Annotated in this window: 36 protein-coding genes and 3 pseudogenes; 13 read left to right on the top strand and 26 right to left on the bottom strand. The window is 48.1% G+C overall.

Annotation, left to right across the window (positions count from 1 at the left end):
* Positions 1 to 65: 65 nt before the first annotated feature.
* Together COW15_RS08730 and COW15_RS08725 are read right to left on the bottom strand one after the other, a co-directional pair.
* Positions 66 to 224: pseudogene (locus COW15_RS08730) on the bottom strand (two-component system response regulator); the annotation flags it as partial.
* Positions 221 to 2,374: a CHASE domain-containing protein gene (locus COW15_RS08725; RefSeq protein WP_293631808.1), complete on the bottom strand. Its 2,154-nt coding sequence runs from the start codon at positions 2,372 to 2,374 to the stop codon at positions 221 to 223. The gene COW15_RS08725 and the pseudogene COW15_RS08730, both read right to left, overlap by 4 nt.
* A gap of 313 nt (positions 2,375 to 2,687) precedes the next feature.
* Here COW15_RS08725 and COW15_RS08720 point away from each other — a divergent pair, with 313 nt between their 5' ends.
* Entirely contained in the window at positions 2,688 to 2,864 is a 177-nt protein-coding gene (locus tag COW15_RS08720) for a PA3496 family putative envelope integrity protein (protein ID WP_006079984.1), read from the top strand.
* A gap of 186 nt (positions 2,865 to 3,050) precedes the next feature.
* Here COW15_RS08720 and COW15_RS08715 read toward each other — a convergent pair whose 3' ends face one another.
* On the bottom strand, positions 3,051 to 4,013 hold the full coding sequence (locus tag COW15_RS08715; RefSeq protein ID WP_293631798.1) for a PDC sensor domain-containing protein: 963 nt from the start codon (positions 4,011 to 4,013) through the stop codon (positions 3,051 to 3,053).
* Positions 4,014 to 4,289: 276 nt separating this feature from the next.
* On the opposite strand from COW15_RS08715, the gene COW15_RS08710 reads away from it, so the two are divergent.
* Complete coding sequence (locus COW15_RS08710) at positions 4,290 to 5,645, top strand: flavohemoglobin expression-modulating QEGLA motif protein (protein WP_293631796.1); 1,356 nt, start codon at positions 4,290 to 4,292, stop codon at positions 5,643 to 5,645.
* 173 nt (positions 5,646 to 5,818) lie between these two features.
* On the opposite strand, the gene COW15_RS08705 is transcribed toward COW15_RS08710, so the two are convergent.
* From COW15_RS08705 to COW15_RS08675, 7 genes are all read right to left on the bottom strand, one after another.
* Positions 5,819 to 7,261 (bottom strand): MBL fold metallo-hydrolase, encoded by a 1,443-nt coding sequence (locus tag COW15_RS08705; RefSeq protein ID WP_293631794.1) that lies wholly within the window; start codon positions 7,259 to 7,261, stop codon positions 5,819 to 5,821.
* Positions 7,262 to 7,373: 112 nt separating this feature from the next.
* Entirely contained in the window at positions 7,374 to 8,147 is a 774-nt protein-coding gene (locus COW15_RS08700; RefSeq protein ID WP_293631793.1) for a DUF2927 domain-containing protein, read from the bottom strand.
* 219 nt (positions 8,148 to 8,366) lie between these two features.
* On the bottom strand, positions 8,367 to 8,603 hold the full coding sequence (locus COW15_RS08695; protein WP_293631792.1) for a thioredoxin family protein: 237 nt from the start codon (positions 8,601 to 8,603) through the stop codon (positions 8,367 to 8,369).
* 246 nt (positions 8,604 to 8,849) lie between these two features.
* Positions 8,850 to 9,176, bottom strand: coding sequence for a putative quinol monooxygenase (locus COW15_RS08690; RefSeq protein ID WP_293631791.1), 327 nt, complete (start codon positions 9,174 to 9,176; stop codon positions 8,850 to 8,852).
* A 32-nt stretch (positions 9,177 to 9,208) separates the two neighbouring features.
* Positions 9,209 to 9,676 carry a GNAT family N-acetyltransferase gene (locus COW15_RS08685; protein WP_293631812.1) on the bottom strand — a complete coding sequence of 156 codons (468 nt, stop codon included), beginning with the start codon at positions 9,674 to 9,676 and terminating at the stop codon, positions 9,209 to 9,211.
* Between the two features lie 164 nt (positions 9,677 to 9,840).
* Positions 9,841 to 11,469: a DHA2 family efflux MFS transporter permease subunit gene (locus COW15_RS08680; RefSeq protein ID WP_293631790.1), complete on the bottom strand. Its 1,629-nt coding sequence runs from the start codon at positions 11,467 to 11,469 to the stop codon at positions 9,841 to 9,843.
* A gap of 1 nt (position 11,470) precedes the next feature.
* Positions 11,471 to 12,529, bottom strand: coding sequence for an HlyD family secretion protein (locus tag COW15_RS08675; RefSeq protein WP_293631789.1), 1,059 nt, complete (start codon positions 12,527 to 12,529; stop codon positions 11,471 to 11,473).
* 97 nt (positions 12,530 to 12,626) lie between these two features.
* Between COW15_RS08675 and COW15_RS08670 the strand changes: the two genes are divergently transcribed.
* Together COW15_RS08670 and mscL are read left to right on the top strand one after the other, a co-directional pair.
* Entirely contained in the window at positions 12,627 to 13,574 is a 948-nt protein-coding gene (locus COW15_RS08670) for a LysR family transcriptional regulator (RefSeq protein WP_293631787.1), read from the top strand.
* Positions 13,575 to 13,762: 188 nt separating this feature from the next.
* On the top strand, positions 13,763 to 14,173 hold the full coding sequence (gene mscL / locus COW15_RS08665) for a large-conductance mechanosensitive channel protein MscL (RefSeq protein WP_293631786.1): 411 nt from the start codon (positions 13,763 to 13,765) through the stop codon (positions 14,171 to 14,173).
* A gap of 85 nt (positions 14,174 to 14,258) precedes the next feature.
* On the opposite strand, the gene COW15_RS08660 is transcribed toward mscL, so the two are convergent.
* The 8 genes and pseudogenes from COW15_RS08660 to COW15_RS08630 form a co-directional block, all read right to left on the bottom strand.
* Positions 14,259 to 14,507, bottom strand: a complete 249-nt coding sequence (locus tag COW15_RS08660) for an antibiotic biosynthesis monooxygenase (protein WP_293631785.1) — start codon at positions 14,505 to 14,507, stop codon at positions 14,259 to 14,261.
* A 253-nt stretch (positions 14,508 to 14,760) separates the two neighbouring features.
* A pseudogene (locus COW15_RS20750) lies at positions 14,761 to 14,844 on the bottom strand (antibiotic biosynthesis monooxygenase); the annotation flags it as partial.
* 120 nt (positions 14,845 to 14,964) lie between these two features.
* Positions 14,965 to 18,177, bottom strand: coding sequence for a CusA/CzcA family heavy metal efflux RND transporter (locus COW15_RS08655; RefSeq protein ID WP_293631784.1), 3,213 nt, complete (start codon positions 18,175 to 18,177; stop codon positions 14,965 to 14,967).
* Positions 18,178 to 18,204: 27 nt separating this feature from the next.
* A complete protein-coding gene (locus COW15_RS08650) occupies positions 18,205 to 19,482 on the bottom strand; it encodes an efflux RND transporter periplasmic adaptor subunit (RefSeq protein ID WP_293631783.1) in 1,278 nt (425 codons plus the stop codon).
* 10 nt (positions 19,483 to 19,492) lie between these two features.
* Positions 19,493 to 20,914 carry a TolC family protein gene (locus tag COW15_RS08645; RefSeq protein WP_293631782.1) on the bottom strand — a complete coding sequence of 474 codons (1,422 nt, stop codon included), beginning with the start codon at positions 20,912 to 20,914 and terminating at the stop codon, positions 19,493 to 19,495.
* Positions 20,915 to 21,155: 241 nt separating this feature from the next.
* Positions 21,156 to 21,629 (bottom strand): hypothetical protein, encoded by a 474-nt coding sequence (locus tag COW15_RS08640; RefSeq protein WP_293631811.1) that lies wholly within the window; start codon positions 21,627 to 21,629, stop codon positions 21,156 to 21,158.
* A 192-nt stretch (positions 21,630 to 21,821) separates the two neighbouring features.
* Entirely contained in the window at positions 21,822 to 22,028 is a 207-nt protein-coding gene (locus COW15_RS08635) for a DUF3012 domain-containing protein (protein ID WP_293631781.1), read from the bottom strand.
* A 38-nt stretch (positions 22,029 to 22,066) separates the two neighbouring features.
* Positions 22,067 to 22,432 carry an STAS/SEC14 domain-containing protein gene (locus COW15_RS08630; RefSeq protein WP_293631780.1) on the bottom strand — a complete coding sequence of 122 codons (366 nt, stop codon included), beginning with the start codon at positions 22,430 to 22,432 and terminating at the stop codon, positions 22,067 to 22,069.
* 136 nt (positions 22,433 to 22,568) lie between these two features.
* Here COW15_RS08630 and arfB point away from each other — a divergent pair, with 136 nt between their 5' ends.
* The 4 genes from arfB to COW15_RS08610 all read left to right on the top strand — a co-directional run bounded on the left by arfB (position 22,569) and on the right by COW15_RS08610 (position 24,799).
* Positions 22,569 to 23,006, top strand: a complete 438-nt coding sequence (gene arfB, locus COW15_RS08625; RefSeq protein ID WP_293631779.1) for an alternative ribosome rescue aminoacyl-tRNA hydrolase ArfB — start codon at positions 22,569 to 22,571, stop codon at positions 23,004 to 23,006.
* Between the two features lie 108 nt (positions 23,007 to 23,114).
* Complete coding sequence (gene aroQ / locus COW15_RS08620) at positions 23,115 to 23,555, top strand: type II 3-dehydroquinate dehydratase (RefSeq protein WP_293631778.1); 441 nt, start codon at positions 23,115 to 23,117, stop codon at positions 23,553 to 23,555.
* 39 nt (positions 23,556 to 23,594) lie between these two features.
* Entirely contained in the window at positions 23,595 to 24,044 is a 450-nt protein-coding gene (gene accB, locus COW15_RS08615; RefSeq protein ID WP_293631777.1) for an acetyl-CoA carboxylase biotin carboxyl carrier protein, read from the top strand.
* 77 nt (positions 24,045 to 24,121) lie between these two features.
* Entirely contained in the window at positions 24,122 to 24,799 is a 678-nt protein-coding gene (locus tag COW15_RS08610) for an SDR family NAD(P)-dependent oxidoreductase (protein ID WP_293631776.1), read from the top strand.
* Between the two features lie 49 nt (positions 24,800 to 24,848).
* Here the strand turns inward: COW15_RS08610 and COW15_RS08605 are convergent, their stop codons facing one another.
* Positions 24,849 to 25,484 carry a hypothetical protein gene (locus COW15_RS08605; protein WP_293631775.1) on the bottom strand — a complete coding sequence of 212 codons (636 nt, stop codon included), beginning with the start codon at positions 25,482 to 25,484 and terminating at the stop codon, positions 24,849 to 24,851.
* A gap of 159 nt (positions 25,485 to 25,643) precedes the next feature.
* On the opposite strand from COW15_RS08605, the gene ubiD reads away from it, so the two are divergent.
* Entirely contained in the window at positions 25,644 to 27,125 is a 1,482-nt protein-coding gene (gene ubiD, locus COW15_RS08600) for a 4-hydroxy-3-polyprenylbenzoate decarboxylase (protein ID WP_293631810.1), read from the top strand.
* Positions 27,126 to 27,239: 114 nt separating this feature from the next.
* The gene (fre, locus tag COW15_RS08595) at positions 27,240 to 27,938 is read left to right on the top strand and encodes an NAD(P)H-flavin reductase (RefSeq protein ID WP_293631774.1); all 699 of its coding nucleotides are present in this window, start codon (positions 27,240 to 27,242) and stop codon (positions 27,936 to 27,938) included.
* A gap of 474 nt (positions 27,939 to 28,412) precedes the next feature.
* Here the strand turns inward: fre and COW15_RS08590 are convergent, their stop codons facing one another.
* From COW15_RS08590 to COW15_RS08560, 7 genes and pseudogenes are all read right to left on the bottom strand, one after another.
* Complete coding sequence (locus COW15_RS08590; RefSeq protein WP_293631773.1) at positions 28,413 to 29,567, bottom strand: beta family protein; 1,155 nt, start codon at positions 29,565 to 29,567, stop codon at positions 28,413 to 28,415.
* A gap of 12 nt (positions 29,568 to 29,579) precedes the next feature.
* Positions 29,580 to 30,809 (bottom strand): ImmA/IrrE family metallo-endopeptidase, encoded by a 1,230-nt coding sequence (locus COW15_RS08585; RefSeq protein WP_115406427.1) that lies wholly within the window; start codon positions 30,807 to 30,809, stop codon positions 29,580 to 29,582.
* Positions 30,806 to 31,069, bottom strand: a complete 264-nt coding sequence (locus COW15_RS08580) for a hypothetical protein (RefSeq protein ID WP_293631772.1) — start codon at positions 31,067 to 31,069, stop codon at positions 30,806 to 30,808. The genes COW15_RS08585 and COW15_RS08580 overlap by 4 nt, the downstream gene beginning before the upstream one ends.
* 760 nt (positions 31,070 to 31,829) lie before the next feature.
* Positions 31,830 to 31,901, bottom strand: a pseudogene (locus COW15_RS08575) (flavin reductase family protein); the annotation flags it as partial.
* 221 nt (positions 31,902 to 32,122) lie between these two features.
* Entirely contained in the window at positions 32,123 to 34,108 is a 1,986-nt protein-coding gene (locus COW15_RS08570; protein ID WP_293631771.1) for a hypothetical protein, read from the bottom strand.
* 337 nt (positions 34,109 to 34,445) lie between these two features.
* A complete protein-coding gene (gene ssb, locus COW15_RS08565; RefSeq protein ID WP_293631770.1) occupies positions 34,446 to 35,156 on the bottom strand; it encodes a single-stranded DNA-binding protein in 711 nt (236 codons plus the stop codon).
* A 109-nt stretch (positions 35,157 to 35,265) separates the two neighbouring features.
* The gene (locus tag COW15_RS08560) at positions 35,266 to 36,633 is read right to left on the bottom strand and encodes an MFS transporter (protein WP_293631769.1); all 1,368 of its coding nucleotides are present in this window, start codon (positions 36,631 to 36,633) and stop codon (positions 35,266 to 35,268) included.
* Positions 36,634 to 37,047: 414 nt separating this feature from the next.
* Here COW15_RS08560 and uvrA point away from each other — a divergent pair, with 414 nt between their 5' ends.
* From uvrA to COW15_RS08545, 3 genes are all read left to right on the top strand, one after another.
* Positions 37,048 to 39,918 (top strand): excinuclease ABC subunit UvrA, encoded by a 2,871-nt coding sequence (uvrA, locus tag COW15_RS08555; protein ID WP_293631768.1) that lies wholly within the window; start codon positions 37,048 to 37,050, stop codon positions 39,916 to 39,918.
* A 297-nt stretch (positions 39,919 to 40,215) separates the two neighbouring features.
* Positions 40,216 to 41,274 (top strand): M28 family peptidase, encoded by a 1,059-nt coding sequence (locus COW15_RS08550; RefSeq protein WP_293631767.1) that lies wholly within the window; start codon positions 40,216 to 40,218, stop codon positions 41,272 to 41,274.
* Positions 41,275 to 41,465: 191 nt separating this feature from the next.
* Entirely contained in the window at positions 41,466 to 43,364 is a 1,899-nt protein-coding gene (locus COW15_RS08545) for a DEAD/DEAH box helicase (protein WP_293631766.1), read from the top strand.
* The last annotated feature ends 98 nt before the right edge of the window (positions 43,365 to 43,462 follow it).

Genomic DNA, 43,462 nt, shown 5'->3' with positions numbered 1-43,462 from the left:
GACGCTTAGAAAACCATATCGATCTGTGAAATTAACCTGACACAGAATTATGAACAGCCTCCTGGATTCGTGAGAATGCTCAACGCCTCCAACCCATCTCGAGCCCGTATCAGGGGGTTCAATAGGCGCAGTTGCCTCATCGCCCTTTGCACCGCCATATAATCCACATCATCATCATCGACGAGTAAAATCATCACTTGGTTGTAACTATCGCTGCTGCTCATAACACCTCCTTGTCGACAATTCGCATAGGCCAACTAAACTGGAAGCAGCAACCCCGCCCATCAGACTTTAGTTGGACCTTACCACCGAGACTCTCTACGGTTTTTTTCACTAGAGATAGGCCTAAACCGCTGCCTTCGACTTCATCTCTAGGCCTAAGTGTTTGAAACATTTCAAACACTTTCCCATGATAAGCGTTAGAAATACCAGGGCCATCGTCAATCACGCTAAACCAATACTGCTCATCCCTCTGCTCGCATTGCACTCTTATGACACCCTGCTCCTTATCGTGGTGTTTAATGGCATTGCTCATCAGATTCCTTACGACTAATTCCAATAAAGTTTTGACCGTTTTAAATTGAGGAAAGCCACCTTCGAGAACTAATTCAAATCCCTGTGGCGGTGCAACTAACGCAAACATATCTTCCATCAGTTGCTTAGTATTCACCTCAACAATTTCAGTATCTACCCGACCAATACGGGAAAACATTAACAAGCCATCGAGCAATAACACCATTCGATGAATGCGGCTCTGGATCAAACCTAAATACTTTTGAACATTTTCGTTAGTATTATCAGCAAGATCTTCCGATAACCAACTCGTCAGTTGTTCTATTCCCCTCAGGGGTGATTTCAAATCGTGGGACGCAATGTAAGCGAAACGATCTAACTCTTGATTGATACGTTCAAGCTCCTTTGTATGCTCAGCACGCTGAATTTCAATACGTTTACGCTCGGACACATTATTAATCGTTGCCAGAATAGAAACACCATTGCTGAAATGGATGGGGGTTAGCCCCACTTCGATGGCTAAACGAGTACCATCTTTACAGCAACCAAACAGGTCGTCCCGCATCGACATATTTTTGGCAATAGGTTGCACTAGGTAATTACTCATATGCTGCTGATGGGCGCCCCGTAAAGCTTCAGGCAATAGCATATTGATAGATCGCCCAAGCAATTCGTCCCTCGCATAACCAAAGAGGCGCTCGGCATGGGTGTTGACTAAGGTAATAACACCAGACTTATCCACCATAAACAGTGCGCTGGGTGAGGCTTCAATCACCAGACGGAAGCGCTTTTCGTTTGCAATCAACTCCGTAGTTAACATCGATTCTTGATAGCGATTACGCGCCATCACAACGACCGAATAAAACAAGGCCAGCACAAAACCGCAGCCAATCACCTGCAACCAAATACTTTGAACCTGTTCTGAACTCGAAATAAAACGTGACTGGGAAGAAATATCCAAACGCCAAGCTTGCCCTTCTATCATCTCCGTTTGCGATTTATAAAAAATGTCTTGGGTCGATGGCAGCTTTTTGCTGCTGGAGAACATCAAATTGGCGTTACTGGGATTGCCACCATCATAAATGGCGAGTTTCAAGCCTGAAAAACGATTGCCCATGATCCCTTGCATTAGGTCATTCATTCGAAATGCCGCATAAACTAGGCCAGTGGCTTGCTGTTTTCGCTCCGCCTCTGTCGTGGCTAAACTTCGATATAGCGGTAAATACATTAAGAAGCCCGACTGAGTATCATCGGCGGTTTCCTGCACTAAGGTGACTTTTCCCGAAATCGTTGGCATACCCGAAGCTATCGCACTCAAGATCGCGGCGCGGCGAATGGGTTCGGAGCACATATCGTAACCAAAGGCCCGTTGATTACGCCAATCGAAAGGCTCTAAATAGTTGATCGCACAGTAAAGTTCCCGCTCTCCTTCTGGGTAAATCTTATATTCATTAAACCCTTCTGCTTGAATTTGCTTAACATGCTCCTCTACATTCGCTGGCGTTAAAATTTCTGCATATCCAATCCCTTGAATACCGGGATAATACTCACCTAAGCGAGCGTTAATAATATAGGTTTGCCATTCTTGGCGTGTGACGCCGTTTGAGGAAAGAAAAAGCCCAATACCTCCCCGTAGCACTTGTTCATAGGCAACCATCCTGTGGTTTACGGCTTCGGTCAGCTCTTGCACACTGTTGTTGAAACGCTCTTCACCACGGTCCCTAAAATATTCCTCGAGGGCATACCAGGAAATTCCAATGAAAAACAACATGGCAAGCACCATCAGCCAGCTTGAACTGAGTACACTAAAATAGTAGTTCTTAGGGGAATCGAAAGATTCAGGAAAATCATCCTTGTACATATACGCCCATTCCCTAGCTAAAGTGAATAATAATTACTTATTCAAGTGTTGTTCGAACCCTTGCTAAATTCAAGTTGTCCTACTATTTAAGTAGGAATTAATACAGGAACAAAATGACAGAGTTATGCGCTTAATCACAAAATAAGCATAAACTAAATTAAGTGTAAATCATCCATCATTGCTCCTACCACTATCCTGGCCCACAGGCCTTCACAACGGGAAGAAAATTTTACTCTGATTCACAAAATTTTTTGCTTTTCTAGCACATTCTTTTTAGATAGAAAGTCGGTAGGAACAACAAGAGGAATTCGTTATGGCTCATATTACTGAAGTCGTGCCCAACGATACTGAACTTGAGGCAATGACCACACCGAGAAACAGCAAAGCCGCAGAGGCAATGCAACATAGACGTGAAGTCAAAAAACGTTTAGAAGACTACCTCGAACGGGCGGAGTTAAAACGTGCATTAGGAGATGACGATTTTTTCTAGCCTATTTGATCTCAGTATCTAGTGGGCAAAATTATAGTGATACTGCGTTAAATTGCGGATGATTCACTTGGAACTCGCAAAGTTTCGTGTCCACTCTCAGGCCTAATATCTCACCCAGCCCTCAGTGCTGGGTGTGACTTTGTTTTAATCCTCTTATTCACCACCTTTAACGCTACCGCCTCACGGTCACTTTTTACCGCTTTTATAGGCTTGCGTTTTAATCAGTAACCATTCGGCCTTAGCGCCTAAGTAAACGTAAGCACCTAATCCTACGAGTAAACCGACTACGGCTAACATCATCCAGATCGCGGGTTCAATATATTGTTTCTCACCGAGTGACGCCTTGAACATAGTCAATAGCGCCTCAATGGAAATGGCAATGAGGATAGTAGAAACAAACCGCGTAATGGTTCGCCGTGTTGAGCTGTGGCGAAAGATATCTTTATGCATTAGGACTTCTTCTTCGAGAATCGTTTTCCCAAGATCAAAAATCGCTAAAGCCAGCGTCATAAAAATAATGATCCCAAAGGGTTGCAGTGGATCTTGGCCAATCCGCTCGACCGTAAAGAGTCCGTAAATATCCCGCAATGCGGTCCAGAGTAATACAGTGACTAGCACAAACAACCCGGCCACTATTACGCCATAAACCGCTTTAAATGCCGGCGTCACTCGCCGCCGTGCACTGTCGCCCATCATAAATTCAATCAAACGGGTCAAGTCCACATCCACCACTAAGTAGCCCAGCTTTTGCCCCTGTTGATAAATCGCTAAAGAGGCGGAAAGGCATAAATTACCACTGGCATTGGATAAATAGGGACGTGTAATGTTCACGCCATCGGACTCATCACGATTAATGAAATAGGGTCGTTGACTGCGATCACGATTGCCACCTAACGGAATTAACTCAATTTGGTGGTCTACCACGGCGATGTTTTGGCTTATCTGCAATCCTTGGCTATCGAGTAAATACATCAGCTCGACAAAGGGATAGCTCTTCGCGATTCCTTTCATCGCTTTGACATCGACCTTAGGTTGTTTAAATAACTCGGCATCGGCAATCCCAGTAAGAATCGATTCCATGAGTTCATGCACTGTGGCTTCGTATTCGTGATACCGCTCGATCACACTCAAATAACTCATCGCTGCCATGTTTAACTCCAATCAATCGATTCCTAAGTCCAGAACAAAGCAGCTTTAATGCCATATCAATAAAATAATATTAAACAAATAGTTACTAATTTATATCCAATGCGCGCAGCGCTAAAATAGTCACAAGTGCACCAAAATGATTCACAAAACCGATAACAGTTAATTTATGTAATCGGTATATTTTCTCAGCTAGCCCGCGAATCAATATGAATAAATAAGGTTTAAGGCTATGATTAGCCACATCTCTCGCTGAAATTACCTGCAGGATATACGGGAATGTCTGAGTCGTTAGCCCAATATCAACAAGATCTACGCCGTTTTTCCGATGAATTAATTCGCATCCAAACACCAATAAAAATCTTAGATGCCATCAAATGGCCAAGGGAGATGGAAGAACGTTTTCTGTCGGGTAAAGGCACGGCTCTGCCAGCCATTAAGCAAGATTTCTATCAAAACATTGCCTTGCCTTTCGATCCCATTAAAACTCAAGCAGAACTCACCTCCCTCAAACAGGATATCCATAGACGTTTAGGTAAACGGGATAAACTCGGCAAGATATTAGTCGCTAACGTCGATCAATATCGCCTGGTTGTGGATATGTTGGGCCATAGAGGAACCCCGACTTTTGGCAAGTTCAGCCAAGAATTATACGGCAGTGCTAACCACAAATTGCATGGCGATCGCCATACCCTGCGCCAATTGGGCGATAAACTCAGCTATATTTTTTCTCTGCCCGCGGCGCGGCATATGAATAAACACCATCCCAAAATTATTACTGCTCCAGAAGCCGTGCATGTGCTTAGCCAACGATTAGAGAAATACTTCCATAGCGATGATATGCGGGTGCGCCTCAGTGACGGTATTGTCTCGGATGCCGCTGTGGGGGGAGATACGGTAAAACTCAATAGTAAAGCCATGTTTAGCGAGTCGGATCTCAACGTGTACGAAGTTCACGAAGGTTGGGTGCATGTCGGCACAACCCTCAATGGCCGAGCACAACCCCATGCCACTTGGCTCAGTGTCGGCTCACCCCGTGTTGCTGCGACCCAGGAAGGCCTAGCCGTATTACTCGAAATGCTCACCCTAAGTTCGAATCCTGGCCGTGCCCGCCGTATTAGTGACCGTGTTGCCGCCGTGGATATGGCTGAAAATGGGGCGGATTTTATCGACGTTTTTAACTATTTCAGAGGGTTAAATTTAAGTGCAAAGGATAGCTATCGTGTGACCCAAAGGGTCTTCCGAGGTGGCATGGTTGAAGGAGGCAGTTTTTTTACCAAAGACATCTCCTACGTGCGTGGCTATGTCGAAAACATTAACTTCATTCGTAGTGCGATCACATCTGGTCTGCCTGAGCTTATCCCTATGTTGTTCTTAGGAAAATTAGCAATCGAAGACATTCCTGTGCTGTATCAAGCCTGCCAAGAGGAGATTATTACCCCACCGAAATATTTACCGCCCATGTTCGATAACTTTAGCGGTCTCTATGCTTGGTTTGGCTTCGCTTCTGGCTTAGCGGGAATAGACTTAAAAGGGGTGCAACGTCACTTTACCCGCTTATTTAAAGACGTACCCAATGTCGCCCCCGTCTTCGAATTACTCGATGATACTGAGTTTGATAATAACTCGGACTAATATTCTACCCTTAATAGATAGCGTAAATAAGATAAGCCTCGACTTAAAATACAAGAAAAACCCAACAAGTTAAACACTGGCTGAGTTTATCTGATAGAAATAACTAGAGCGTTGATTTTACTTTAAAAGTAACATGCTCTACACCCTAAGTGTGGAGCATGTTACGGCTAGACTTAAGCGGTTTTCCACACTAATTTGGGTAACGCATTTAAATCCAGTCGATCACCATAGGTGGCGATGGCTATCGCCTTGGGTTTGGTGTTAGGATCTTGGTTGAGCACTTCTACTAAGCCATGCTGCGCCTCGGGTTCACCGTGGACCAAGATCAGCGGTGGTTGGTTTTCAAAGTGTCGGTACCAATTCAATAACTCGGCCTGATCCGCATGGGCAGAAAGCCCCCCAACAGTGTGCAACTTAGCGGCGGCTTTTATGCTGTTACCATGGATAGTCAGCTCTGCGGCCCCATCGACTAAGGCACGCCCAGGGGTACCAAGGGCTTGATAACCACAGATAATCACATCACATTCCGGACGCCATAGGTTATGTTCAAAGTGACTGCGAATACGCCCACCGTTACACATGCCGCTTCCTGCAATAATAATCAAACCCTTATGAACGTCATTTAGCGCGATAGATTCTTCCGTCGTTTGAATAAACTCAACATTTGATAGTAGTGGATGTTGTCCCGGATGCTGGCGGGTGAAACGCTTAAAATCCTCATCCATCAAGGGATAATTATTAACGTAAACCCGGGTCGCCTCAATGGCCATAGGGCTGTCTAAGCAGATCCTCCAGCGGGAAAGCTCCCACTCTTTGGCATATAAATGAAACAGGTATAACAACTCCTGAGCCCGCCCAACCGAGAACGCTGGCAGTAAAATATTCCCATGACTTTCGTTCACCGCCTTAGCAAAAATCTCCTTTAACTCGACGAGAGTGTCCGCCCAGCTACGGTGAAAACGATTGCCATAGGTGCTTTCCATTAACACTAAATCCGCCGTATCCACTAAGGTCGGATTATGCAGGATAGGCATGCCCGCACGGCCCAAATCGCCACTGAAGACAATTTTCTTCTGTGCCTCCCCCTCTCCTAACCACAGTTCGACTAAGGCCGACCCTAAAATATGCCCCGCATCCGATAGACAAACATCCACATGGGGAATGACCCGAGTCACTTGGCCATATTCCAGAGGCACAAACTGCTTAATGACTTGCTCGGCATCTTCGACGGTAAATAGGGGTTCTAGGGGGTCAAGATCATGTTTTGCACGCTTTTTATTGACTCTTTCTGTATCTCGAGTTTGTAGCATGGCCGCATCTTTCAGCATGATAGCGCAAAGCTCAGTCGTGGCCTTATGGGTATAAATAGGCCCATCGAAACCCGATTTGACTAACAGAGGCAAGCGCCCAGAATGGTCGATATGGGCATGGCTGAGAACCACGGCGGAAATAGACTCAGGATCGAAAGCGAAGGGGTCATGGTTACGCAGTTCATCCGCCTTGCCACCTTGGATCAACCCACAATCGAGTAATAAGTGTTCATGATCGACCGAGAGCAAATGACACGAGCCCGTCACTTCCTCTGTCGCCCCTAAAAACTGCAATGTCATTCGCATGGTATCCCTCCAATATGTTTATCTAAATATAGACTATGCCCTTATTCCTCAAAGAAAAAGAATTAATTCATCCAGCGCAAACAATGCCAATGTTAGAGGTAACACTTAACCATCAATAGCCTAGTAAAGGGTATAACTCACCTTGGCACACGGTTTTATCGGCATTAGCAACTGTGCCATCACGCAGCCATTGCCCAATCAAAGTCTGCAGGGGTTGCTTGGCTTCATCGGCCGTCATTCCAACACTAATACTTGGACTGTAGAGCAATTTAAGCAAAATATAATCGAGCCCTGTCAGTAAATCCTGTGGGGTTTTATCGTTAAAGATCGAGGGAAATACTTTCTCAGAGTCATTGGGTAGACCTAACACTTGGGTGATTTCTTCCACCACACAGGCCACTAACTTACCGTGCATTTTGGCTTGATCGACGGGAATAATGATCCAAGCACGTGCAATTTCATGCTGAGCATTAAGGGCAAATTTCCCAATACACACTGAACCATGGAGATTCTTAGTTGCACTCTGTCCCATTAAGCGCTCAACTTCGCTCGTCCACTGGGATTGACGGGTAAAAACTAAGTGAATATTGGCTTCCGATGGCGTATTCGTCCGTTGAATATCGTGACCAGTGATCTCAGCTAAATGGGTTAAGTGCATCTGTACTAATTGAGTATGTAGCGCACTATCGCCCACTTGATGCTCGATAAATACTCGTATCGGCATGCGCCACTTACGTACGCCATGTTTGGCATTGTCATACTCATTGTTAAGGGCGACTTCACCGAAGGCTTGAATAATATAGGCGGCGTTTTTCCAATCATTTTCGGCTTTTAGTGACTGAATCAACCCAGAGGGTGTTTGCGCGGACCATAGCGGTAAAGCCATAAGAGCCACACTTATTAGCCCGCTATAAATCAATGTATTCATACGCTTAAGCATTAATCTTTATCCCATGATGCATTGAAGATGTTTAATCGCAATCATCCCAATGAGCTTAGTCAAAACCGCCGAACGCCACAAACAAGCCTCTAATCCCTCGTCTAGATAAAACCCCATCACGACCGACTACAGCTTTGAATGGCCCTGACTCGCTAAATTTCGCGATTAATCCCGCAGCCATTCTTCAATATCATCGCGGCTAGGCACTGAGCCACTATGTACTAGCTCACCATCGATCACCACTGCAGGGGTTTTCATCACTTTAAATTTCAATAGGGTTTGAGGATCTGTGTCCTTTTTCACAATCACATCCATGCCCATTTCTTCTGATATATCCGCAATCATCTCGGCGGTTTTACTACATTTAGCGCAACCACTACCTAATACTTTGACTTGTTTCATATTATTTCCTTAAGGGATATCAATAGGGATAGTTACATAGACTTTACTGCTCGCTTGGGCCGAGAGAAATCAGTACACGGCTACACAATCTAAGATTGTCACCCTATGATGCGCCCTAAAGCGTGATTGACTTAGCTAAATCGACTTAAATCTATCTAACCATATGTGATTAAATTAAAGCCCACGCAGCCATTCTTACCTTAATAGTGAATCAACACTGCAAGCTCCTAATCGTTTATTTCATGGTTAAACAATCACTTGATGATAGGTTTCTACATGGTATGACTCAACTAATTCGGGCATAACTTGGTGGAAATAGTGTTGAATCGCATCTTTAGCGCAGTGCTCGTCGAAGGCGGCAATATCGACAAACTTCTCGACAAAGGTCACTCGGCGTGGTTCATCACGGCTCACATTGAGTTCGTAACGAATACAACCCGCTTCGCGGCGCGTATCAGGAATAAGGCTCGCGAGCGCCTCGATCAGCGCTTCGGTTTTGCCCTCTTTAGCCAGAAAACTCGCCACGCAGGCAATTTGCTGTTGATTGATTCTATAGTCCGTTGACGTTGACATCTGTTTTCCTTAATTACATGTAAACTAAAACACTAAATACCACATAACTCAGGTAGATAGCGCATATCGATATGGGGAATATCATCTTCTAAATACATCTCAGAGCAGGCCACAAAACCGAGCTTTTGATAGAAGGCGTTAAGGTAATCTTGGGCACCAATTTGGATCCCCGCATCGGGCCAAGTGTTTAACGCGGCCTCGATTGCGTGCTGCATCAGAGGTGTCGCTAATCCTTGTCCACGTCCCGCTGGCGATACCACCACGCGGCCGATACTCGCCTCTGGATAACTCAACCCAGGCGGTAAAATACGCGCGTAGGCAAGCAGTACTCCATCTGGCGATAAGCCGATTAAATGCTGGGTTTCTGGGTGCCTATCCTTATCATCAAGCTCAGGATAAGCGCAGGCCTGCTCGACCACAAACACATCGACTCTTAACTTCAATATGTTGTATAGGGTATTGGCATTTAATTGATTAAATTTAAGATTTTGCCACTGCAAACGATTATCCCTCTGCAAATCATCGAAAAAGAGCTTTGAGTCTACCACAGCATAAAGGCCATAAAAAAGCGCCTTAATCCGCGAGGACTAAGGCGCAAAGCTGTTGTATCAGACCAATAGATCTGGGGAAATCTATGGCGACAACAGGATAACGAAAAACGTTATTACTCGACCATGGCATCGTGGGCCACGGGCCCAGTCGGTTTACGGATCAGCAGCACGGCGAGCACAGCGATAAGTAGCAGAGCGCCCATGATGAAAAACACATCGTTATAGGCCTGAATATAGGCCTGCTGGCTCATGGTTTTGCCCAGCAAGGCTTTCGCCTGTGCGGCGGCGGTATAGGGATCTGAACCTCCCATCTGCAGCAGACTCGCGCTCTGATTTAAATAATCCTGCGCCTGCGCACTCACCGCGGGCAAGGATTCCTTAATATGGGCCAAATGCCCGCGCGCCAGCGTGTCCGATAGGGTCGCGACCAGCGCGATACCAAAGGCACCGCCTAAGTTACGCATCACATTTAATACCGTCGACGCCGAGGCGTTTTCATGGGGTAATAAATGCGCGGTCGCCAGCATACCAATAGGCACCAGAATAAATGGCTGACCTAGGGCGCGCACCACCTGGGAGGCGATCATCTGTTGTCCGGCATAATCCGCCGTCATCTGGCTATTCATGTAATAACTCAAGGCAAACATGAAAAAGCCAAAGGCAGCTAAGTAACGGCCATCGAAGCGCTGCATCAGTTTTGGCACTAAGGGCAAAACTAATAACTGCGGGAATCCCATCCACATAATCACCTCGCCAATTTCCAGCGGTGTGTAATCATGGACTTGCGATAAATACAGTGGGATCAAATAGATCGCACCAAAAAGTGCCATCCCCAGCAAAAAGTAGGCGACGGTGGAGAGCACAAAGTCACGTTTACCGAGCAGGCGCAAATTTACTAACGGCTCTTTACGTTTAAGCTGGATCCACACAAATAGCACTAAATTCACCGCAGCTATGATGGCAAGGTTGCGGATGAGATCCGAGCCGAACCAATCTTTACGATTGCCCTCCTCAAGCACCACCTCAAGACACCCCATCCCCAGCGCCATAGTGACAATGCCCGCAAGGTCGGCATTCTTCAGTTTGTCCCACACCACGGGACGTTTTTCGAGACCATAGGCCAACATCGCCATCACCAGTAATCCGGGCGGCACGTTGATATAGAACAGATAATGCCAGCTAAAGTGCTCGGTTAACCAACCGCCCAACGTAGGGCCAATCGAAGGTGCAAAGGTCGCCGTCACCCCAAATAACGCCATGCCGACGGCACGTTTGTTATCGGGTAAAAACTCAAGGATCAGCCTAAAGGCCAGCGGAATTAACGCACCACCAAAGAAGCCCTGCAGCGCCCGAAAGGCAATCATGGACTCTAAATTCCACGAGATAGAGCAAAGCACAGAAGCAAAGATAAAGGCGGCCGTAGTCCATAACAGATAACGCCTGACCGACAGCCCCGTACTAAGCCAGCCAGAGAGCGGAATGGCAATCATCTCGGCGACCAGATACGCGGTTGAAATCCAACTGCCTTCTTCGAGCGTCGCCCCAAGACTGCCTTGAATTTCCTTCATCGAGGCATTGGTGATTTGAATGTCGAGGATCGCCATAAAGGCGCCGATCAAACCACCAAATACGGCGATCCATGAGCGGCGACTGCCACGCTCATAATCGGTTGGCTTGTTAAGTATACTGATACCCTGCGCCTCCATAGTGGCAGACGCAGTGATAGAGCCGATTGCGCTCATACTAACGACCTGTATTTGCAGCGATTGCCGATGTTGCAGGACCCGACGCCGTATCCACTTTCACGACCGCACTTAAGCCCGGTAGCATATGCGCTTCTTCCTCAGACAAATCTAAGCGAATACGCACGGGAATACGTTGCACGATTTTAGTGAAGTTACCCGTGGCATTTTCCGCCGGCAGTAGACTAAATTTGGCTCCGGATGCCGGTGACAGACTATCGATTACACCACTAAAGGTTTTGTCGGGAAACGCATCGAGACTGACCTGCACCGACTGTCCGGGTTGCATATGTTGGATCTGGGTCTCTTTAAAGTTCGCCGTGATCCACACAGCCCCGTCCGGAACCAAACTGTAGAGTGCTTGGCCAGGTTGCACATACTGCCCCACCATAGCGCCACGTTTACCTATCACCCCAGAAAAGGGTGCGGTCACACGGGTATCATTTAACTGAATTTTAGCTAACTCTAAGGTCGCATCGGCCTGCTCAACCACAGAACCCGCCTGATCTAATTGGGCATTAAACACCGCTAACTCACGTTGCTTAGCCACTAACACAGCTTTAGCTTCATCGAGACGAGCGGCGGCAGAATCGAATCCCGCCTGCAACTGATCGACATCATCTTGGGAGCTGTAGTTACTGACTTTAAGTTTTTTTGAGCGGCTCAGTTGTTGCTGCGCACGAATGTTATCGGCCTGCGCCGCCACCACACCGGCACTGGCTTGGGTGATTAAAGCGCGCTGCAACTCCACCTTAGCGGCTAAGGTTTGTAGATCGGCTTTAGCACTGGCGAGTGATGCCTCGGCTTGACTGACTTTGGCACTAAATTGGTTATCCTCGAGCTGAGCTAATAACTCACCTTTACGTACATGTTGGTTATCGGTCACATCGGATAACACCACGTAGCCAGGAACTTTTACACTCACATGGGAGATATCTGCCTCAACATAGGCATTATCCGTGGTTTCGATAAAACGTACTTGAGTCCACCAGTAATAGCCGCCACCCGCAACGGCGGCGAGTAATAGTGGCACGGCGATAATGAGCTTACTTTTGGACATAAATGACTCCTTGATTAGTGAGTCCTAGTGTACTACTGTCTCACTAAGTTTATTAGTCAGTAAAAAATCAACCCACTGTTTCACAGGTGTAACAATCATGGATCTCAATCGCGTGCAGATATTTGCTCAAGTCGTCGAGCAAGGTAGCTTTACGGGTGCTGCCAAAGCCCTCGGGCTGACTAAGGCGACCGTCAGTCGTAAGATTGCCGAACTTGAGGCCGATACCGGTACCCAGTTGTTATTCCGTACCACTCGCGCCCTCAAACTCACCGAAGCAGGTTCGAGTTATTACAATCGAATCAACAAGATCTTAAGTGATCTTCAAAGCGCTGAAAATCAGCTCAGTGCCCACCAGCAATTAATCAAGGGTAACCTAAAAATCGTCTGCCCGATTGAACTAGGTCAATTGTTTTTAGGGCCGATTTTTGCTCAGTTTTTAACGCTTTACCCCGATATTACTATCGATGCAGAACTCACTAATCGCAAAGTCGATGTGATAGAAGAAGGCATAGATCTGCTGTTCCAAATTGCCGATGCTCACGATACCCGTCTACAGAGCTATTCCTTAGTCAACGCCTATAAATCCTTGATGGCCAGCCCCAGTTACTTAGCCGAATACGGCACGCCTAAAGTGCCGCAGGATTTAGCTAAGCATAAAGCGATTCGCTTACAGTCAGCCCATATTGAAGGTGCGTGGAAACTATTTGATGGTCAATCTTGGGTGGTGATAGAACCTGTGACTCAGTTAACGGTGAATAATGTCACCATTGCCCGAGAAGCCGCTATTGCAGGGCTTGGCATTACGGCGGTGCCGTCAATTATTGCGCAAGAAGCGGTCGAGAAAGGTTATTTGGTGCCTCTCCTCGACGATTATCCAATGGTACAAACCAAAGTGGTGCTCAGCTATCCCAAGCGGGCCTATTTGCCCCGAAAATACCGCGTCTTTATCGAGTTTATCTATGCGGCGCTATTTAAACGATGGGGATCACAGGTACTAGAAGTGCCAGACTTTATTGGCCAGCAAGAACAGACGCATTCACGCTAAAGTTAACAATTGCAACTTCGATAGTGTGAAATCAACCGGCGCAGGATAAATCATTAATCTCAGAATTGCCTTAATCTATAAGCCCCTATAAGCTTGGCAAGGTAGCAGGCAGCAAAAGACCTTAGGTTTTCCTGATACAGATAATACGAAAAAATTTAACATTTAATCCTAATTTTGGAGGAAACCTAATGAGCTTAATGAAAGAGTTCAGGGCTTTTGCATCCCGTGGCAATGTGATCGATATGGCGGTGGGTATTATCATTGGTGCCGCATTTGGTAAAATTGTGTCGTCCTTTGTGGCCGATATCATAATGCCGCCTATAGGTATTATTTTAGGTGGCGTGAATTTTAGCGATCTGAGCTTTGTGCTGCTAGCCGCCCAAGGCGATGCGCCAGCGGTTGTGATTGCCTATGGTAAGTTTATTCAAACTGTGATCGATTTTACCATTATCGCCTTCGCCATTTTTATGGGTTTAAAAGCAATCAACACCCTAAAACGCAAGGAAGAAGAAGCACCTAAAGCACCCGCTGCACCGACTAAAGACCAAGAGTTACTGTCGGAGATCCGCGATCTGCTAAAAAGCCAGCAAGAAAAGTAACCTCACTTTATTGCATAAAAAACCCATCGAACTCGATGGGTTTTGTTTTTATATCAGCGATGTTTCACATCAAGCAGATAAGCGATTACTCAGCTTCAATGTGCACAGTTTCACTGTAATCTTGCACCACTTCAGCCACACGAATACGGTAAGCGTTAAACAAACACGGCACTATGCCCGTCTGCTCAGCAATGCTGTGGGCCATCTGATTGCGCCATTGGGTGATAGACGCCATATCTTCCCAAAACGACAGGCTCAGCACTTTGCCATCGTCGGTTAAACTCTGAAAACGTTCAATAGAGATCAGTCCTTTGCGGCCAAGATACCCAAACAACCTCAAGATGCAGGATTCAGCGGGAATTTAACGCACTTTAGGCAAGGCGGCTATTTGCAGACCTAGTGGGCTAAGTTAAAAATAGTCAACACAGCATAAAGTGCGTTAAAACCCGCCGGGACGGAGCGCCCAGGGCACTCCACTTCTGTGTTGCATCAATTCAAAAGGTAGCCGACATTCTGTCATTGATGCGCCTTGAATTGGAGCACCCTGGACGCTCTGAAACTCGTATCTAGAGGTTATTTGGGTATCAATATTGGCGCATTTCAGCGGCCACGTGCAGATACTCTTCCTTCCCTTCTTGTGTCGGGATGACTTCAAAAATGACAGCGATCATAATGTTCTCCGGAGATATTAATCCTTAATCCAAGTGCTAAGCCTAGACTATATCGAACGCTATAGCTCACTGATTTTTAGGCTTTAACATTGAGCCGCGCCACAAAACGCCATTTAAAACCTATTCGAGTATCTGTTGCTTATCGCCACGATATAGCCAGCGATATAAGGTCGGCAACACCAGCAAGGTCAGCGCCGTCGAGCTAAACAAACCACCGATAATCACCACTGCCAGCGGCTTTTGGATCTCACTGCCAACGCCCGATGATAATAAAATCGGGATCAAACCTAAGGCCGAGGTCAATGCCGTCATCAACACGGGGCGTAAACGCCCAACCGTGCCCTCATAAACACAATCATAGAGTGCTTCGCCGCTTTGCCTGCGCTGATTAATCGAATCCACCAGCACCACGCCGTTGAGCACGGCCACCCCAAATAGCGTGATAAAGCCAATAGAGCTAGGCACAGACAAATAAGTGCCACTGATATACAGGGCCACTATGCCGCCAATCAAGGCTAAGGGCACGTTCGCCATGATAAGCAAGACTTGCTTGACAGAGCCAAAGGAGAAGTACAACAGCAAGGCAATCAAGGCGATAGAAATCGGCACCACTAGCATCAACTTTTGCTGTGCCCGCTGCTGGTTCTCATACTGGCCGCCCACTATCACTGTGTATCCCGCGGGTAAATCCGCCTGTGGCACTAGGGCATAAATGTCTTTCACCACAGAGCCCATATCGCGGCCCGCCACGTTGGCCTGCACCACCACACGGCGCTGCACATCGTCACGGCGAATATTCGGCGGCGCCATTTCCACTTCGACACTGGCGACTTCGCCTAGGCGCACGGTTGCGCCATTCGTGCCGCTGAGTAACAAGTCTTTAATCGCATCTGGGCTTTGGCGAAACGCGGTGGAGAGGCGCACATTGATGTCGTATCTGGCATTGCCATCGATCACTTGACCAGCGCTGGCGCCACCAATACCTTGACTGACGAGGCTCATCACCTGATCGACACTAATGCCGTAGCGCGCCAATAACTCGCGTTTTGGCCGCACAACCAATTGCGCCTCTCCACTCACTTGCTCTAATGACACATCCACAGCGCCGGGGATTTTCGCCACCAGATCGCTGAGCGCTTGTCCTTTTTCAGATAAGACATCTAAATCGGGACCAAAAAGCTTAATCGCCAACTGCGCCTTTACCCCAGAGAGCAACTCATCGACCCGCGTCGCAATCGGTTGTGAGAAGGTCAACAGCAGTCCGGGGAAGACACTGAGCTTTTCCTCCATCAGCCGTTGTAGCTCCAAGCGCGAGCTAGCCGATTGCCATTCTTCGATGGGCTTAAGGCCAATATAGACTTCGATATTGCTGACAGGCTCAGGATCGCCGCCTAATTCGGGCGCACCAATACGGCTCAAGGCATATTCCACCTCGGGGAATTCCAGCAGCAAGGCCTCAAGCTTTGGCGCCACGTCTAAGGAGGTGCCAAGGCTCGCGGTCGGTGCCAGCGTCACCCTGAGGTTAATCGTGCCTTCCTCTAGCTCGGGCACAAATTCGGTGCCCAGCCTTGGCAGCAACAATAGACTCAAAGTAAACATGAATAAGGCGCTGAGCATCACCACCTTAGGTCTAGCAAGCGTTGCCGTCAGTAACTTGCGATAAGCAGCATCCAGCGGCGCTAGGACCACGCTCTGTTTAAGCACCACGCCGCGCTTAAACAAATAAACCGCTAGGGCTGGCACGGCAATCAAGGCCACCATAAGGGCCGAGATCATGGCCAATATAATACTGACCGCCATAGGTTGGAACAGCTTGCCTTCCACGCCTTCGAGGGCAAACAGCGGCGCAAACACTACTATGATAATCGCCGTCGCAAAGAAGATTGGACTACACACCTCTTTGGCGGCCAGCATGATACGGATAGCCATATTCGATTCAACGCCGTTTTTACCGCCGTCCTCATCACTGTGGTAGGGGTCAATCTCACCATCGGCTCTATCCCGCGCCTCGGCTAAATGGCGGCGATCTGGCTGGGTTAAGTGTTTGAAAATATTCTCCACCATCACCACAGAACCATCGACCAACATACCAATGGCCACCGCCAGACCACCAAGGGACATCAGGTTGGCAGAGAGTCCATAGTAAGACATCACCATTAATGCCAAACCAATGGATACTGGGATAGACAGCAGCACCAGCAAGGTCGCGCGGATATTGACGAGGAACAGCGCCAAGATCACCACGATAAACACAAAGGCTATTAACAGCGCATCGCGCACTGTGGTCACGGCCTTATCGACCAGTTCCGCTTGATCATAAAACACCTCAAAGGACACGCCATCGGGCAGTGCCTGCTCGATAAGACTCACCCGCGCGCCAATATCATCGATAGTCGCCTTAGTGTTGGCACCCATACGTTTAAGCACGACGCCCGCCACCACTTCGCCAAGATGTTGTACTTTGTCAGCCTCATCGCGGCGGGTCATAGTCACAGCGCCAACACGGATCTCGCTGCCAAAATCGACGCTAGCAATGTCGCTAACTCTAACGGGCGTACCTTTCTCCTCCGTAAGCGGGATCTGCGCGATCGCCGCTAAACCTTCTTCTCCTGCGGGCAACATACCATAACCGCGCACGACAAGTTGCTCTTGGCCTTGATCCATAAACCAACCGCCGGCATTGCGGTTATTGCTCTCTAGCGCTTCGGTCACCTGCGCCATCGACAAGCCATAGGCACGCAGTTTATTCGGGTCGACCTGCACTTGGTACTGGCGCACATCGCCACCAAAGGATAAAACATCGGTCACGCCGCCAACCGGCATCAGGATAAGCTTCACCAGATAATCATTGAGACTTCTAAGCTCAGCGGCCCCTATGCCGGAATCTGGCTCGGCGCGCAGAATATACTGATAAATCTGCCCCAAACCTGAAGTATTAGGGCCGATTTCTGGCACACCGACGCCACTTGGGATCATCTCCCGCGCCGTCTGTAACTGCTCAAACACTTGCTGGCGGGCGAAGTAAATATCAGTGCCCTCGGCAAATACTACAGTCACAATCGACAACCCCGTACGCGATAACGAGCGCACCTCAGTCACGGCTGGCAAGGCGTACATGGCCGATTCCACCGGGTAACTGATGAGCTTTTCCACTTCTTCGGCGGCTAAGCCTTCGGCCGCGGTATTGATGGTCACTTGCACATTAGTCACATCGGGAAAGGCATCAAGATTCAATTTAGGCAACATGGCCGCGCAGCCGACAATCACGGTGAGCAGGGCCAGCACCACTAATAGCCGATTTTTAATCGCGGCTTCGATTATTTTTTGCAACATAGCAAATCTCCAAAACGAGGGCTTGTATTAGTGGGCGTGAATATCGAAGCCCGCTTTCGCCTGCTCGGATGCCAAGAAAAATGCGCCAGAAACCACAATCTTGAGCTGAGCCTGCTTAGCCTTTTCAAGCTCTGGCCCACGCACTAGACTCAAACCGCGTTGACGCTGCACCACTTCGACTTCAATGGACTCGAAGCCATCCTCATCTTGAATAAAGATCTGCCAATCACCGTCACCACCACGAGTCAGCGCCGCATCGGGCAGCACGATTCCACCGCCAACCTTATCGGATGAGTTCGCACTAGTATTGGCAAAGTACAATTCAACGAATTGTCCCGCATGCAGAACGTGTTCGGGATTGGGCAGACTCACTAACACTTGCTCGGTGCGGGTCACGTTATCGAGTTCATGGGAGCGGCCGATAATCTTACCCGCCAAGGTTTTGTCTCCCACTTGCACTAAGGCGGCGCTACCAATCTTGATATCTGCTGCCTGAGTGGGCGTTAACTGCGCCTCGACCCACAAATGTGACTCGTCGGTGAGCTGCATTAAGGGCGTCCCAGCAATGAACACTTGACCGAGCATGGCAATATCCTGCTGCACTCGGCCATCAATCGGCGCTAGGAGTTGATAACTGCCTATGGTTTCTGGCGTCGATTCCAGTGCGCGAATTTGTGTTGGCGTCATCTTAATCGCCTCTAAAATCGCCCGTTTAAGTTCGGCATCCACCTGAGCCTGCATCCGCCGACTAACGCTAACCGCACCTTCGCTCATGCGCTTAACTCGGCTCCATTCGGCGGCGGCATTGATGTAGTCCGCCTGCGCCTGCGCAACGGCTGCGCCGCCCAAGGTGAGTAAAGGCTCACCTTTTTTAATCTCTTGCCCCGGCACTACATGGCGTGCAAGCACCCGCACATCGAGCTGCGGCGCCAGAGTCGCGGTTCTATCTCGATCGACCACTAAGGTCGCCGTCGCCCTGATATCCAAATTCAAATTGGCGATATTCAAGCTATCGCTCGACAGGGGTAACAAGCTAATGCCCGCTAAAGCTTGCTGCGCCTCGGTGAACTTTAATGCCTGCTCGCTATGTTCATCCCCCTGCGCTGCTGGGGCCGAGACACCGCTTGCGGCCGGGCTCTCAGCTGCATGATCGCCACTCGCCCATACTGGCTGGGCGAGGGTGAATGTGAGCGAAACCAAAATCGATAACGCAAGGGCGAGTCTTGAGCGTGTAAACGAACGCTCTGTTGGCACTGCAACTGTCGCAGGCAGAAGGGTATTAACTCGGTGGATATTTGAATTCATTGCTATAACCTCATTCATTGGCAGTGCCTGCGGCGGCATTAGACGTTATCGAAGGTGCGGCATTAGCCTGTTTGAGCATGCTTGGGGATGAGATGATCTGCTCGACAAAGGGCATAAGTTGACCACTTTCCCCCATCCAAGTTAGCCAAGTCTGATAAATAGCAGTTTCGAGGCTTAAGCCGACCAAATAGCTGGCGGCTAACTGACGCCGACTCTGTAAGTACTCACTGGTACTCATATCACCCGCCTGCCATTGTTGGCTTAGGGATTTAGCGGCCTTGGCACCTGAAGTTTGCACTAATTCACGCCAATCTTGATAACGGGCGAGTAAGCGCGGTAAGGCATGATCGACTTGTTTCTGCTTGGCGGTTAGCACTCGCTCACGGGCAAGGAATTGTTGTTCTGCGATGGAGGTACCTTTCTCGGCGATTGCCTGTAACTCACTGTAATTATTACGAACCTGTAGTGGGACTGACACACCTATGCCCAGTTTATTGTCTGTCCCCTCCTTCTCGGCGGCGATACTGATGGTCGGATCCGCTGTCGTATCGGCCTTGATCTGCATGGCATTGACCCTAGCCAGCAGCACTTGCTGATAGGCAATCGTCAGTGCGGGTAATCTTGGCTCAGTCCCCGAGGCTTTGCTGAACTGTGTGAATGTTCCATCAATACTCTCGATAAACTCACTAAACGCAAACTGATCATTGCCAAGCAATTCAATCACTTTACCATCGGCCACTAATGCGGCTTGTTCGGCCAAGGCATAATCGGCCGAATTACTGGCGAGTTCGAGCTGCATCAGTTGTAGCTCCACATCGGACAAGTCCCCCGCCGCCAATCGTTGCTTGGCAATATTGAGCTGTGCCTTGGTAAACCTCAGTTGCTGTTCGGCAAAGGTCAGCGCCTTGCGTGCCTGTGCTTGCTCGGCGAGTGCTAACAATCGCTCGGCAAACATTTGTCCGCGCTCTAAGCCTATATCAGCAAATAAAATTTGCGCTTCGAGCTGGGCACGGCGGGTCGCCACGCCACGCTTGTCGCCCCAATCTAAGGTTTGACTCAGCCCTAAACTGTAGGTATCTGTATCGGCATTTTGATAATTCAGCCCAAGTTCGGGGTTATAGACGGCGCGATCCGCCGCCTGAATAGCAAGCTCGGCCTGCTGCTGGCGGACTAGCTGTGCCTGCACTTCTGGTAACTGGTTAAATTTATTCACTAACTCCGGCAGCCATTTGCCAAAGGAAACGATGACTAAATCAGCTTCCTTGGAGAGCAAATCCGTTGAGCCAGCTTCAATAACTTTAGTGTCAGCCTCGACTACCTTGGCTTCAAGGAGGGGTTCAGCGGCTAAGGCGACTGAAAGCTGCAAAGCGGATAGCAGTACACCACCACTCAACAGACCTAATAGGGTGCGGGCGATAATCGTTTTCTTCATCGCAAATCCTAACAATATCGAATAGGGATCGGCCAACGCCCCCAGTGAAAGGAAGGCAAATTGGCACCGATCGGATCATCCCCTTAAAAAACATTCACGGCTCAAACCCATAGCATTTCGCATGCTAGTCCTAGGTGGTAAGTCGCATCTTTTTCAGGGATAAACGTAAAGACTGTAAACTGAGTGGCTTACCACGCGGCGCTGTGTAATGGACTGGCCGTTGATAAGCAGGATTACAGGATTAAGCAATGGGAGGACGATATTTAGGGGGATTATCAGGGGAAAAATAGGGTAAATCGTGAGCCATATAAAGACTTTCAACCATAGGCACAGGCTGGCTAACCACTTGGGTTAATAGCGCCACATGGCCACCATGGCATTGGCAGTCGAGGCACAGGTCAAAATCTTGGATTTCTGTGGTTTTCACTAAGTGGGAATGCCATTCGCTGGCTTGGTTCTCACCCGTGATGGCATAGTTCTCGCCCGCATTGTTGCCTCGCACATCAATACCAGTATCAATATCGGCAAAGCCTAGGGCTTGCTCATTTGGACACACACAATCGAGGCATTGGGCCAGTGCGGTCACTTGAGCACTAAATTGCAGATGGGGATGATTCTCGGATTCCTCGACGCTATTACCCGCATGTAACTGATGCGTACCCAAATTCGCGCCCGCAAATTGCAGCACTATGATGGCTATCAGGAACATCGCCATTCTGATAAAGAAAGGCTTAACGGTAGAAATCAAATATCACCTATAACGGATAACGGATAACGGATAACGGATAACGGATAACGGATAACGGATAACGGAATTTATGACCCGCATTTTAAGCATAAGTTCACAGCCCGCAAGCAAAAGCCGCCAAGCTGTGATCGATTACCACTCAACTTACTTAAACACGACTTACTTAAACACGCAGTGCTTAGCGTAATCGGCGGCTTCATTGGCAGTCCAATCGCCAGAAGGCTTTTCTTTCATCTGCTTACACCAAGCATCGCTACCCACTTCGGGGGCGCAGGCACTCAGTCCTGCAGTAAAAGCGAGTACCAAAGCAATGGCACTGAGTTTGGCAACGGCGGATTTAGCGGTAAAAGATTTCAACAATGACATAATTAATTCCTTATAAAAATAAAACCCATCTTGGGCAATTAGTTATTCGAACGCTTAGTGATCCAAGCAATCGCTTTGGCTTTCTGTTCTAGGGGAAACCATGCCACTTCGCCTTGCATAAAAGGTCCAAGTAAACGCACCGCATTACCCACCCAATCCGGGCCGCCGACAAACACTAGAGCTTCAAAATTAGGTAATTGGACTTCACCACTGCCCGTGAGTGACTCAAATTCCCAGCCCTCGAGTAATACATCCGCCTCAATATACAGGCAAACTTGGCCCCAATCCTTACGATAACTCTTAATCGCTGGCTGTAAACGGGTCCGATAATCGGTGGAGGATAGTCGGCCACTGGCAAAAAGACTGATAACACCCTTAGCAATATCGGGGATTTGGCATAACATAGAGGCACTCCGAATCGAGAACACTTTTGCAAGCAATGGCCTTGACCAATGCAGTGGCAAAGAATGCGCCCGATGATAACAAATCTATTGAAAAGCCATAAGTGATTATTGATAGCTTCTCAATCCATGCTGAAAAATGCCTAAGTTTGCCATGATAAAAATCTCAAACCGTGTGGAACTTCAGGAAAATGAAATCGAGTGGCAATTTATCCGCTCGAGTGGTGCGGGTGGCCAACATATCAATAAAGTCTCTACCGCGGCGCAGCTTATTTTCGATATTAAAAGCTCATCATTACCCGAGTTTTACCAGGAACGCTTGCTCAACAAGGCCGATCACCGCATCACTAAAAGTGGCAAAATCATTATCAAATGCCAAGCGAGTCGCAGCCAAGATGCTAACCGTCAGAGCGCGTTGGAGCAATTCATCGAATTAGTCGCCAGTGTCGGTGAAGTGCAGAAAAAACGCATCCCTACCCGCGCCACTAAAGGCAGCCAAACGCGGCGATTAGAGTCCAAGAAACAAAAAGGCGCGACTAAAGCCATGCGCCAGCAGAAGACTGACTATTTGGGTTAATAACAGATAATGCAAAATCGATTTGAACAGGTTAACTTAGTGACCTATCGACAAAACTAAAAAATGCCTCCAGCTTTAATCCCAAGGCAGCGAGTAAAGGAAAGCGCAATGAGTCACAAAATTTTGCTCCTCAATGGCCCCAATCTCAACCTCTTAGGCCGACGCGAGCCTAGCGTTTATGGTCATCAAACCTTGGCCGATATAGTAGCCGTGCTCAACGAACAGGCGCAGGCGGCAGGAGTAACACTAACGCACCTGCAATCGAATGCCGAATTTGAGCTGATCAACGCGATTCATGCCACCGATGCGCAGATGATCATTATCAACCCAGCGGCCTTTACCCATACCAGCGTTGCCCTGCGCGATGCGCTACTTGGGGTGGATATTCCCTTCTATGAAGTGCATTTATCCAATGTCCATGCCCGTGAAGCCTTCCGCCACCATTCCTATTTTTCCGATAAGGCGATAGGCGTGATTTGTGGTTTCGGTTCGCAGGGTTATGAGTTTGCGCTAGCAGCGGCCATAAAATGCCTTAAGCAAACCGCTTAGGTTTTATCACTTTATCGTGCTTTTCGAGGACTAGGACAGATGGCAATGGATCTTCGTAAAATTAAAAAACTCATTGAATTAGTGAATGAATCTGGTATTGCAGAACTGGCGATCACCGAAGGTGAAGAGTCGATCCGTATCACCCGCTACAGTTCTATGCCAACCAGTGTGCCGTCACAGCAAACGATCCCCACAGCACGAGTAACGCCTTTGAGTGCACAGGCAAAGCAAACCGCCGTTTCATCAAGTGCTGAAGATTTTGTGCAAGTCTCCCCTATGGTGGGCACCTTTTACGCCACCGCAGATGTAGGCGAAGCTCCTCTGGTCAAGGTCGGCCAGAGGGTAAGTCAAGGTGAGGTGATTTGCATTATCGAAGCTATGGGCATGACAAACCCCATAGAAGCTGAGCGGGATGGTGTCATTCGTGCCATTTGGGTAAAAGACGGCGATGAAGTCGCATTCGACCAGCCGCTCTTTACCATCAACTAACTGATCAACTGCAAGACCCACAGGTCAACTTAGGTATTGAGCCTAGGGATAAACAAAGAAATACTCACGAGGTCAATATGATACTCATTACTGGCGCCAGCAGTGGTTTAGGCGCGGCGCTAGCATCGCTCTACGCCAAAGAGAATGAACCACTGACACTCACAGGCCGCAATGCCGAGCGTCTACAAACCGTCGCCAATGCATTAACGCCCTTCTCCAACAAGCCTATCGCTGCGATCACCGCCGATCTCGCCAGTGAATCGAGCCTCGAAGCCCTGTTCGATGGCCTAACACATGTGCCTAAAACTGTGATCCACTGCGCGGGCAGTGGCTACTTTGGTGCGATTGAAACCCAAGGGGCCAGTGATATCCAAAGCCTGCTCGAGAACAATGTCACCTCGACGATTCTGTTGGTGCGGGAATTAGTGAAACGCTATAAAGATCAAGCGGTCACTGTGGTTGTGGTTATGTCCACCGCTGCACTTGCCGCCAAGGCGGGAGAGTCCACTTACTGCGCAGCAAAATGGGCGGTGCGGGGGTTTATCGAATCGGTGCGATTAGAGCTTAAACAAAGCCCAATGAAGTTGATTGCCGTATATCCCGGCGGCATGGACACAGGCTTTTGGCCCAGTAGCGGTAAAATGCTAGATACCACGCATTTTATGTCCGCCGATGAAGCGGCTGGCATGCTAAAACAAGCACTTATCGCCACAGAGCATGGTTATATCGCCGATATCACCATACAACGTCGTTAGCAATAAACAGAGAGCCTAATATGGCTCCCCTGTCATAGAATCCCAAAAGCTATTTAACGAGCTGTTCTTGATAGGTTTGGCTGTTCCAATCGTAGGCATAAAGCACTCCCTGCCACTCATATAGAGTGTGGCCACCCTGCTGCACTATTCTGGCATTACTCGGTAAACTCGACACACTGCGAGCCCGCTGAACCTTAGGTGCAAGTGCCTCCTTCGCATTCGCTATTTGGCCGTTTGCACTGTTAGGCATGCTCGCCACCATACGCCCTTCATTCGGAGCATACTGCATACTGGTCGTCACCCGCACAGGGGCTGAAACAGCAACGGGTTCCTCCTCATAGCCCAGGGGAATCGATAGGCCGATGCTAGAGTAAGGTGAATTCCAATAACCACGGGAACCCCAACCATAGCCAAGATTCCAACCCGAATACCAACTGCCCCACGGATTGTACGGGCGATAGTAAGGGCGATAAGCATGATGACTATGGGAATGGTGGTTATTGTATTGGTTAGCACTATGATGTTCCGAGTAGCCACGCTGACTGGCCAAGGTTGCCGTTGGAGCCCCCAACATCAACATCCCCAGAGCCACGGATAAAACCAAGCCCTTTAGCTGCCGCCTATGGGCAACATATGGCTCACTTGGGCCGCGCTTTTGTTGGGCAAACAGCTGGGAGATATGCATATAAACCTCGAAATAAAGGGTGTAAGCGAGATCAATCGTGACTTACTGGCACCCATTTTACGCTTCAAAAGCTTGAAGATCACTGAATTGGTTAACCCTAAAACAGAAAAATGCTATAGTGCGCGCCACACGGATTTTCACTGCAGAGGCTATTTCCACATGAGCTTTAAGGATTTACGCAGCTTTATTGATCACTTAGAAGCCAATGGCGAACTCAAACGCATTAGCTACCCAGTTGATCCTCATTTAGAAATGACAGAGATCGCCGATCGCGTATTACGTGCTAAGGGCCCTGCGCTATTATTTGAAAATCCCAAAAATCATCACATGCCTGTGTTGGTTAACCTGTTCGGTACACCAAAACGTGTGGCTATGGCGCTCGGTAAAGACGACCCCTTAGCCCTGCGCGAAGTGGGCGAACTGTTAGCCTTTTTAAAAGAACCCGAACCACCTCGGGGCTTTAAAGACGCGATCGCTAAGATCCCTATGTTCAAGCAAGCCTTGAATATGCCGCCAAAGACAGTGCGCAATCCGCCTTGCCAACAAATCATCAAGACTGGCGATGAGGTCGATTTGACCCAATTACCTATTCAGCATTGCTGGCCGGGCGATGTCGCACCACTGGTGACCTGGGGCTTAACCATCACCAAAGGCCCGCGCAAGAGTCGTCAGAATTTAGGTATTTATCGCCAACAGTTACTGGGGAAAAACAAGCTGATCATGCGCTGGTTATCCCACCGTGGCGGCGCGTTAGATTTTGCTGATTTTAAACAACAATTTCCCGGTGAGCGTTACCCTGTTGTGGTCGCACTCGGCGCCGATCCTGTGACCATTTTAGGTGCCGTCACCCCAGTCCCCGACTCCATGAGCGAATACGCTTTTGCCGGTTTACTGCGCGGTGAACGTACCGAAGTCTGCAAGGCATTGAGCTGCGACTTAGAAGTGCCCGCCACCAGTGAAATCATCCTCGAAGGCTATATCGATCCTGAGGAACTGGCGGAAGAAGGCCCCTACGGCGATCACACGGGTTACTACAACGAAACCGATAAGTTTCCAGTGTTTACCGTTACCCACATCACTCAGCGTAAAGATGCCATCTACCACAGCACTTACACTGGCCGTCCACCGGATGAGCCCGCCATGCTGGGTGTCGCATTAAACGAAGTGTTCGTGCCGATTTTGCGTAAGCAATATCCTGAGATCGTTGATTTTTATCTGCCACCTGAGGGTTGCTCATACCGCATGGCGGTGATCTCTATTCGCAAACAATATCCGGGGCACGCCAAACGGGTGATGATGGGCGCGTGGTCTTTCCTACGCCAATTTATGTATACCAAGTTTATTGTTATCGTCGATGAGGATGTGAACTGCCGCGATTGGCAGGATGTGATCTGGGCGATCACCACCCGCATGGACCCTAAACGCGATACCGTGATGATCGAAAATACCCCGATCGACTACCTCGATTTTGCCTCACCCGTCGCGGGCTTAGGCTCGAAAATGGGACTCGATGCCACCAATAAGTGGGAAGGTGAAACCAATCGCGAATGGGGCACGCCAATCGTGATGGACCCAAAGGTTAAACAAAAGATCGACTCAATTTGGGATGAGTTAGGCATAGACGACAGCCCAACCCTATAATTCAGCTTAAGCACATACTCAAGTACCCACTTAAGCCAAGAGAATAGGCCAATAATTGGCCGCTAAAGCGACACCTAGACACATAACGTTGATAAAAGGTGCAAAGGAAGTTTGATGAAAACCATACGCTGTAAGATAGAGAAAGTTAGCCCATTTAACGATGCCGTTTATCGAGTGTTGTTAAAGCCAGAAACCGCCTTCGATTTTCAAGCGGGACAATACTTATGTGTTGTTATGGGTGAAAAAGATAAACGCCCCTTCTCTATCGCGTCAGCGCCCAATGCCGAGTTTATTGAATTACACATTGGCGCCGCCGTCAGCGAAAGCTACCCAATGCAAGTGGTCGAGCGTTTAAAAACCAGCAGCCATATCGACATCGAAGCCCCAGGCGGCGAAGCCTACCTACGTAACGAGAGTATTCGCCCTCGCCTGTTAATCGCCGGCGGCACTGGTTTCTCTTACATTAAGAGTATCGTCGAGCAACAAATCGCCCTCGGCCAACAGGTTGAAACCACACTCTATTGGGGTTGTCGCACCCAAGATGCCATGTACTTTGAAGCCATCGCCCGGCAGTGGCACGACGCCCACCCTTGGCTACACTTCGTCCCCGTTATCGAAGAAGCCCCGGCTAATTGGCAGGGTAAAACTGCCAATCTATTAGCCCAAATCAAACAGGATTTTGTCAGCTTAAATGGCTACGACATCTATATCGCCGGCCGCTTCGATATGGTGGGTGCAGCACGGGAAATCTTTCGCGAGATTGGTGTTGAGGAAGCACATCTCTACGGAGATGCGTTCGCGTTTATCAAATAACGCGTTGATCGAATTTAAAGCTTTCCAAACTTCGTTTGGATCAAAGTCGTGGGTCTTCAACCCCTGATTTTTTAATAAAGAGTCGACCAAGGAGGACTGCTCGTCCTATCCTCCTTGGATTCTCCAAGACGCCCCTATCGAAGTTTTATGCATTAGTTAGTGGCTTCGTGCTTATTCGAAAATCGCTAACGCTTCCGATGGGGCGTCCCTTCCCCCCGAAAGCTACGCAGACGTCCTGTCTGCATCACGCTATTTTCTTCAACGCCCTTCAGCAACTTCGCAGGGGGAGGTGAACTACTGTAATCTCGGTGTCGGCTGTTTATCCCAAAAGAGCTTTGCCTGTCCTATCTTTTTGCTGCGGCAACTCCGAAGAGATTGGTGCCCCTGTAACCTTTGTCTTCTCTCTATCATGGAAACTTTAAGAATGAATAGCTGATGAAATCTTTATATCAATCTGTAAAATTAATCTGACACTTAATTATGAACAGCATCTCGAAGGTGATGAGTAGCATAGATAACATTTTCAAATTCAACTACTTCTTGTGTAACATATGTCATATGATGGGTTGTATCAATTGCCACCCAACTAGTCGGATTCCCGACAAAAACCTTTCCCTTAACCTTTCCATAGTTTGCACATTGCTCAATCATCATATCTCCCCAGCTAAAATCTACCCCGCAGAAATAGCCCGAACTAATTAGAGACTGACATAATCCATGCATCTGAGCGCCTTTATCGCCTTGCCTTCTTGAGTATCCACGAACAACAAAGTAACTATCTGATATTGTGTATCTAATTTTGCCGTTTGCATCTGGTGCTATCGTCTCATCACCCACATTTGGGTTGGCTATACCATAGTCTCCAAACACAAATTTCACATCAGGGTTAAATGATCGTACTGACTTCCACACTTTGAACTCTTTTCTTACTACAAGCCCTGTAGAATTTGTCTTGGGCACCATTCCATTAATATCAGAAGTAATTGAGCAGCCAGCAATAGAGATAAAGCTAAACTGATAATCCTTAAGAAGTGACAATGCAGTATCCACCTGCTCTTGAATATCAACTATCGAATCTTTTGAAACATCCCCAAAGTCGAGAATCACTGAACACTTACGAGTATCTAATCCCATTAAAGAAACGATATTTTCTATAGTTTCTAAAAACAGTTCCTCTTCGACCATATCTTCAAAGGCGTAAGAATCTAGACGAAGGATAAATCGATCCTTTGACTGAGCAAGGAGCTGTAATACTGTTGAATATTCTTCATCTTCCCACCGGTCATATCCTATTACAGGTAAAACCTCACATCCTTTAGTGGAAAGACAACTAATGAATACAGACAATACATGTTCCCCATTTTCAATTGCAGAGTCTGGCGACCATGAGTGAATATCCACCCCGATAGTTGGCACTGAAATAGAAGAGCTAAGTCCTAAAGCACATTTATTGATAAATAGCTCCCGTGGATTACTAACCCCCAAGTACGTAGTTTCTAACATTTTGTTTGTTAATGTTGGCAGCTCAAATACTGGCAGCGTATTCAACTGAACTGCGTGAGGTAAATTCTTGTATGCATCGAATTCACCTTTCTTCGCTTTCAAAATAGGAACGTACTTAGGAGTCATAACTCACCTCACTTACCAGTATTTAGAAGGGAAGTGCTTTCTAACCTCCCCATAACCAACCAAGTCAGAAAACTGATTATATTTGCCAGATTCTCGTCTCAACCTTCCTGCTATGATGGCCGGATGGATATTCAACTCTTTAGATAGGGCATCGATATTTGCACTACTCGGATTTAAATAAGCTTTACTCCGCTTCCAAACAACTCTAGGGATAAAAGTATCTCGGGCATATCGATTAGCTTCCGCTTCTAGCTTATCTTTACTCTCTGTATGATTTTCTAAATCATCCACAAACGTTTTATCGAGGTCGACATGCTTCCAGATATGCACTACCTCATGCAGCAAGGTAAACCAAAAATTGTCTAATCTATCTTGCCGTAAAGAAAGTGCAACAATAGGTCTCCCATCAGCATCTTTTAATGCAGCGCCATCAACAGAAGTACCTTTTAGCGCGGGCTCAATAACAACACAAATACCATGCTTCTCTAAGAATTCTACAGCGAGCAAAGGGCCATATTCAGACCAACTTAAATGCGCTAAATCCTTTAAAAACTCTTTTCCCAAAATACTTGCATCAAATGGATATTCTAAATTCCGACTTCTAGCTTTCTGTATAACCCTTGCAACCCAAGCATAAAGCTTGTACTGGCTAAGTGGCGAATAAGCATCACCAGATAGAGTTCTTTTAAAAGAAGCTGTCGCGGTCGCTTCTCCTAAACTACTAATAAAGTCTTTTACTTGTTCTTCAACGTTCTTTTTTACCTTAGCTCCTGCATCCTCAATCCAACCTCTTGATAGCATCTCTTTGATCGGAAATTTTGACCAATTAAACTCCATTTTAGATGAATTTTCAGTGAGCGCTCTATCATCACTATCTAGCCCCAACAATGTTTGTGAAGCAATGCCTAAGCCTACAGACAAAGCTTTAATCATTGGTACCGTCAAAGCTCGTTTGCCTGAAAGCACTTCAGAAACTCGGCTTTTAGTTCCAAAATATGGAGCTAAATCAACTTGCTTTAAGCCTTTCTCTGCCATTCTAAATTTAATAGCATCAATGGGATTAACTGGCTCTATCGCATAGTTAGAAGACTCATAGCTTTCAATAAGAACTGTCAACAATTCCAATCTTTCGGCATCATCGGAACCTGGTGTTAATTTTTGTACAATTAAAGACTCAACTTCGGACATATACTCTTGATATTGGTCCTGAGTCCTAATTACTCTTGGTTGAAACTTACTCATTTGCTTATCACTTCATGAATCACAGCTATACCTCCGTTAAAACAGAAAGTGACTTTGATGCTTATATGGTCATGATTAAAAACAGGAAATATATAAGAAAAATTGTCCACGAGCTCAACTCTTGGAAACGCATCTATCAATTCCATATCACCTTTCCAACTCGCATGGATAATCTCTGCCACCCAAGCTGAAATCCAAGTATCAATTTCATCATTGACACCTTTAATGGCGTTGAGCTTCTTTATACCTATCAAACGCATCAAGGTTCTCCATTTGGGAACACTATTGCACCAATCAAATTAAAAATCAACAATGTTCCACATTATGGAACACATATGATGATTATAACCATAGACAGAATGAGGGCTATATGACCAAATATCAACAAAGAATTAGCGGTAATTAACTGTGTCATCTACATATTTCATAAAAGGCTCGATACCCACAACCCTTATTGCTTTGAATGACTAACCGACCAAACTAAAATCACAGAGATTCACCTTCCCCTGCGAAGTTGTCGAAATACGCAGATAGCTCTTAGTTGTTTGAGTGGGGCCATGGCGACATCATGGATGATGGCGCAGGCTCGGGGGCACATGGATGCGCCATCTGAGCCGTTAGGTAATTTTTATTGGAGTATGAGACAGGTAACTAATGCATGTAACTTCGCTAGGGTGAGTGCTGCGTAGCAGCGTTTCGAACGAGAGCCAGGGATGGCGAACTGGCAGTTAGACATGGACGTTGTTCGGCAAGGGAGCATCCAAGGGCGAAGGCCTTCGGCCGCTTTGAGCGCGAGATATGGATATCGAGCTGGCTATTTAACATGGACGTTTTTGATAGAACGAGCAGTCCTCCTTGGTCGACTCGTTATCAAAAATCAGGGGGTGAAGCCCCACGACTTTGATTTTTCTTTAAAAAAGTTTAAGCCTTGGATTGCTCAGCCATGAGATACCAAAACTCATAAGTCAAAAACTCAAACGAAGTTTGAAAATCCATAGCCCTGCGGCGCCTGAGCAGCCGCTACACTTGTGGCCTATGCAAATCGAAACGTAACGCTTCGGAGATCCCATAATAAACCGATTGGCCACCAGCATAAAACGCACAGCACTACCAAAACACCCATTCTTAAATTGAGCGACAGATATACTCAAGGATTAACGAGATTAAACACTTGCATGGAAGTGACCGTTGGCGGCATGGATGCTCATTCACATACATTTGCAACAGATGCCGCCGTCGACCCTCATGAATGATCACCCAAAAAACTAGTCGGACATCCATGTCTGGTCTTTTCCCCTATTCCGCAACCGTCGTTAAGATCTAGGGCAGCGATGAATCGAACTCTCTTCGCATTGATAAGTCTGTCGTTGATTAAGAATGTTGCCGGGGAGGCTCATAGACTGGCTAATGTCCCGTTCAAAGCTCCACAGTCCATATCCACAGTAATAAACCGCTCCTTGTGTTTTTTCAGCGCCACCACTAGCGATAAAATTAGTATAAGAGCGAGGTGAGCGGCATCCTACATAACCCAAGCTTTCATTGAGGCTATCGCTTTTGGCACTCTCCTTTTGTATAGGTCCATCACACTTCCAGCCACCTGACTTAAACTCGACACAATAAGCGATGGCTTCTAGGTAATCAGCCATAGGTTTAGTGTTTGACGATTCTTTGTTAACGCTTGCCGTGTCGCTTGTAGATTGTGCTTTAATCTCATTAGAATTAGATGATATTTTTGCTGGGAGTGTAGTCACTGCTGCAGACTTAGTTGGATTTGGCGGCGACTGTGTACGCACTTGTTGCTGAGCTTGCAACACATCAGCTTGCTGCTGCGCCTGCCGCTGCTTATCTAGTTGTTGCTGGGTACTTGCCAACATCGTTTGCTGTTGTTTTAACAGTTTTAAAGCGAAATCTTCCTGAGGCTGACTTGGGAAGTTTGCAGCTTGCCTCTGTTGCCATGCTTGTTCTTCGAGTTCATGTTTGGATATGGTTTCATTTATGCTGGTCAGTGCATTATCCACGCCTTTAGGACAATTTTTTATTCTATTGCTGGCCGTATTGGCTTTTTCCTCAATCAAGTTGTTTATATCTTTAAGTTGTTTAGGGTTAATAGTGTTAGGTTGCTGCTGAGCCAACTCGACCACCATAAGCAACTCATCCCTTGCTTTCCCCATCTGCTTCGCACGCTTGACCAATCTCTCGAGCTCTTTTTCAAGGTCGTTCATGGCTTCGTCAATTTCGTCACGGCCCACTCTAGCAGATTGCTGCATTTTAATAATGTCACGGCTTACACTTCGGCAATCTTGGTATTGTTCAACCATATAGGCATCAATTAGTTTGAAGTTTGAGATAGCCTCGCGAGCCCGTTTGTTATTTGAAAAACCTATATCATCTGGGTTCGGCTGTGGCTTGGGCGCATTGGTCAGATTTTTGCCCCAGCTCCACCGGCAGGCAGAACTAACGCCCTGAACAATGCATTGTCCATCACCGTCGGGTTCACCAATATAGCTCAGGGGACCTATGTATTGTTCGCCATTGGCATAGCTTAGCGTACCTGATTCAGGGGAATTATGCTCCAATTTGCCTTCGAAGCGGCGGCCATCAGGATATTCATACACTCCTTCAGTGGCATTGCCGTGTTCAAAGGTGGCAGTTAGTTTACCATCATTAATGTCTCCCTCCTCAAAGAACGCAACGCCAGGGCCATGCAGCAACCCTTGGTCATCGGCGGCTCCTATTACTTTTTTTGGATAGCGATGAGTTAAGTTAGCATTAGCTATGCTGACTGGTGGGTGGGTTAGATGACGACGACTAATCTCTAACTTTCCATTTTCAGTATTTAACCAGTTATTTTCGATTAAGTTCAAATATGGACTTAACTCAAGATAATATGTTTTACCCACCTCATTCGGATGAATGTTTATTCGGCTCCAGCGGTTATCATGATAATCCCCACTCACACTTTTTAAGTGCACAGTGAACTCCCCCGGCCAGAGGTGAAGAATATTGTAGGTATCGTCAGCCAACAGGCCCAATTTCTCATCCTCGACTTCTAAGTTCCAAGCTTCGGAACCAAAGAGTATGGGTTTTTCTTTGAAGATATAAATCCGTACCTGACCATTAGGAATATCGGGCTGGTCAGCCAATACTAGCGGCGCTTTCGCCGCCGGGGCACCTGTACTCTGGCAACCACTTAGGCCAAACATCAAGGTAATTAATAGTATTGTACAGATACCATTATATGCAGTGATCACTGCAGTGTTGAGTGGGTATCTGTGTTTGACATTGGGAAATTGACTCATATATAGCCCTCATAACCCTCAATTATGGGAAGTTGATAATAATAGAACACCATGCATTGTGAGACAAATCACAGAAGGACTACAAGTTTTCGGACTAAATTGCTGTTCCTAAATGCATCAGTGTCATCAGAATAAATGCTTTAAGAGAATTGCTTGGTGCATTATTGATAGACATATTCTTCCCTAAATGACGTGTTCAATAATGGGTTTCGTGATTGCCCCACAAACTTCTTTTTACTCCCAAAAAGCAAAAGCCCCGCAAATCATTGCAGGGCTTTGATAATGTTAGACAATAGCTGTCTTTACACTTTACCGACTACGCGCATCTAAAATAACGCTAGAACGGGATATCGTCATCCCAGCCATCATCCAAATCTGGGGTGAAGTTTTGCTGTGGCTGGGGTGCTGGACGCTGGGCCGGTGCTGCTGGCGCTTGATAAGCTGGTGCAGCCTGTGGCTTAGGTGCATAACCACCTTGCTGTGGCTGAGCGTGAGACTGCGCCTGTTGCTGACCATAGGTTTGCTGGGCAGATGCTGGCGCTGCATATTGTTGTTGAGCTGGCGCTTGGTAAGCCGGTGCAGCTTGAGGCGCTGGCGCATATTGACTTTGAGCAGGAGCCGCCTGTTGTGGTGCAGATTGGTAACCAGTATTTTGTGGCATGCCGCCGCCCATTGGCGCGCCTTGTGCTTGGCCACCTTGGCCACGGCTACCGAGCATTTGCATGCTACCGCTTTGGTCGATAACCACTTCAGTGCTGTAACGGTCTTGACCGCTTTGATCTTTCCACTTACGGGTTTGCAATTTACCTTCGAGGTAAACCTGTGAACCTTTACGTAAATATTCGCCGGTAATCTCAGCTAATTTACCGAACAGAACCACACGGTGCCATTCAGTACGTTCCTGCTGTTGACCCTGTTGGTCCTTCCACGATTCGCTGGTCGCCACTGTGATGTTTGCGACTGCGTTACCGTTTGGCATATAACGTACTTCTGGATCTTGTCCCAAATTGCCAACCAAAATTACCTTGTTAACACCACGACTGGCCATTGAAATCTCCTGCGATTCTTTAAATAATCTATTAATTCAGTATGTTGTTTATAGATGCTGCCATAGAGGAAAATCTTCATCCCCAAATACTACAGGGCAACACCACATATTATTGAGCAGAGCCTAACACAGCTCGAGCTTCTCTTAAATCGAAATGCTCATCAACCTTTAAGTAGGCCACTTTTTCATCGAGCACGACTATGGCTTCAACGACGCCCATCAGTTGGGATAGCTGGGTCGCCATATCCCGCGCTTGTGCCTTGTCTTTCACTTCGGCTTCTAAGGTGTAACTCTTTAACAGCACAGGATTTTGCATGCCTAATGTCAGGAATAACCAGATAGACATTAAGATCACGGCAACGATAAATACCCCGACCGCCCCCACCAGCTGGAATGCACCGCCACCGAGCATACCACCACAAAAAGCCCCTAAAAACTGACTGGTAGAATACACGCCCATGGCCGAGCCTTTTTCGCCGACGGGGCAAAACTTGGCAATCAAACTGGGTAGTGAGGCTTCTAAATAGTTAAACCCAGTGAAGAACAACACCACGGCAAAACTCAATACCCAGAGATTGCTAGAAAATGCGGCCATCGCCAACAAGGCCACTATTATAATCACCAAGGCAATTTGGAACATCGCCTTAGTATTTTTACGCTTAACCCCGATGATAATTAACGGCACCATCAGGAAAAATGCGCCCACAAAGGCGGGGAAATACAACATCCAGTGTTTTTCTTTGACTAAACCCGCATCGACAAGATCGAACGGCAGTGCCACAAATACCGCGGTAAGGACTAAATGCAGAATAAAGATCCCCGCATCTAATCTAAAAAGCTGAGGGTCGGTTAACATACGCTTGAGCTTAGCGGGCGTGGCTAAGGTATCCCCCTTAGGCGCCTGTGAAATGGGATTCGGCACTAAAAACTGCACTATCACCATACCCAATAGCGCAAGACCCGCCGTTAAAAAAAACAGCCCCGCTAGCCCTAAATGCTGCGCCACTATGGGCCCGACTAACAAGGACAGGGCGAAGGAGCCGCCAATACACATGCCGATAATCGCCATGACCTTAGTGCGCTGTTCATCGCGGGTCAAATCCGCGGCCAGCGCCAACACGGCAGCGGCAATAGCCCCCATGCCTTGTACCGCTCGGCCAAACACGACGCCATAAATTGTCTCGGCATAGGCGGCAATCAAGCTACCGATGGCAAACAACACTAAGCCAGCGAGGATAATCGGCTTACGGCCATATTTATCGGATAACATCCCCATGGGGATCTGCAATAGGGCTTGAGTCAGGCCGTAGGCGCCAATCGCAATCCCGACCCACAGAGGCGAGAAGCCTTCGAGGTGCTGACCATAAAGTGCAAAGACGGGCATGATCATAAACAAGCCCATCATGCGTAAACCAAATACACTGGCTAAAGAAAACGCGACTTTTTTCTCAGTACTCGAAAGTCCGTTGTTACCCATGATTTTGCCCTGGATTGAAGTCTTTTAAGGGGCGCATGTTACCACACCCAAAAGGATTTGCTCAAAAGGAAATAGCGGCCTAAGCCACTGCCTGCACAGTTAACTTTTGTGCCGATTATAACGGACCTATATTGACCGTGCTCGGGTTAACCTCTTTATTTTTCAGGCCGGTATAAGGCTCAGGCACGGGAAGGGAGTCTACTAGAGTGTTCAGATTTGTCCTGTGAGTCAGTACGCAACAAGGGTATTAATCTTAGTTAATCCATTCAGCCCGCAACATCCCGCCAAGCAGGCAGACTTAAAGCCAGTGCCAGCCCTAGGATGGGTACCGATCACAGAATCCACTAAACTCAACGGCGGAACTGTGCGATACTTATGCTCATTTTTTTTAAGCATATGGCATTAGAGCGATAGATGGATAAGATTGAAATACGCGGCGCACGCACCCACAATCTCAAGAATATCAACCTGACTATCCCTAGGGATAAACTGATTGTCATCACGGGCTTATCGGGATCTGGCAAATCCTCCCTCGCTTTCGATACTTTATATGCCGAGGGCCAGCGACGTTACGTCGAGTCCCTGTCAGCCTATGCTCGCCAGTTTTTAAGTTTGATGGAAAAGCCCGATGTAGACCATATCGAAGGCTTAAGCCCCGCTATCTCCATCGAACAAAAATCCACCTCCCATAACCCACGTTCGACCGTGGGCACTATTACCGAAATCTACGACTACCTGCGCTTGCTGTTTGCCCGCGTGGGTGAGCCGCGTTGCCCTACCCACGGCCAACCGCTGGCGGCACAGACCGTCAGCCAGATGGTGGACAAAGTACTCGAGATGCCCCAAGACAGCCGTTTGATGCTATTGGCTCCGGTCGTCAATGGTCGCAAGGGTGAGCACGTTAAATTGCTCGAAGGTTTAGCCGCACAGGGCTATATCCGCGCCCGTATCGACGGTGAAGTGTGCGATTTAACCGATCCACCGACCTTAGATCTACACGTAAAACACACGATAGAAGTCGTGGTCGATCGCTTTAAAGTACGCGACGATATTGCACAGCGCCTCGCCGAATCCTTTGAAACCGCACTAGAGCTTTCCGGCGGGATCGCGGTCGTCGCCAGTATGGACGACGCAGAAAATGGCGCTAAGCCAGAGGAGCTTATCTTCTCCGCCAACTTTGCCTGCCCCCACTGCGGTTATTCTATGGCGGAACTCGAGCCACGGATTTTCTCCTTTAATAATCCCGCGGGCGCCTGCCCAACCTGTGACGGCTTAGGGGTACAACAATTTTTCGACCCGGAACGTGTCATCACCAACACGGAACTGTCACTGGCGGGCGGTGCGATTCGCGGCTGGGATAGACGTAACTTCTATTACTTTCAGATGTTAAGCTCCCTCGCCGAGCACTATAAGTTCGACGTCGAAGTCCCCTACGAACAACTGAGCGATAAGGTGCGCAAAATCGTACTCTACGGCTCGGGGAAAGACAGCATTGCCTTTAAATATATGAATGACCGCGGCGATGTGGTGGTGCGTAATCACCCCTTCGAAGGCATTCTCAACAATATGGACCGGCGCTACCGCGAGACCGAAAGCAACTCGGTTCGGGATGAATTAGCCAAGTTTATCAATACCCAAGCCTGTCAAAGCTGTGGCGGTTCGCGTCTGCGAGAAGAAGCGCGCCATGTGTTTATTGGTGACCTTAACCTACCTAAGTTAACCACTTGGTCGATTGGTGAGGCCCTAGACTATTTCGATAAGCTCGAATTTAGCGGCCAAAAGGCGCAAATTGCCGAGAAAATCCTTAAGGAAGTCCGCGACCGTTTAGGGTTCCTGGTCAATGTCGGGCTCAATTATTTAAGCCTGTCACGCTCCGCCGAAACCCTTTCGGGCGGTGAAGCCCAGCGTATTCGCCTCGCCAGCCAAATTGGCGCGGGATTAGTCGGCGTGATGTATGTCCTCGATGAACCTTCCATCGGTCTGCACCAAAGGGATAACGAGCGTCTGCTGCAAACCCTGATCCACCTGCGGGATTTAGGTAACACTGTGATTGTGGTGGAGCACGATGAGGATGCGATCCGCATGGCAGACCATGTGATCGATATCGGCCCCGGCGCCGGTGTGCATGGTGGTGAGGTGATTTGTGACGGCCCGATTGGAAAAATTATCGCCTGCGAAGCGTCAGTCACAGGACAATATATTTCCGGTAAGCTCAATATTCACATTGATAGTCCCCGTACCCCCTTCGATGCTAGCCAAGTGATCGAACTCTTTGGCGCCCGTGGCAATAACCTGCGCAATGTGGATTTAACCATTCCCATTGGCCTATTCACCTGCGTAACAGGTGTGTCAGGCTCGGGTAAATCGACGCTAATCAACGACACCTTCTTTAAAATTGCCCACAGGGAATTAAACGGCGCGACTGTAGATGAACCCTCCCCTTATGACCGCATTGTCGGTATGGATCAGTGCGATAAAGTCGTCGATATCGACCAAAGCCCGATTGGCCGAACGCCGCGTTCGAACCCTGCTACTTATACGGGCATCTTCACCCCGATCCGTGAGATTTTTGCCGGAACCCAAGAGTCGCGTACCCGCGGTTATCAGGTCGGCCGTTTTTCCTTTAACGTCAAAGGTGGCCGCTGTGAGGCCTGCCAAGGCGATGGCTTAATCAAGGTTGAAATGCACTTCCTCCCCGATGTGTATGTGCCCTGCGATGCCTGTAAGGGCAAACGCTATAACCGCGAAACCTTAGAAGTCCGCTATAAAGGTAAAAACATCCACGAAGTGCTGCAGATGACGATTGAAGATGCACGGGAATTTTTCGATGCCGTGCCTGCCATTGCCCGTAAACTGCAAACCCTGATGGATGTCGGCTTATCCTATGTACGCTTAGGCCAAAGCGCGACCACACTGTCGGGCGGTGAGGCCCAAAGGGTCAAACTCGCCAAGGAGCTTTCCAAACGAGATACAGGTAAAACCTTATATATTCTGGATGAACCGACAACGGGCTTACACTTTGCCGATATTCAACTGCTGCTCGACGTATTACATCGCCTTAAATCCCACGGCAATACTATAGTGGTGATTGAGCATAATCTGGATGTGATCAAAACTGCAGACTGGATTATCGACCTCGGCCCAGAGGGTGGCGGTGGCGGCGGGATGATTTTAGCCACAGGCACACCCGAAGAGGTTGCCCAACATCCAAGCTCCCACACGGCGCGTTTCCTAAAGCCGCTACTGGAGCGAGATGCCCAGCTTGCAAGCACAGCCAAGCAGTAAACATGCGATGCATCTCAAATAGCTGTCTCGAATTGTAGATCACTTTATAGGGCAAGCAGGGTATCGATAAGCAGGCCCTCTGCGCCATGGTGAGCATCGCATAGCGATATGCTGCGAACGAGAGCCATGGAGGGCGAACTGGCTTTTGTGTATGGATGCATTTGGCACGGTGGAGCCCTCAGGGACGAGTTAATGGCGTGCCTGCATGCGATATCCTGCGGTGTCGCATTATTAGGAACTATTATAGTAAGTACAGGGATCCCTCAGGGCGTTAATTCAACATCGATAAGGATAAGGATGGATAAACTGGCACTAGCCTTCACATTCCCTTGTCTGCGCGCACCCACCTTGCGTGTTGAGCCTAGCCTACTCTGGGCGATAGGCTTGTTGACTGTTTTCTTTGCCAGCCTAAATGGCTGCGCCACCCGCCCCCCTGAATCCTGTTCACGCCATGATATTCGCCTACACTGGGCCAATCCTGTGGCATTGGAACAAACCGTGAGGGTACTAAGCTCCGATGAGTTTGAAGGCCGCAGGACCCAAAGCCAAGGTGCAGCCAAAAGCCGCGACTATCTCGATCAACAATTTAAAGACCTAGGCCTCATCCCTTGGGGGGAACGCTTTGAAATCCCCTTCGAATACCACACGCTATTCACTCGGGAAACCGGGGCGAATATGGTGGCCATCGCCCCCGCCCAGAGCCCCACTAATGTATGGCGAATTATCGTGGCCCACTATGATCATTTAGGGATAAGTGGCGGCAAGATTTACCACGGCGCCGATGATAATGCCTCTGGGGTCGCCGCTATGCTCGCCATCGCCCAGTATTGGCAGGCACAGTTAACGCAACAAGCAAAGGATGCAACTATCACCCTGCCCAATATCAATCTGATGTTTGTAGCAACGGACGCAGAGGAACCGGGGCTCTATGGCAGCATCGCCCTAGTGGAACAGTTGAAAACACGCATGCCCGAGGCCAATATTCAATTGATGCTCAATTTGGATATGGTAAGCCACCCCGGACGCCCCTATGGTATTTACCTCGAGGGCAGCCGTAACTTCAATCAATTTCAAGCGTTTAAACCGCAACTCAATGCACACAATCAACTGTGTATAAAGCTCAGTCACCCAAGGCCTGTGGGCCGTAGTATCCAAAATACCGATTGGTTAAGAGCCTCGGATCATTACCCCTTCCACAAGGCAAACATCCCTTGGTTGTATTTTGGTGTCCCCACCCATCCGCAATACCACACACCCCAAGATACCGCCGACACAGTGGACTTTATGTTTCTCGCGGCGGTGACTGAATCGGCCTTTGAATTAATGCGATTAAATGGCAACTTTTTGAAAAATTAGCCGAAGTGGCGCGTTTCTTGCTCAGTTTTTGCGAAAAATATACCTAAAACTATGGATTTATCCATATCCAGATTGGTAAAGCGGCTTATATGCTGCTATAATCCGTCGTTCGCGGGAAATCGACACGGGGTTGATTTTCTGTCTGTGAAACTTAAGCGCCAATCCGCGCGCATCCACAAGGCTACAACTCAATGTCATCCGATGAAAGAACTTTCCGTGAACTCGGCCTATCCGAGAATTTGTTGCGTGCTCTTGACGAGCTAGGTTATGAAAAACCGACGCCGATCCAATCAGCCAGTATCGATCCACTTATGGCTGGCAAAGATATTTTAGGCCAAGCGCAAACAGGTACAGGTAAAACTGGCGCCTTCGCGCTGCCGCTACTAAACAAAGTCACCAGCCAAACCACACCGCAAATTTTAGTATTAGCGCCAACGCGTGAATTAGCGGTCCAGGTTGCTGAAGCATTCAGTAGCTATGCCAAATTTATGAAGAATTTCCACGTACTGCCAATTTATGGCGGTCAAAGCATGCAACAACAGTTGAATGCCCTGAAACGTGGCCCACAGGTTATCGTGGGTACGCCAGGTCGTGTAATGGACCATATGCGTCGCGGCACCTTGAAACTCGACTCATTAAAAGCACTCGTGCTCGATGAAGCCGATGAAATGCTGAAAATGGGCTTCATCGACGATATCGAATGGATCCTTGAGCACACGCCAAGCGAGCGCCAACTGGCGTTATTCTCCGCCACTATGCCGGAGCAAATTAAACGTGTTGCTAACCAGCATTTACGTAGCCCTGTGCATGTGCGTATCGAGTCTAGCCAAACGACGGTCGAGTCAATCGAGCAGCGTTTCGTACAAGTATCACAACACAATAAATTAGAAGCCCTAGTTCGCGTGTTAGAAGTTGAAAATACTGAAGGTATTATCATTTTCGTGCGTACACGTAACTCATGTGTTGAATTAGCCGAGAAGCTCGAAGCCCGCGGCTATGCATCATCACCACTGCACGGTGATATGAACCAGCAAGCCCGTGAGCGTGCCGTTGACCAACTCAAACGTGGCAAGTTAGATATTCTGATCGCCACCGACGTTGCCGCCCGTGGTCTTGATGTTGAGCGTATCGGTCACGTTGTGAACTACGACATTCCGTATGATGCCGAAGCCTATGTTCACCGTATTGGCCGTACTGGCCGCGCCGGTCGTACTGGTATGGCAATTCTGTTTGTGACTAGCCGTGAAATGCGCATGCTGCGCACGATCGAGCGCTCAACCAACAGCCGCATTTCACCAATGAAGATCCCAAGCCCAGAGACTGTTGCAGAACGTCGTCTGTCACGCTTAGGTGAGCAATTGGCTGAAACCATGAACACTGATCTGGACTTTATGAAAGATGCTGTGGCGCAATTATGCCAACAGTTAGAAGTCGATACCGATCTTCTGGCCGCAGCCTTACTGCAGCAAGTTCAGCAAGAGCGTCCACTGCAATTGCCTGCGATCCAAGAACGTGCCCGTGATGAACGCAGTGAGCGTGGCGCCTCTGAGCGTAGCGAACGCGGAAGTGATCGTGGCGAACGTGGTGAGCGTCGTAGCCGCGAACCGCGCCCAATGCCAGCCAGTTTAGGTTCTGCCGAAGCATTGAAAGATAATCCAGACTTAAAAATGTGCCGTTATGTTATCGACGTAGGCCGTGAGAATGGTGTGGGTGTGGGTAATATCGTTGGCGCTATCGCGAACGAAGCCAACATCGACAGCCGTTATATCGGTGCGATCCAACTTTACGATGCAGTAACCACTGTGGATCTGCCAGATGGCATGCCAAAAGACGTGTTACAGCACCTAAAGAAAGTCCGTGTTTGTGGTAAGCCATTGAACATCCGCGAAGCTGGCGATCAAGTATTTGTCGACTCAGGCCGTGGTGCACGTTCAGAGCGTCCATCGGGTGACCGTAAACCACGTGGCGACCGCCCTGCTGGTGATCGTAAGCCTCGCGCTGCCTCTGGTGACAAGCCATTTGCCGATCGCAAACCTCGCGCAGACAAACCTGCCGGTGAGCGTAAGCCACGTAAACCACGTGAAGAGTAATCTGATCTTATCTAGCTTAGGCTAGAGACTAAAAAAGGAGCCTAGGCCTGTCTCTTGATCACATTTCGTACTCAAGAGACTGTGCCAATTCATAGCCT

The organism is Shewanella sp. CG12_big_fil_rev_8_21_14_0_65_47_15, assembly GCF_002783505.1.
In the GTDB taxonomy this organism is placed as follows: domain Bacteria; phylum Pseudomonadota; class Gammaproteobacteria; order Enterobacterales; family Shewanellaceae; genus Shewanella.
This window is presented reverse-complemented; position numbering and strand designations above follow the sequence as displayed.

Bases quoted from the DNA above. Each gene is read 5' to 3' on its own strand.
- COW15_RS08725 (WP_293631808.1), bottom strand. From the start codon at position 2,374: ATGTACAAGGATGATTTTCCTGAATCTTTCGATTCCCCTAAGAACTAC.
- COW15_RS08720 (WP_006079984.1), top strand. From the start codon at position 2,688: ATGGCTCATATTACTGAAGTCGTGCCCAACGATACTGAACTTGAGGCA.
- COW15_RS08715 (WP_293631798.1), bottom strand. From the start codon at position 4,013: ATGGCAGCGATGAGTTATTTGAGTGTGATCGAGCGGTATCACGAATAC.
- COW15_RS08710 (WP_293631796.1), top strand. From the start codon at position 4,290: ATGTCTGAGTCGTTAGCCCAATATCAACAAGATCTACGCCGTTTTTCC.
- COW15_RS08705 (WP_293631794.1), bottom strand. From the start codon at position 7,261: ATGCGAATGACATTGCAGTTTTTAGGGGCGACAGAGGAAGTGACGGGC.
- COW15_RS08700 (WP_293631793.1), bottom strand. From the start codon at position 8,147: ATGGCTTTACCGCTATGGTCCGCGCAAACACCCTCTGGGTTGATTCAG.
- COW15_RS08695 (WP_293631792.1), bottom strand. From the start codon at position 8,603: ATGAAACAAGTCAAAGTATTAGGTAGTGGTTGCGCTAAATGTAGTAAA.
- COW15_RS08690 (WP_293631791.1), bottom strand. From the start codon at position 9,176: ATGTCAACGTCAACGGACTATAGAATCAATCAACAGCAAATTGCCTGC.
- COW15_RS08680 (WP_293631790.1), bottom strand. From the start codon at position 11,469: ATGAGCGCAATCGGCTCTATCACTGCGTCTGCCACTATGGAGGCGCAG.
- COW15_RS08675 (WP_293631789.1), bottom strand. From the start codon at position 12,529: ATGTCCAAAAGTAAGCTCATTATCGCCGTGCCACTATTACTCGCCGCC.
- COW15_RS08670 (WP_293631787.1), top strand. From the start codon at position 12,627: ATGGATCTCAATCGCGTGCAGATATTTGCTCAAGTCGTCGAGCAAGGT.
- mscL (WP_293631786.1), top strand. From the start codon at position 13,763: ATGAGCTTAATGAAAGAGTTCAGGGCTTTTGCATCCCGTGGCAATGTG.
- COW15_RS08655 (WP_293631784.1), bottom strand. From the start codon at position 18,177: ATGTTGCAAAAAATAATCGAAGCCGCGATTAAAAATCGGCTATTAGTG.
- COW15_RS08650 (WP_293631783.1), bottom strand. From the start codon at position 19,482: ATGAATTCAAATATCCACCGAGTTAATACCCTTCTGCCTGCGACAGTT.
- COW15_RS08645 (WP_293631782.1), bottom strand. From the start codon at position 20,914: ATGAAGAAAACGATTATCGCCCGCACCCTATTAGGTCTGTTGAGTGGT.
- COW15_RS08640 (WP_293631811.1), bottom strand. From the start codon at position 21,629: ATGGCGATGTTCCTGATAGCCATCATAGTGCTGCAATTTGCGGGCGCG.
- COW15_RS08635 (WP_293631781.1), bottom strand. From the start codon at position 22,028: ATGTCATTGTTGAAATCTTTTACCGCTAAATCCGCCGTTGCCAAACTC.
- COW15_RS08630 (WP_293631780.1), bottom strand. From the start codon at position 22,432: ATGTTATGCCAAATCCCCGATATTGCTAAGGGTGTTATCAGTCTTTTT.
- arfB (WP_293631779.1), top strand. From the start codon at position 22,569: ATGCCTAAGTTTGCCATGATAAAAATCTCAAACCGTGTGGAACTTCAG.
- aroQ (WP_293631778.1), top strand. From the start codon at position 23,115: ATGAGTCACAAAATTTTGCTCCTCAATGGCCCCAATCTCAACCTCTTA.
- accB (WP_293631777.1), top strand. From the start codon at position 23,595: ATGGCAATGGATCTTCGTAAAATTAAAAAACTCATTGAATTAGTGAAT.
- COW15_RS08610 (WP_293631776.1), top strand. From the start codon at position 24,122: ATGATACTCATTACTGGCGCCAGCAGTGGTTTAGGCGCGGCGCTAGCA.
- COW15_RS08605 (WP_293631775.1), bottom strand. From the start codon at position 25,484: ATGCATATCTCCCAGCTGTTTGCCCAACAAAAGCGCGGCCCAAGTGAG.
- ubiD (WP_293631810.1), top strand. From the start codon at position 25,644: ATGAGCTTTAAGGATTTACGCAGCTTTATTGATCACTTAGAAGCCAAT.
- fre (WP_293631774.1), top strand. From the start codon at position 27,240: ATGAAAACCATACGCTGTAAGATAGAGAAAGTTAGCCCATTTAACGAT.
- COW15_RS08590 (WP_293631773.1), bottom strand. From the start codon at position 29,567: ATGACTCCTAAGTACGTTCCTATTTTGAAAGCGAAGAAAGGTGAATTC.
- COW15_RS08585 (WP_115406427.1), bottom strand. From the start codon at position 30,809: ATGAGTAAGTTTCAACCAAGAGTAATTAGGACTCAGGACCAATATCAA.
- COW15_RS08580 (WP_293631772.1), bottom strand. From the start codon at position 31,069: ATGCGTTTGATAGGTATAAAGAAGCTCAACGCCATTAAAGGTGTCAAT.
- COW15_RS08570 (WP_293631771.1), bottom strand. From the start codon at position 34,108: ATGAGTCAATTTCCCAATGTCAAACACAGATACCCACTCAACACTGCA.
- ssb (WP_293631770.1), bottom strand. From the start codon at position 35,156: ATGGCCAGTCGTGGTGTTAACAAGGTAATTTTGGTTGGCAATTTGGGA.
- COW15_RS08560 (WP_293631769.1), bottom strand. From the start codon at position 36,633: ATGGGTAACAACGGACTTTCGAGTACTGAGAAAAAAGTCGCGTTTTCT.
- uvrA (WP_293631768.1), top strand. From the start codon at position 37,048: ATGGATAAGATTGAAATACGCGGCGCACGCACCCACAATCTCAAGAAT.
- COW15_RS08550 (WP_293631767.1), top strand. From the start codon at position 40,216: ATGGATAAACTGGCACTAGCCTTCACATTCCCTTGTCTGCGCGCACCC.
- COW15_RS08545 (WP_293631766.1), top strand. From the start codon at position 41,466: ATGTCATCCGATGAAAGAACTTTCCGTGAACTCGGCCTATCCGAGAAT.